57 protein-coding genes (2 of these 57 only partly in view) are annotated in these 55,643 nt (G+C 54.7%); 35 read left to right on the top strand and 22 right to left on the bottom strand.

Annotated features, from left to right (window positions below):
* From AC4LF3_RS07065 to AC4LF3_RS07090, 6 genes are all read left to right on the top strand, one after another.
* Positions 1–24, top strand: the end of a protein-coding gene (locus tag AC4LF3_RS07065) for an electron transfer flavoprotein subunit alpha/FixB family protein (protein ID WP_010797747.1). The gene continues 912 nt to the left of window position 1, outside the view; only the last 24 of its 936 coding nucleotides appear in the window; its start codon lies beyond the left edge, outside the window; it ends in the stop codon at positions 22–24.
* 146 nt (positions 25–170) lie between these two features.
* Entirely contained in the window at positions 171–527 is a 357-nt protein-coding gene (locus AC4LF3_RS07070; protein ID WP_010797748.1) for a DUF4398 domain-containing protein, read from the top strand.
* Entirely contained in the window at positions 524–1,339 is an 816-nt protein-coding gene (locus tag AC4LF3_RS07075) for an OmpA family protein (RefSeq protein ID WP_010797749.1), read from the top strand. The genes AC4LF3_RS07070 and AC4LF3_RS07075 overlap by 4 nt, the downstream gene beginning before the upstream one ends.
* A 185-nt stretch (positions 1,340–1,524) precedes the next feature.
* Positions 1,525–2,964, top strand: coding sequence for an aminotransferase-like domain-containing protein (locus tag AC4LF3_RS07080; protein WP_491835004.1), 1,440 nt, complete (start codon positions 1,525–1,527; stop codon positions 2,962–2,964).
* A gap of 59 nt (positions 2,965–3,023) precedes the next feature.
* Positions 3,024–3,380, top strand: a complete 357-nt coding sequence (locus AC4LF3_RS07085) for a hypothetical protein (protein ID WP_289928926.1) — start codon at positions 3,024–3,026, stop codon at positions 3,378–3,380.
* A gap of 9 nt (positions 3,381–3,389) precedes the next feature.
* Positions 3,390–3,959, top strand: a complete 570-nt coding sequence (locus tag AC4LF3_RS07090; protein ID WP_491835005.1) for a hypothetical protein — start codon at positions 3,390–3,392, stop codon at positions 3,957–3,959.
* A 17-nt stretch (positions 3,960–3,976) separates the two neighbouring features.
* On the opposite strand, the gene AC4LF3_RS07095 is transcribed toward AC4LF3_RS07090, so the two are convergent.
* From AC4LF3_RS07095 to eat, 4 genes are read right to left on the bottom strand one after another with little or no spacing between them, the layout of a single operon-like run.
* Positions 3,977–4,144 carry a DUF2897 family protein gene (locus AC4LF3_RS07095; protein WP_491835006.1) on the bottom strand — a complete coding sequence of 56 codons (168 nt, stop codon included), beginning with the start codon at positions 4,142–4,144 and terminating at the stop codon, positions 3,977–3,979.
* Between the two features lie 48 nt (positions 4,145–4,192).
* Positions 4,193–4,969: an ethanolamine ammonia-lyase subunit EutC gene (eutC, locus tag AC4LF3_RS07100; RefSeq protein ID WP_491835007.1), complete on the bottom strand. Its 777-nt coding sequence runs from the start codon at positions 4,967–4,969 to the stop codon at positions 4,193–4,195.
* The gene (locus AC4LF3_RS07105) at positions 4,969–6,363 is read right to left on the bottom strand and encodes an ethanolamine ammonia-lyase subunit EutB (RefSeq protein ID WP_491835008.1); all 1,395 of its coding nucleotides are present in this window, start codon (positions 6,361–6,363) and stop codon (positions 4,969–4,971) included. Before AC4LF3_RS07105 ends, eutC begins: the two co-directional genes overlap by 1 nt.
* A gap of 58 nt (positions 6,364–6,421) precedes the next feature.
* Positions 6,422–7,792, bottom strand: coding sequence for an ethanolamine permease (gene eat, locus AC4LF3_RS07110; RefSeq protein WP_491835009.1), 1,371 nt, complete (start codon positions 7,790–7,792; stop codon positions 6,422–6,424).
* Between the two features lie 226 nt (positions 7,793–8,018).
* Between eat and pyrF the strand changes: the two genes are divergently transcribed.
* The 4 genes from pyrF to AC4LF3_RS07130 all read left to right on the top strand — a co-directional run bounded on the left by pyrF (position 8,019) and on the right by AC4LF3_RS07130 (position 12,723).
* Complete coding sequence (gene pyrF, locus AC4LF3_RS07115; RefSeq protein ID WP_197873097.1) at positions 8,019–8,717, top strand: orotidine-5'-phosphate decarboxylase; 699 nt, start codon at positions 8,019–8,021, stop codon at positions 8,715–8,717.
* Positions 8,718–8,843: 126 nt separating this feature from the next.
* The gene (locus AC4LF3_RS07120; protein ID WP_010797758.1) at positions 8,844–9,761 is read left to right on the top strand and encodes an AAA family ATPase; all 918 of its coding nucleotides are present in this window, start codon (positions 8,844–8,846) and stop codon (positions 9,759–9,761) included.
* Between the two features lie 5 nt (positions 9,762–9,766).
* On the top strand, positions 9,767–10,723 hold the full coding sequence (locus tag AC4LF3_RS07125; RefSeq protein WP_491835010.1) for a DUF58 domain-containing protein: 957 nt from the start codon (positions 9,767–9,769) through the stop codon (positions 10,721–10,723).
* Positions 10,720–12,723 carry a transglutaminase TgpA family protein gene (locus AC4LF3_RS07130; protein WP_491835011.1) on the top strand — a complete coding sequence of 668 codons (2,004 nt, stop codon included), beginning with the start codon at positions 10,720–10,722 and terminating at the stop codon, positions 12,721–12,723. The genes AC4LF3_RS07125 and AC4LF3_RS07130 overlap by 4 nt, the downstream gene beginning before the upstream one ends.
* A gap of 13 nt (positions 12,724–12,736) precedes the next feature.
* Here AC4LF3_RS07130 and AC4LF3_RS07135 read toward each other — a convergent pair whose 3' ends face one another.
* The 3 genes from AC4LF3_RS07135 to AC4LF3_RS07145 all read right to left on the bottom strand — a co-directional run bounded on the left by AC4LF3_RS07135 (position 12,737) and on the right by AC4LF3_RS07145 (position 15,448).
* The gene (locus tag AC4LF3_RS07135; RefSeq protein WP_125888931.1) at positions 12,737–12,946 is read right to left on the bottom strand and encodes a hypothetical protein; all 210 of its coding nucleotides are present in this window, start codon (positions 12,944–12,946) and stop codon (positions 12,737–12,739) included.
* Between the two features lie 95 nt (positions 12,947–13,041).
* A complete protein-coding gene (locus tag AC4LF3_RS07140) occupies positions 13,042–14,505 on the bottom strand; it encodes a methyl-accepting chemotaxis protein (RefSeq protein WP_010797762.1) in 1,464 nt (487 codons plus the stop codon).
* A 118-nt stretch (positions 14,506–14,623) separates the two neighbouring features.
* A complete protein-coding gene (locus tag AC4LF3_RS07145; protein ID WP_010797763.1) occupies positions 14,624–15,448 on the bottom strand; it encodes a TatD family hydrolase in 825 nt (274 codons plus the stop codon).
* A gap of 174 nt (positions 15,449–15,622) precedes the next feature.
* Here AC4LF3_RS07145 and AC4LF3_RS07150 point away from each other — a divergent pair, with 174 nt between their 5' ends.
* Positions 15,623–17,044 carry an MltF family protein gene (locus AC4LF3_RS07150; protein WP_491835012.1) on the top strand — a complete coding sequence of 474 codons (1,422 nt, stop codon included), beginning with the start codon at positions 15,623–15,625 and terminating at the stop codon, positions 17,042–17,044.
* Between the two features lie 182 nt (positions 17,045–17,226).
* Positions 17,227–17,541 carry a hypothetical protein gene (locus AC4LF3_RS07155; RefSeq protein WP_037030853.1) on the top strand — a complete coding sequence of 105 codons (315 nt, stop codon included), beginning with the start codon at positions 17,227–17,229 and terminating at the stop codon, positions 17,539–17,541.
* On the opposite strand, the gene greB is transcribed toward AC4LF3_RS07155, so the two are convergent.
* Genes greB through AC4LF3_RS07170 form a run of 3 tightly spaced genes read right to left on the bottom strand, consistent with a single transcriptional unit; the run spans position 17,532 to position 21,243 of the window.
* Positions 17,532–18,029, bottom strand: a complete 498-nt coding sequence (greB, locus tag AC4LF3_RS07160; RefSeq protein ID WP_491835013.1) for a transcription elongation factor GreB — start codon at positions 18,027–18,029, stop codon at positions 17,532–17,534. The genes AC4LF3_RS07155 and greB overlap by 10 nt on opposite strands.
* A gap of 25 nt (positions 18,030–18,054) precedes the next feature.
* Positions 18,055–20,562 carry an ABC transporter permease gene (locus AC4LF3_RS07165; RefSeq protein ID WP_491835014.1) on the bottom strand — a complete coding sequence of 836 codons (2,508 nt, stop codon included), beginning with the start codon at positions 20,560–20,562 and terminating at the stop codon, positions 18,055–18,057.
* The gene (locus tag AC4LF3_RS07170; protein WP_010797768.1) at positions 20,563–21,243 is read right to left on the bottom strand and encodes an ABC transporter ATP-binding protein; all 681 of its coding nucleotides are present in this window, start codon (positions 21,241–21,243) and stop codon (positions 20,563–20,565) included.
* Positions 21,244–21,254: 11 nt separating this feature from the next.
* On the opposite strand from AC4LF3_RS07170, the gene AC4LF3_RS07175 reads away from it, so the two are divergent.
* The 3 genes from AC4LF3_RS07175 (at position 21,255) to AC4LF3_RS07185 (ending at position 23,319) form a co-directional block, all read left to right on the top strand.
* Positions 21,255–21,884, top strand: a complete 630-nt coding sequence (locus AC4LF3_RS07175; RefSeq protein WP_491835015.1) for an arylesterase — start codon at positions 21,255–21,257, stop codon at positions 21,882–21,884.
* Between the two features lie 102 nt (positions 21,885–21,986).
* Complete coding sequence (locus tag AC4LF3_RS07180; RefSeq protein WP_010797770.1) at positions 21,987–22,268, top strand: hypothetical protein; 282 nt, start codon at positions 21,987–21,989, stop codon at positions 22,266–22,268.
* A 70-nt stretch (positions 22,269–22,338) separates the two neighbouring features.
* On the top strand, positions 22,339–23,319 hold the full coding sequence (locus AC4LF3_RS07185; protein WP_150347707.1) for a L,D-transpeptidase family protein: 981 nt from the start codon (positions 22,339–22,341) through the stop codon (positions 23,317–23,319).
* Between the two features lie 93 nt (positions 23,320–23,412).
* Here the strand turns inward: AC4LF3_RS07185 and AC4LF3_RS07190 are convergent, their stop codons facing one another.
* Positions 23,413–23,664 carry an Lpp/OprI family alanine-zipper lipoprotein gene (locus tag AC4LF3_RS07190; RefSeq protein WP_026003970.1) on the bottom strand — a complete coding sequence of 84 codons (252 nt, stop codon included), beginning with the start codon at positions 23,662–23,664 and terminating at the stop codon, positions 23,413–23,415.
* 458 nt (positions 23,665–24,122) lie between these two features.
* Here AC4LF3_RS07190 and AC4LF3_RS07195 point away from each other — a divergent pair, with 458 nt between their 5' ends.
* Complete coding sequence (locus AC4LF3_RS07195; RefSeq protein ID WP_010797773.1) at positions 24,123–24,407, top strand: GNAT family N-acetyltransferase; 285 nt, start codon at positions 24,123–24,125, stop codon at positions 24,405–24,407.
* Between the two features lie 53 nt (positions 24,408–24,460).
* Here AC4LF3_RS07195 and AC4LF3_RS07200 read toward each other — a convergent pair whose 3' ends face one another.
* Complete coding sequence (locus tag AC4LF3_RS07200) at positions 24,461–25,537, bottom strand: 3-deoxy-7-phosphoheptulonate synthase (RefSeq protein WP_026003971.1); 1,077 nt, start codon at positions 25,535–25,537, stop codon at positions 24,461–24,463.
* Positions 25,538–25,721: 184 nt separating this feature from the next.
* Here AC4LF3_RS07200 and AC4LF3_RS07205 point away from each other — a divergent pair, with 184 nt between their 5' ends.
* The 4 genes from AC4LF3_RS07205 to AC4LF3_RS07220 all read left to right on the top strand — a co-directional run bounded on the left by AC4LF3_RS07205 (position 25,722) and on the right by AC4LF3_RS07220 (position 29,040).
* Positions 25,722–26,048, top strand: a complete 327-nt coding sequence (locus tag AC4LF3_RS07205; RefSeq protein ID WP_010797775.1) for a YbbN family protein — start codon at positions 25,722–25,724, stop codon at positions 26,046–26,048.
* A 158-nt stretch (positions 26,049–26,206) separates the two neighbouring features.
* Entirely contained in the window at positions 26,207–26,698 is a 492-nt protein-coding gene (locus AC4LF3_RS07210; RefSeq protein ID WP_010797776.1) for a universal stress protein, read from the top strand.
* Between the two features lie 84 nt (positions 26,699–26,782).
* Positions 26,783–27,757, top strand: coding sequence for an HTH-type transcriptional regulator CysB (gene cysB / locus AC4LF3_RS07215; protein WP_239380390.1), 975 nt, complete (start codon positions 26,783–26,785; stop codon positions 27,755–27,757).
* Between the two features lie 125 nt (positions 27,758–27,882).
* Positions 27,883–29,040, top strand: a complete 1,158-nt coding sequence (locus AC4LF3_RS07220; RefSeq protein WP_010797778.1) for an aldose epimerase family protein — start codon at positions 27,883–27,885, stop codon at positions 29,038–29,040.
* Here the strand turns inward: AC4LF3_RS07220 and AC4LF3_RS07225 are convergent.
* A complete protein-coding gene (locus AC4LF3_RS07225) occupies positions 29,030–29,992 on the bottom strand; it encodes a LysR family transcriptional regulator (protein ID WP_010797779.1) in 963 nt (320 codons plus the stop codon). The two genes, AC4LF3_RS07220 and AC4LF3_RS07225, sit on opposite strands and share 11 nt — an antisense overlap.
* A gap of 110 nt (positions 29,993–30,102) precedes the next feature.
* Here AC4LF3_RS07225 and araD1 point away from each other — a divergent pair, with 110 nt between their 5' ends.
* Together araD1 and AC4LF3_RS07235 are read left to right on the top strand one after the other, a co-directional pair.
* Positions 30,103–31,098: an AraD1 family protein gene (araD1, locus tag AC4LF3_RS07230; RefSeq protein ID WP_491835016.1), complete on the top strand. Its 996-nt coding sequence runs from the start codon at positions 30,103–30,105 to the stop codon at positions 31,096–31,098.
* Positions 31,099–31,310: 212 nt separating this feature from the next.
* The gene (locus tag AC4LF3_RS07235; protein ID WP_491835017.1) at positions 31,311–32,897 is read left to right on the top strand and encodes an aldehyde dehydrogenase (NADP(+)); all 1,587 of its coding nucleotides are present in this window, start codon (positions 31,311–31,313) and stop codon (positions 32,895–32,897) included.
* A gap of 47 nt (positions 32,898–32,944) precedes the next feature.
* Here AC4LF3_RS07235 and AC4LF3_RS07240 read toward each other — a convergent pair whose 3' ends face one another.
* A complete protein-coding gene (locus tag AC4LF3_RS07240; protein WP_074827402.1) occupies positions 32,945–33,658 on the bottom strand; it encodes a FadR/GntR family transcriptional regulator in 714 nt (237 codons plus the stop codon).
* Positions 33,659–33,744: 86 nt separating this feature from the next.
* Positions 33,745–35,484, bottom strand: a complete 1,740-nt coding sequence (locus AC4LF3_RS07245) for an IlvD/Edd family dehydratase (RefSeq protein WP_010797783.1) — start codon at positions 35,482–35,484, stop codon at positions 33,745–33,747.
* A gap of 169 nt (positions 35,485–35,653) precedes the next feature.
* On the opposite strand from AC4LF3_RS07245, the gene AC4LF3_RS07250 reads away from it, so the two are divergent.
* Entirely contained in the window at positions 35,654–36,949 is a 1,296-nt protein-coding gene (locus AC4LF3_RS07250) for an MFS transporter (RefSeq protein ID WP_010797784.1), read from the top strand.
* 50 nt (positions 36,950–36,999) lie between these two features.
* Here AC4LF3_RS07250 and AC4LF3_RS07255 read toward each other — a convergent pair whose 3' ends face one another.
* The 6 genes from AC4LF3_RS07255 to ppsR all read right to left on the bottom strand — a co-directional run bounded on the left by AC4LF3_RS07255 (position 37,000) and on the right by ppsR (position 43,057).
* Positions 37,000–37,620, bottom strand: coding sequence for a phosphoadenosine phosphosulfate reductase domain-containing protein (locus tag AC4LF3_RS07255; protein WP_010797785.1), 621 nt, complete (start codon positions 37,618–37,620; stop codon positions 37,000–37,002).
* Positions 37,621–37,643: 23 nt separating this feature from the next.
* Entirely contained in the window at positions 37,644–39,047 is a 1,404-nt protein-coding gene (gene pabB, locus AC4LF3_RS07260) for an aminodeoxychorismate synthase component I (protein ID WP_491835018.1), read from the bottom strand.
* A gap of 4 nt (positions 39,048–39,051) precedes the next feature.
* Entirely contained in the window at positions 39,052–40,044 is a 993-nt protein-coding gene (locus tag AC4LF3_RS07265) for an alpha-L-glutamate ligase-like protein (RefSeq protein ID WP_491835019.1), read from the bottom strand.
* A gap of 1 nt (position 40,045) precedes the next feature.
* Positions 40,046–41,581, bottom strand: a complete 1,536-nt coding sequence (gene rloB, locus AC4LF3_RS07270; RefSeq protein ID WP_010797788.1) for an osmotic stress tolerance membrane protein RloB — start codon at positions 41,579–41,581, stop codon at positions 40,046–40,048.
* A 16-nt stretch (positions 41,582–41,597) separates the two neighbouring features.
* Positions 41,598–42,119: an ATP-dependent zinc protease family protein gene (locus AC4LF3_RS07275; protein WP_051370192.1), complete on the bottom strand. Its 522-nt coding sequence runs from the start codon at positions 42,117–42,119 to the stop codon at positions 41,598–41,600.
* 119 nt (positions 42,120–42,238) lie between these two features.
* Positions 42,239–43,057, bottom strand: a complete 819-nt coding sequence (gene ppsR, locus AC4LF3_RS07280) for a posphoenolpyruvate synthetase regulatory kinase/phosphorylase PpsR (RefSeq protein WP_010797790.1) — start codon at positions 43,055–43,057, stop codon at positions 42,239–42,241.
* Positions 43,058–43,262: 205 nt separating this feature from the next.
* On the opposite strand from ppsR, the gene ppsA reads away from it, so the two are divergent.
* From ppsA to AC4LF3_RS07325, 9 genes are all read left to right on the top strand, one after another.
* Positions 43,263–45,632: a phosphoenolpyruvate synthase gene (ppsA, locus tag AC4LF3_RS07285; protein ID WP_074827387.1), complete on the top strand. Its 2,370-nt coding sequence runs from the start codon at positions 43,263–43,265 to the stop codon at positions 45,630–45,632.
* A 56-nt stretch (positions 45,633–45,688) separates the two neighbouring features.
* The gene (locus AC4LF3_RS07290) at positions 45,689–46,657 is read left to right on the top strand and encodes an alpha/beta hydrolase (RefSeq protein ID WP_125887831.1); all 969 of its coding nucleotides are present in this window, start codon (positions 45,689–45,691) and stop codon (positions 46,655–46,657) included.
* A gap of 58 nt (positions 46,658–46,715) precedes the next feature.
* The gene (locus AC4LF3_RS07295) at positions 46,716–47,015 is read left to right on the top strand and encodes a Rieske (2Fe-2S) protein (protein WP_150347696.1); all 300 of its coding nucleotides are present in this window, start codon (positions 46,716–46,718) and stop codon (positions 47,013–47,015) included.
* A gap of 20 nt (positions 47,016–47,035) precedes the next feature.
* Positions 47,036–47,527: a ribonuclease E activity regulator RraA gene (gene rraA / locus AC4LF3_RS07300; protein ID WP_491835020.1), complete on the top strand. Its 492-nt coding sequence runs from the start codon at positions 47,036–47,038 to the stop codon at positions 47,525–47,527.
* A gap of 20 nt (positions 47,528–47,547) precedes the next feature.
* The gene (locus tag AC4LF3_RS07305; protein ID WP_125887833.1) at positions 47,548–48,549 is read left to right on the top strand and encodes a zinc transporter ZntB; all 1,002 of its coding nucleotides are present in this window, start codon (positions 47,548–47,550) and stop codon (positions 48,547–48,549) included.
* Between the two features lie 55 nt (positions 48,550–48,604).
* The gene (locus AC4LF3_RS07310; RefSeq protein WP_010797796.1) at positions 48,605–48,853 is read left to right on the top strand and encodes a hypothetical protein; all 249 of its coding nucleotides are present in this window, start codon (positions 48,605–48,607) and stop codon (positions 48,851–48,853) included.
* A 2-nt stretch (positions 48,854–48,855) separates the two neighbouring features.
* Entirely contained in the window at positions 48,856–49,680 is an 825-nt protein-coding gene (locus tag AC4LF3_RS07315) for a mechanosensitive ion channel family protein (protein ID WP_286788200.1), read from the top strand.
* 79 nt (positions 49,681–49,759) lie between these two features.
* Complete coding sequence (gene sigX / locus AC4LF3_RS07320) at positions 49,760–50,344, top strand: RNA polymerase sigma factor SigX (protein ID WP_019365377.1); 585 nt, start codon at positions 49,760–49,762, stop codon at positions 50,342–50,344.
* 104 nt (positions 50,345–50,448) lie between these two features.
* A complete protein-coding gene (locus tag AC4LF3_RS07325) occupies positions 50,449–51,504 on the top strand; it encodes an OmpA family protein (protein ID WP_074827376.1) in 1,056 nt (351 codons plus the stop codon).
* Between the two features lie 96 nt (positions 51,505–51,600).
* Here the strand turns inward: AC4LF3_RS07325 and gltA are convergent, their stop codons facing one another.
* Entirely contained in the window at positions 51,601–52,884 is a 1,284-nt protein-coding gene (gltA, locus tag AC4LF3_RS07330; protein WP_491835021.1) for a citrate synthase, read from the bottom strand.
* 340 nt (positions 52,885–53,224) lie between these two features.
* Between gltA and sdhC the strand changes: the two genes are divergently transcribed.
* The 3 genes in view from sdhC to sdhA are tightly spaced (at most 3 nt apart) and all read left to right on the top strand, a layout consistent with a single transcriptional unit that may run on beyond the window.
* Complete coding sequence (sdhC, locus tag AC4LF3_RS07335; protein WP_010797801.1) at positions 53,225–53,611, top strand: succinate dehydrogenase, cytochrome b556 subunit; 387 nt, start codon at positions 53,225–53,227, stop codon at positions 53,609–53,611.
* A complete protein-coding gene (gene sdhD / locus AC4LF3_RS07340; protein ID WP_010797802.1) occupies positions 53,605–53,973 on the top strand; it encodes a succinate dehydrogenase, hydrophobic membrane anchor protein in 369 nt (122 codons plus the stop codon). The genes sdhC and sdhD overlap by 7 nt, the downstream gene beginning before the upstream one ends.
* 3 nt (positions 53,974–53,976) lie before the next feature.
* Positions 53,977–55,643, top strand: the 5' portion of a protein-coding gene (sdhA, locus tag AC4LF3_RS07345) for a succinate dehydrogenase flavoprotein subunit (protein ID WP_010797803.1). The gene runs 106 nt beyond the window's last position; 1,667 of the gene's 1,773 nt are visible here — the first part of the coding sequence; the start codon lies at positions 53,977–53,979; the stop codon falls past the right edge of the window.

Below are 55,643 nucleotides of genomic sequence, written 5' to 3' on the forward strand. Positions count from 1 at the left end.
CCTGAGCTTGAAAAGTCGATATAAGCAATAACCTCCTAAAAACCCGTTCGATCGAGCGGGTTTTTTATTGGGTAGATTTTTGTTGACGGACAAATGCCTTTCAACATGACAAAATTCTGGTTTTAGGCAGCGTCATAGAGCTGTCGCCTGACTCTGCAGGAAACCAGATAGTGAAAAAATCTTATTGTTGGGCAGCTTCTGTTTTGGCCCTGTTGCTTGCCGGGTGCGCCAACGATCCCGCACCATCCGAGCAAATGAAACTGACCACCCAGGCATTCGACCAAGCCCATGACATTGGGGCGGATGACTCCATTCCTGAATACAGCCTCGCCAACGACAAGCTTGAACGGGCCCGAAAAGCCATGCGGGTTGAAGATTACAAAAAAGCTCGTGTATTGGCGGAACAGGCTGAACTCGACGCTCGCCTGGCCGAGGCCAAGGTGCTCAATAACAAGAGCCAGACACATGTGGATGAACTCAACAAGCAGATCGCCCGATTACAAAAGCGTTTGGAGAGTACGCCATGATACGTTCGGTACTGTCGGTGGCTGGACTTGCGCTGGCGTTTTCAATGATCACAGGGTGTACGAGCAGCAGCACCATTACTCGGCAGGCGTTACAGGACGCCAAATCCAGGTATGCCACGGTCAAGACTGATTCCGACGTGCTGCGTAGCGCACCCAAGGATGTAAAAAGAGCCGAGGAAACCCTGGACAAGGCGGAGCAGCTGGCTGGCTATTGGGGAAGCAGCAAAGATGTACGCCACTTTGCCTACCTGAGCCAACGCTACAGCGATATCGCCCGAGAGCATGCAAGCCTTCGCTTGAGCCAGGACAAGGCGACCCAATTACAACTGCAGATCGAACGCCTGCAATTGCAGTTGCGGGAAAAAGAACTCCGTTCTGCACGAGAGCGTAACGTATGGCTTACCGATCAGCTGTTTAACCTGGGTACGACTCAGACAGAGCGCGGTCTCGTCATGACGCTGGGCGATGTGTTGTTTGCTCCGGGACGATCACAACTCAATCCAACGGCTAATGAAACGGTTCTCAAGCTTGCCCAGTTTCTTCAAATCAACCCCAAGCGGGAGATCCGAATCGAAGGCTACACGGATAACTCCGGTGATGAGGATCGCAATCTTTCCCTCTCCAAACAGCGTGCCCATGCCGTCGCCAGGGCCTTGAGTGCATTAGGTGTAGAGGCAGGCCGCCTTCAGGTCATTGGATATGGCGAGGATTATCCGGTGACATCCAACGGGACGGCCGAGGGCCGCGCCAAAAATCGCCGAGTCGAAGTGGTGTTTTCTGACGAAAACGGTAATTTCATACCGGCACGTTGAGCGTAAACGGCAGGTTTAAACGGCCCGCCTGTCGCGCTCATGCTTAAAAGCGGCATCCCTTGTTTCATTGCCGACTGATTATCCGTTAGCACTGGCTGTATTGTCCTAAATTTACCAAGCTGTACCGGTGCAATCTGGTAAGACGATGCTACTGTTTCGGTTCAGTGACCAAGGGAATGCGTGCCATGACGAATCTGTTGCTCTATCAACGTATCGCTCATCAGTTGGCTGAAGATATTCGCCGGGGTGTCTACCAACCGGGCGAGCGCGTTCCCTCTGTTCGCAAGATGAGTCAGCAGTTGGGCGTCAGTCACGCAAGTGTTTTACAAGCTTATGCCACACTGGAAGACCAAGGGCTTATCCGGGCTCGTCCCCAGTCAGGGTTTTACGTACACCAGACGCCTGCCTTGACAGCGCCTACACCTGAAATCGGCAGGGTAGAGCGGCCAACCCTGGTCACTCGCGGTGACATTATCAATCAAGTGCTTCTGGAGTCCCGACGAGATGACGTGGTTCCTTTCGGGGCTGCCATTCCTAATGTGGATTTTCTACCTATCCGGGCCCTGCATCAGCAGATCAGCAAGGTGACGCGCTTTCACAGTCAGCGTGCGTTCAGCTATATGTACAGCCCGGGTTACGAGCCCTTGCGCCGCCAGGTTGCGATCCGTATGCGGGATGCCGGGGTCTCGGTAGCGCCTTCTGAGGTTGTTATTACCCATGGCTGTGTGGATGCCTTGCAGATGTCCCTGCGTGTGCTGACCAAACCAGGTGATCTGATCGCTACCGAATCGCCTACCTATTACGGCTTGCTGCAATTGGCTGATGTGCTAGGTCTCAAGGTGGTCGAGATTCCCTGTGACCCACAGACCGGTCTAAGCGTAGAGGCATTGCAGCTGGCCGCGCGGCAGTGGCCTGTAAAGGCGCTGGTCATGACCTCCCGGCTGAGCAATCCCCTAGGCAGTACAATGCCTGAGGCGCGTCAAAAGCAGCTGCTAAGGCTTGCCAATGAGCGAGACTTCATGATCATTGAGGACGATATCTACGGTGAATTGTTCTATGAGGTCGGTGCGACGAAGGCGTTGAAAGCCCATGATCGGAACGGCAGGGTGGTCTATTGTTCAAGTTTTTCCAAGACGATCTCACCTGGTGTGCGTATCGGTTGGGTCATTGCCAATCAATACCAGCCGGACATTCAGCGCTTACAGACCTTTACCACCCACTCTGCCTGTAGTCTCACGCAAATGGGTGTAGCGGCTTATCTTGAAAATGGCGGGTATGACCGTCATCTACGCTCCATCAGGCAGGAATACCGCAAGAATATGACGGCGTGGCAGCTAGCCGTTCAACAGTACTTCCCTGAGGGAACCCAAATGAGCCGACCTATCGGCGGCTTCATTCTATGGGTGAGCCTTCCAGCCAGGGTCAATACGAAGGATCTCCACCTCCGAGCGTTGCAGGAGGGCATCAGCATTGCGCCAGGCATTATTTTCAGCAATACGGATCAATTCAACAATTGTATTCGGCTCAATTGCGGGATGGCGTGGAATCGACAAACCGAGCGCGCTTTGATGACGATTGGAATACTGGCCAATCAGCTCTGCCAAGAGGCTCAGGTAGCTGCTTAACGGTGTGAACTCGTTCGCCATTTTGTGAGTCTGTTTACATTAGGCGTGAAGAGGTAAAGGTGTCGATGGGCTCGACCGAGGCCGCAAGCTGGCTGCCGATGATTGGAGTGCTAGGCAATGTACCGCTGGTGCTTGTTTGGCTGACAGGGCTGCTGGTGGCTTGCCTGAAATGGCGAACGCACCGCAAGGCGAGCCTGTTATGCCTGTTGAGTATGGTCATCCTGCTTGTCTGGCTTGCAGCCTATAGCGTGCTTACGCTGGCATTGCCCGTTTTACTGCCGCTCTGGCAGATCCCATTGGCGCCAGGGTGGGCGTATGCGTTACTCAACGCCGTCGGCAACCTAGTCACCGCAGTGTGCTATGCGCTATTGCTGTGGGCCATCTTCACAGGAAGGAGTTCACGACGTTCTGCCTGAGGCTTTCTTATGGGGACTCTACGTTGGATGGTGAGTGGTCATAAGCTGTGCTGGCTGGCGCTGGTGTTGATACTCGGTGGGTGTGATAAGCCGGAAAAGGAACCGCCCAAAAAGCCAGCCGAACCGCAGGCGGCCTCTGTAGAGCAGACCGCGCCAAAACCAGTATCGCCAACAGCTTCCCATGCCAAGCCAGTACCGGACACTTCGGCCCGGCAGGAACCCATCCTCACCTCCCGTGTCCCTGAAAGCTTTGATGAGGAGCCTGTGCCGGCTCCTCAGCCGGACAAAAAGCCTGAGCTGGTTATTGAAAAACCAAAGCCCAAACCGGTGCCCAAGACTGTAAAACAGAAGCTTCCCGAACCGGAGGAGCCACTCAAGGTTGACCTGAGTATTCCCAAAGAACTTATCGAGAGCGCAGTGCCTGTTACAGCAGAGCAAAAGGAGCCGACGGGCATGCTTCCTCCGCTGTTCGACAAGCATGAGGAGGATGATCGATTCAACCTGAGCGGTCGAATACTAAATCGCGAACGCTCAGATGATTTCGAAGGTGCTGAGTTGCAGTTTGAGTTCAGGCGCTAAGTCACAACTTAGGATACCTAGCGATTCCGGGCATCTTTGGTGTCCATCTCCGCGTTTCGCTGACGGATCCGCTGACGCTGCTCATCGGTGAGCTCTACCTTGTTGGCCGAGCTGCGAAGCATCAACAGGCTACCTACAATCGAGCCCACCGCAATAATCAAGAAAAGCCAGGCATACCAGGGCATGGTGCAGTCCTCCGTGCAAATGAAACAGTCTATGCTGCTTAGACCCGCCTAGGCAGTAGGAGTGCTTTTAAGCAAGGGTAAAACGCTATCGTCTTTCAAGTTGACCCCGGTCAATTTTAGCTTTAAGGCCTGCTTGAGCAGGTAGTCGAGTTTATGAACCGCCAAGCGGTACGGGAGCCCCTCGGGTCGTACATTGGAAATACAGTTACGCTCGCTATCCATACGTCCGCGGCGGGGCTGGTAGGTAACGTATAATCCGAGGCTGTCAGGTGATGTAAGACCAGGTCGCTCTCCGATCATCACGATTACCAGCTGGGCATTGAGCCGCTCTCCAATCTCGTCACCCAAGGCCACGCGGGCTTGCTCGGCAATGACCACGGGTATTTGGGACCAGTCGGTATCGAAACGCTCCTTTAGTAGCTCAAGTATGGGAACTGCATGGCTACTGGCCGCAAAGGACGACAGCCCGTCGGCAATGACGATAGCGATGTCCGGGGCAGGCGCTTCAGCCATTAACTGCTCACGGCTGGCGATATCCAGCATTCGGCCATGATCCGGGCGTAATAGATACTGCTGCCGATCCGCAGCCTGGCTGTGTACATGAATCGTGCGAAAACCTTTTGACTGGAGTTGCTCGCTCAGCATATGGACATCCAGCGGATGGTGTACGGCATCTCTTGCCTGCGCATGAGCCAGGCCGAATCGGAGTACTTCCGCCGTGGGAAGGCTTGAGCCAACACGGCCCAATGCTATACGTGCCGACGTATGGGTGCGCAGTTCGTCCCAGGGGTTTGTCTGGACCAGCGTAGGTTTGGCGGTCGTCATCATGCGGCTCCCGGCAGGTGGGGCAGGGCACGTAGCAGCTGGTGCTCGCGGTTGATGTCTCGTAGCTGTCCGGAGGGCTCTGTAATGGACATGCGGGTCAGCCAGGCTTCAAATTCGGGGGCACGCCTTAAATCCAGTACGCTGCGCAGATAAAGTCCATCATGAAAGGAAGTGCTCTGGTAGTTGAGCATAATGTCGTCAGCGCCTGGAATGCCCATGATGTAGGTCAACCCGGCGACGCCCAAAAGCGTCATGAGTGTGTCCATGTCATCCTGATCCGCTTCGGCATGGTTGGTGTAGCACACGTCGCAGCCCATCGGGACGCCCAGCAGCTTGGCGCAGAAATGGTCTTCAAGGCCGGCCCGGATGATCTGCTTTCCATCGTAGAGGTACTCGGGACCGATAAAGCCAACCACCGTATTGGTCAGCAGCGGTTTGAACGTCCGCGCGACCGCGTAAGCACGTGCTTCGCAGGTCTGCTGGTCAACACCATGGTGTGCGCTGGCGGAGAGGGCACTGCCTTGACCTGTCTCGAAATACATGACGTTATCGCCCAGCGTGCCCCGCTTGAGTGAACGGGCTGCATCATGCGCTTCCTGTAACAGGCTCAGCGTTACACCAAAGCTATCGTTGGTCTTTTGCGTGCCGGCAATGGATTGAAAAACCAGATCAACCGGGGCGCCTTTTTCGATCGCCTTGATTTGGGTGGTGACGTGGGTCAGTACACACGTCTGCATGGGAATATCAAAGTGCTGACGCAGCTCATCCATCATCTCCCACAGCGGCGTCAACGTTGAAAGCGAGTCACTGGCCGGATTGATACCGACAACGGCATCGCCTGCACCGTAGAGCAAGCCGTCCAGCATGCTGGCCGCAATGCCTTGCAAATCGTCAGTAGGGTGATTGGGCTGCAGGCGCACCGAAAGATGGCCGGGCAAGCCTATCGTATTGCGGAAGCGGGTTATGACCTGGCATTTTTTGGCTACCAGGATCAGATCCTGATTGCGCATCAGTTTGCTGACAGCGGCGGCCATTTCAGGCGTGATGCCTGGCGAGACCGCTGTCAGGGTTTTGCTGTCCGTACTGTCGAGCAGGAGCCAATCACGAAAATCGCCTACGGTGAGATGACTGATAGGGGCAAATGCAAACGCGTCGTGACTGTCGATGATCAGGCGTGTTACGTCGTCCTGCTCGTAGGGAATCAAGGCCTCCTCAAGAAAGCGTTTGAGCGGGACATCCGCCAACGCGATCTTTGCAGCCATACGCTCCTCTGCCGAGCCGGCCGCAAGCCCGGCCAGTTCGTCACCCGAGCGCGCCGGACTGGCCTTGGCCAGAAGTGTCTTGAGGTCTTCGAAGCGATAGGCCTGATGGCCGATGATGGTCTGGTAGATCATACACACTCCGGTTCTGTGACTGTCTCAGAGGGCCATCCGAGGACAAGTGCTATCAGGCTTATATGGCGTTGACCTTCAGCAGGCTATCCGCGGGCGCCTGGGCACGCTGGCGTGCGGTAAAAAGAAAGTAGACGAAGCCGACGCCCATGAAGGTTAGAAAGACGAGGCCTATGACTGGGTTGAACCATGCCATGGCGACCAGGCAGACCAGTGCAATGGCCAATGCCAACGCGGGTACGAAAGGGTAGCCGGGCGCACGGTAACTGCGCGGCAGGTTAGGTTCGGTGCGGCGCAGCCTGAACAGGCTCAGCATACTCATGATGTACATGACGATGGCACCAAATACCGACATGGTAATCATGGCGGCAGTTAACGACATGCCTTGGAGATTGATGAGCCCGTCGCTATAGATAGCCGCAACGCCCACGACCCCACCTGCAATGATGGCGCGATGGGGCGTCTGGAAGCGTGACAGTTTGGCGAGCCCGACGGGCAGGTAGCCTGCTCGCGCCAAGGCAAAGAACTGGCGGGAGTATCCCAGAATGATTCCGTGGAAGCTGGCTACCAGACCAAACAGGCCGATCCATACGAGCATGTGTAGCCAACCGGAATTTTCGCCTACCACCATCTTCATGGCCTGCGGTAAGGGATCATTGATGTTGGAAAGCGTACGCCAGTCTCCAGCGCCGCCTGCGAAAAGCATGACGCCAATGGCCAGTACTACCAGTGTCAGAATGCCCGTCGTGTAGGCTTTGGGAATGGTGCGCTTGGGATCCTTGGCTTCTTCGGCCGCCATTGCAGCGCCTTCGATGGCAAGAAAGAACCAGATTGCGAAAGGGATGGCAGCGAAAATTCCAGTAATGGCGGGCATACCAAAGGTATCCGAGCCTGCCCAGCCATTAAGAGCAAAATTGCTGAAGCTGAAACCGGGTGCTACTACGCCCATGAAGACCAGCAGCTCCAGAACGGCCAGTACGGTCACGACCAGCTCAAAGGTGGCTGCCAGCTTTACGCCCAGAATATTGAGTGTCATGAACGTGATGTAGGCGCCTACGGCTGCAAGTTTGGGATCAAGCGCAGGGTACTGAACATTCAGGTAGGCACCGATGGCCATGGCGATGGCAGGCGGTGCAAAGACAAACTCGATCAGCGTGGCAAGGCCGGCAATCAGACCGCCTTTCTCGCCAAAGGCACGGCTGCTGTAGGCAAAAGGGCCTCCTGCATGGGGAATGGCTGTGGTGAGTTCGGTAAAGCTGAAAATAAATGCGGTATACATGGCGGCGATAATAAGCGCCGTTACCAAAAAGCCGAGCGTTCCGGCTACGCCCCAGCCGTAACTCCAGCCGAAATACTCCCCCGAAATGACCAGGCCTACAGCGATACCCCAGAGATGCAAGGTGCCCAAGGCGGGTTTTAATTGTGTAGTCATCTTGTCTTCTCACCGAGTGGGTTCACGGGTAACCATTGCAGCGAGCATGCCAGCCTGTTATTGGCTTTTTGGCGGCTTTCTAACACCATAGCTGCCCAAACGTAGGGCGCCAGCCAAAAAGTGACTCTTTGTTTTGGTGCATGGGTGTAGCAGACAAGCAATCCTTTTGCCGGGAAATGGCTTTCTGCGACAATAGGGCTTCCCTGGATTCATATGTGAGAGTGCCATGCCTGCTTGCCAGACACCGATTATTGTCGCCCTGGATTTTCCTACTGCCGAGGGCGCCCTGGCGTTGGCGGATCAACTCGATCCGGCGCAGTGCCGCGTCAAAGTGGGCAAAGAGCTGTTTACTTCCCACGGCAGACCTGTCATCGAAGCGCTGCATGCCAAGGGCTTCGAGGTCTTTCTGGATCTCAAATTTCATGACATTCCCAATACCACAGCCATGGCCGTCAAGGCTGCTGCCGAGCAGGGCGTCTGGATGGTGAACGTCCATTGCTCGGGCGGTTTGCGTATGATGACAGCCTGCCGGGAGACGCTCGACACCCTTTCCGGTCCCAAGCCACTGCTTATTGGCGTGACGGTGCTGACCAGCATGGAGCGCGAAGACCTGGCAGGTATCGGTCTGGACATCGACCCCAAGGAGCAGGTCCTGCGTCTGGCCGGATTGGCTGAGCGCGCTGGCATGGACGGGCTGGTATGTTCGGCTCAGGAAGCCTCTTCGCTCAAGGCTGCTCACCCCAGCCTGCAGCTGGTCACTCCGGGTATTCGCCCGGCAGGCAGTGCGTTGGATGATCAGCGTCGTATTCTTACGCCTCGTGAGGCGCTGGAGGCCGGATCCGATTATCTGGTGATCGGCCGCCCCATCAGTCGCGCCAGTGATCCTGCTGCGGCATTGACGGCTATCCTGGCTGATCTACGCTGAAATCAGGAGATGCTCGCATGGCTCGCTCTAGCATGAGCGTTGCCTGCGAGCGTCACAAAAGATTTCAAGCCCTGTTCTTCGCTTGTACGGTTCAAGTAGCATCGGGCTGTTCAAAAGGAGAACGTAATGCACGCGCAACTGGAAACCTGTCTCCAAGCAGTCGACAGGGTCCTGCTCGGCAAGGACAAGCAAGTCCGCCTGGCCATGACCTGCCTGCTCGCCAAAGGTCACTTACTGATTGAAGACTTGCCCGGTATGGGCAAGACCACGCTGAGCCATGCCCTGGCCAAGGTGCTTGGCCTTTCGTTTCAACGTATTCAGTTCACCTCCGATCTGTTGCCTGGCGACATTCTGGGTACCTCTGTCTTTGACAAGGACACCGGGCAGTTCGTCTTTCACCAAGGCCCGGTTTTTACCGAGTTGCTATTGGCCGACGAAATAAACCGGGCAACGCCAAAAAGCCAGAGTGCACTACTGGAGGCGATGGAGGAGGGGCAGGTCACTATTGAGGGTGCGACTCGCCCACTACCGGAGCCGTTCTTTGTCATCGCGACCCAGAACCCTGTTTCTCAGGGGGGAACGTTTGCATTGCCCGAGTCCCAGCTGGATCGCTTTTTGATGCGGCTTTCGCTGGGCTATCCAGGCCGCGCAGCCGAGCGAGCATTGCTGTTGGGTGGATCGGGTAGAGACCAGCTTCCCAGGCTGGAGCCCCTGCTGGATCATCGGCAGCTGGCTGCTATCCAGAACGAAGTGCCCAATATCCATGCCAGCGATGCGGTGGTGGACTATGTGCTGCGTCTGGTCGAAGCAACCCGTACGCAACCTAACTTTGCCCTGGGTCTCTCACCAAGAGGCAGTCTGGCGCTGCTGGGTGCCGCCCGCGCCTGGGCGCTGTTGGACGGTCGTGACTATGTAATTCCTGAGGATGTTCAGGTTGTCTTGCCTGCCGTAGCCGGACATCGTCTGCGGGATCAGGCTGATCCTGCCGGTCATGGGGGCGGGGCGCTGGTCCAATGGCTGCTCCGTGAAGTCCCGGCACTCTGACGCTTATGAAGGCAGGTTCTTTCCGTCGTCAGTGGAGCGCCTGGCTCGATCGACGCATACCCGCTGCGCCATCCATGGTATTGCACCAGAAGCGCATTTTTATCCTTCCCACCCGCCAGGGCACAGCGTTTGGCGTTGCGTTGATTTTGATGCTGCTTGCAGCCATCAACTACCAGAACAGCTTGGCGTACGGCCTGACGTTTCTGCTGTTTTCGGTTGGGATCGTCACCATCCTGCATACCTATCGAAATCTGGCGGGACTGCGGTTGACGGCAGCTGGGTCAGCGCCAGCGTTCGTCGACGAGCCCGTGCGGTTTCGGGTGCGTCTGGACGATGAAGGGCGCGCCCATCAGGCCATTGCAATCGGGTGGGGTAAGGACACGCTTCAATACACCGATGTCGAGGCAGATAGCGCCAGTGAGTTGGACCTCTTCCTGACACCCGTGAGGCGGGGATGGTTGAGGCCCGGCAGGCTGCGGGTAGAAAGCCGATTTCCGCTGGGGCTGATAGTGGCATGGAGCTGGCTTGATCTGGAGCAGAAAGCCTTGATCTACCCAAAACCGATACCGGGTGATTTGCTGTTGCCGGCGGGTCTTGACGCAGACGCTGACGAAGGTGCCCGCACTCAAGGGCAGGGTGCTGATGATTTTCTGGGGCTCAGACCTTACCAACCAGGGGACTCACGTCGCCGGCTGGACTGGAAAGCGTACTCGCGTGGACAGGGCCTATTGGTCCGGGATTTCGCCATGCTGATAGGCAGTGATTTATGGCTCGACTTTTCTGTATTGGACGGAGATGTCGAAGCACGACTATCCCAACTGTGCCACTGGGTTCTGGTTTGCTCCGCTAAGCAGCAACGGTTTGGGCTGCGCTTACCAGGAACCGTGCTGGGCCCTGATACCGGTGAGGCACATCAGTCGGCATCGCTCAAGGCACTGGCTCTGTTCGGACAGCCCTCATGACAGCCGCTCAACCTATTCCCCGTATCGCACTGACCTGGTTGCTGGTTGCCCAGGCATTAGTCATTGCGCCCCACTTGTTCCATCTGCCGTTCTGGATCGTCGGGCTGTGGCTGGGGTGCGCGTTCTGGCGTGTTCAGCAGTTTAGGATGAGGGCTCGGGCGCCTACCCGGATTGAAAAGGCCGGCTTGCTGATTGTAGCTGCCGCTAGTGTCTGGTTCGCCCAGGGTACGGTGATCGGGCTGGACGGCGGAACCGCGCTGCTCATCTCAATGTTTGTGCTCAAGCTGGTCGAAATGAACACAAGGCGGGATGCCTTGGTAGTGATCTTTCTGGGCTTTTTTGCGGTTGTCATTGCTTACCTGTTTGATGACAGCTTTCTTGCCGCTTTGTATAGCCTGTTGCCCATCTCTACGCTGCTGGCGGCGCTCATTGGCCTCCAACAGAGCGGCATGGCGCATCGGCCATGGCCTACCTACAGGCTGGCCGGAAGTCTGGTGCTTCAGGCACTGCCACTCATGCTCGTGTTGTTTCTCTTTTTTCCACGCATGGGACCGTTGTGGTCAATGCCACAATCGGGTGACAAGGCCGTAACGGGGCTTTCGGACAATATCGCTCCCGGCGAGATTGCCGAACTTTCCCAATCTGCCGAGCGGGCATTTCGAGTCAGCTTCGAAGGGACGCCTCCGCTACGCAATACGCTTTACTGGAGAGCAGTAACTTTCGAGCGCTTCGATGGCCAGCGCTGGTCGGTCAGCCAGGAAACTGCCTACAGCATTGCCCCACAATGGCAACCGGCTGGCGTTGCTATTCACTATACAGTGATTATGGAGCCAAGCCAGAAGCCTTGGCTGTTTGCGCTAGACGTGCCGCAAACCAATCAGAGTGACGTCAGGCTGGTCGGAGATTTCCACCTGCAACGCCGAAGACCCGTTGATACGCCTTTGATGTACGAAGCGACATCATGGCCGCAGGTGATACGCGAGGAAGCTATAAATCCGGCCAACTCACGGCGCGCACTGCAACTACCTACCAACAACGACCTGCAAGCGCGTGCCTGGATTAAAGATCTGCAGCAGCGCTATCCCGAGCCTCAGGCATTGGCAGAGGCGATACTGCGCTATTTTCGTGAGGAGCCTTTTATTTACACCCTCAAACCGCCAGTCGGGGGGACGAATGCTATCGATGCCTTTCTCTTTGAGCATCGTCGTGGCTTTTGCGCCCATTATGCTGGTGCGATGACATTTCTCCTGCGTGTCGCCGGTATCCCTGCACGTATGGTGGCGGGTTATCAGGGAGGAGAATACAACCAGGCAGGTAATTACTTGACGGTCCATCAATTTGATGCACACGCCTGGGTAGAGTACTGGGTTTCCGGAAAAGGCTGGGTAAGCGCCGACCCTACGGCCCAAGTCGCGCCCGAGCGGGTAGAGCGTGGCCTTGAGGATGCGTTGTCAAGTGCACGAGGTGAAGGTGCTTTTCTAGAGTCGTCACCCTTCTCACCGATGCGCTATCGACAACTCGCCTGGCTTAACGAAGCCCGGATGGCGTGGGACAGGCTCAACTATGGCTGGCAACGCTGGGTTCTAAATTATCAGGCTGAGACGCAAGGCGACCTGCTGCGGAATTGGTTTGCCAAGGTCGATAGTGCCACGTTTGTTGCGACGCTTGTTGGCGGTGGGGGATTGTTGATGGGGCTATTGGCGGTATGGCTGCTCAAACCCTGGAAACAGGCAACTGACCCACAAACACGGCTATTCAATCAGTTCGAGCGAGTGGTAAGGCGCTACGGACTGACTCGTGAGAAAGCTGAAACCGTCCGTCATTTCATGCAGCGTACTATTCAACGACTCCCTCACCAGCAAGGCGAAATTGAAGCGTTCTGCCTGACCTTCGAACGTCAGCGCTACAGCCGCGAAACTGTGGATGAACATCTTCTTAAAGCGCAGCTAAAGGCTTTGAAAAACGCTCTAAGAACATCAAAAAGCACTGATCAGGCCTAGAGAGAGCGCTCGATCAGCTGACGAAAAGCGAGTGGGACTTCTTGCTCGGCTCGTGAAACTGGATCGCCATTGCCGCTACGATACCTACGACGCCCACTGCAACACTGGTAAGACTATGGCACAGCAGGCCGCTGGTAACAGTCAGCGCAGACAGGCTGACAAGCGGGACCGACAGCATCAGTGCCGTATCGCGTGAGGAGGCCCGATTCATCATATGGCGCATGATTGCACTCCTGTTAATTGATACACTTACTGTAAGGGCTTTGATAATGTGGTCGCGAATCGTTCCTCACTATCAAAGCCATAGATTGCTTGTGCTTAAAGCTTGAGCTGTTGGATGGCCCTGTTCAGGTCGCCCGCCAATGCGGCCAGCTCCTGACTGGTTGCCGATGCATCGGATGTCTGCCGTACGGTATGCTCGGTAACGTCTCGTATACCGACCACTGAGCGGCTCATTTCCTCTGCTACGTGAGACTGCTGCTCGGCGGCAACCGCAATCTGCGTGTTGCTGTCGCGCATCTGCGCCACGGCTCCAGCAATCGCCGCCAAGGCCTGTCCGGCTTCGGCAGCTTCTTCAACACATCCATCTGCTTTGATCGAACTTTCGTTCATGAATTCAACCGCATCGCGCGTTCCTGCCTGAAGCGTTGCAATCATCTGAGTGATTTCGTTGGTTGAATCCTGTACACGCTGTGCCAGATTACGGACCTCGTCAGCCACGACGGCAAACCCGCGACCCATTTCGCCCGCGCGAGCTGCTTCAATGGCGGCATTGAGTGCCAGCAGGTTTGTCTGTTCGGCAATACCATGAATGACGCTGACGACGCTGCTGATTTTCTGGCTGTTGTCAGCCAGATGCTGGATCATTTCAGCCGTCTGCTGAACGCCCTGGGAAAGTCCGGAGATCGACTGGCTGACGCGCTCGACTACGGTCTGTCCGGCACCGGCTAAACGATCGGCTTCCTTGGATTGATCCCGAGTGTCGGCGGTGTGCTGGGCGATGTGATGGACCGTTGCAGACATTTCATTGATGGCTGTTGCCGTCTGGTCCGTTTCGCTCTGCTGATTCAACATGCCGCGCTGTACTTCCCGCATCGTGCTGGCCAGACGTGCTGCGCCCTCATCCAGTCGAGTGGCGGTCTCGGTCACCGTCATGACAATACGTTGATAGCCCCCCTGCATTGCATTGAACGCGTTGGCCATCTGGCCGACTTCGTCACGGCTGTTGAGCGGTACTCGTGCTGACAGGTCACCGCTGCGCTCTACGTGCAGCATGACATCCTTGAGTGTATGCAGGTTGGTCAGAATGAAACGGATCAGAAGCTGAGAGGCGCACAGTAGTGCCAGCATTAGCACGAAAACGGCCACACCGTATTCGAAGGCGCGATGCATGAAGACCTCGCCAAAGCTCACCCGCTCCACTGTTATGGCAAACGGCTGACCATCGGAGGTCTGGGCAACCCAGGCTCCTGCCAGCGCTTCGCTGCGCTCCAGTTCCACCCAGTCCCGCTTTCCACTCAGCGAGACTGCATCGACTCCAAGGCGCGCTAGCGCAGCGGTGTCGTTGAGTTTCACCGCTGTGTCTGTAACCGGGAATTGAGCAGCCGCTAACGTCGATAGATGACTGGCTTCCAGTCTGGCAGCGTTCTGACCGGCATCAAGGCGGGCATTCTGCTCAAGATGCATGGCAAACAAGACCAGTAACAACGTCGTAAAGAAAGCAACGGCGTTGACGGCCCAGAATTTGTACTTCAGGGAAATGTCTCGAATCCAACCACTCATGGAATGTTGTGTCCGTAACGGGAGTTTTTCCAGCATCGAGCCGGAACAAAATGTCGAAGCGGTCTACAGAGGCGACCGCTTCTTTCCACTCAGGTTAACGGCACAATAAAGAGCAGCTTTAGGTCGGATCTTCAAAACTCGCTTCAATCACCGGCAGGTTGAAAAACTGCCGGGCTGTGACTGTGGTATGTGCGGCGAGGGCCTGAGGCGACTCGTGACGATGGCGAGCCACTTCATGCAGTACTTCAGTCAGGAATGCTGGTTCGTTATGCCCACTCTTGGGTTTGGGGCGTAGCGTGCGCGGTAGCAGATAAGGCGCGTCGCTTTCCAGCATCAGGCGGCCCATGGGAATGTCATTCATCAGCGGATGAAGGTGTGTACCGCGACGCTCGTCACAAATCCAGCCGGTAATACCGATGTGCAGGTCCAGATCCAAGTATTGATAGAGGGCCTGTTTTTCGCCGGTAAAGCAGTGCACGACAGCCGCGGGAAGCTTGTCGCGAAAATCGCGTATAATGGCCAGCAGACGTTCGCTGGCGTCTCGTTCATGCAGGAAGACCGGAAGTTGTAGTTCAACGGCTATGGCCAGTTGTTCTTCAAGCGCTTTCTCTTGCACGGAGCGGGGAGCAATGTCGCGGTTGAAGTCCAGCCCGCATTCTCCAAGAGCACGTACTTTCTGCTCTTTTGCCAGCGCCTTGAGGCTGTTACCTGTCGTGGCGGTCCAGCTTGCTGCTTCGTGTGGATGAATGCCGGCTGTTGTAAACAGCGTGTTCGAGTCATCCAGCGTGCGGCAAAGTTCGAGCGCAGCCTCGCTTTCAGCAAGGCTTGTGCCGGTCAGTACCATTTGAACGACACCCGCTGTGCGCGCTCGCTCAATAACGGCTTCGGCTTCTCGCGCCAGGCTGGGATGAGTCAGATTGACGCCGATGTCGATCAGTTGCATGAGAAATACCTAATAAACGGTGGCCAGCTGAGTATCAGTCTGTCCATTTAATAAAAAAGTCGATCATGAACAGGATTATGTCGGTGTTCATGGGTAGTTCGGCTTCCATTGCCTCCTGGAAAGGGAGGGCGTCGTTGCGCCTTGTCTTGCGCTTGGCCAACCATGGAGAACCGGATGGCGCGTCATCTTATTGTTGTGTGTTGTCTGCTGTTGTTGTCACCTTTTCCTGCCCAGGCACGGGTCGGAAGTACAGAGCACTGGAAGCAGGAGAAGACCGTACGTGACCTGTCTGCGATTCGAACTGCAGGCGTGCTGCGTGTCCTGGTCAATCAGAACCGTAACAGCTCCGGCGAACTGGACGGCAAGCCCATCGGCATAGAGTACCGTCGTCTTGATGCCTTCGAGCAGTATCTCAACGCCAAGGGCAAAAAGGCTCAGCCGCTCAAGGTTGTTTTCATCCCAAAGCCTAAAGAGGAATTACTGGCTGCGCTAGAGCGGGGTGAGGGTGATATTGCTGCTCCGGGTGAGCTGTTTTCGGGGCCTATCGGGACCAAGATCGTACGCAGCCATCCACTGATGACCAATACGCCACTTGTAGTCGTCAGCCGATCAGGGCAGCGTCGCTATACTCGTCTGGATCAGCTGTCTGGTCGCCAGCTCACTCTGCCAGCCGGTAGCGCAGCCGAACCCGCGTTGCGCGAGCTGAATGCGCAACTGGCTAAGCGTAAGCTCAAGCCCATCGAGCTTGAGCGGGTTGACTCCAGCCTGGGTGTTGAGGATGTGCTGGAAATGGTTTCCGCTGGAATCTTCTCCCTTACGGTCGTTGAACAGCCTATTGCAGACCGCTGGGCCAAGGTCTTGCCCAAGCTTCATGTAGAGCGGCGGCTAGTAGTGGCCAAGCAGCAGGATATAACTTGGTTTGTCCGGCGCGATACCCCTGAACTGCGTAAAGCGGTGAATGGCTTTCTTGCTGGACATCGTATGCCGACCGGCAGCGATGTGGCGTTTCAAAAGGCCTACAAAGGCAGTTCCAAGGTCCGGAATCCGTTAGGTGCAGACGATCACCAGCGGCTTACCGAAGTTCGTCCGGTCCTGAAGCGATACGCGAACACTTACAATCTGGATTGGCTAACCCTGGCGGCTATGGCTTACAAGGAATCAGGTCTGGATGGCGCTGCCAAAGGTAGCGGTGGCGCAACAGGGCTGATGCAAATTACACCATCGGCGGCCCGAAGCGTTGGGGTCAAGAATATTCGCACGGTTGACGGCAATGTGCAGGCTGCTGCTCGCTACATGGCAAAGCTGCGCCGCCAATTCTTTTCAAGCCGCACGCTGGATGAGCGTGAGCGTCGGGCTTTTGTTCTCGCAGCTTACAACCTGGGACCAGAGAGGGTTCAGCGGCTGCGGACCGAAGCGAAGCGACAGGGGCTTAACCCTAACAAGTGGTTCTTTCAGGTCGAGCGAATTGCCTCTGAAAAATATGGGATGGGCGTCGTCAATTACGTCAGCAGCGTCAATAAATACTATCTGGCGTATGCCCGCGAGCGTGACCGGCTGGAAGAGGGCAAGCGCAGTATCCGTATTACCAGTCGTTAATCCGGTTGGCAAACCGCCGTGCTTGACAGCATGAGTACCGCTTGCCTAGGATTCGAATGCGCCGATTTAAACAGCAACTTGCGGGGCGCGAGTCTATCGAGACTCAAAAAATACCGCTAAAGCGCTGGCCGGTGATTGCCTCACCGCTGACCAGCGGGACTTATGAGGCGGATACCATCACCATGACCATTTCCCACTGCCAATTGCGCCTGACCCCCATTACTCACGGATCGCTCAGCTCGCATCCTTCCATTTTGCTTGGCGGGCTGCATCAGCCCACACTGCTCCGGTATCTGGAAGGCTGGCCAAGGCGTTGGCCTGCTTCTCGCTCCTTCCAGATCCGTTTTGCCCAGCAACCGCAGGAGTTGAGCCAATTTGCCAAGGACATGTTTGACTTCGCCGTCATCGAAGCGCCTTCCAGGGACCAGGCGGCTGCGGTCGTGCATGAATTGACACGGATCGCCCGGCAAGGCGTGATTACCCGGCGTCAGGGGTAATCAATTTCTACGATGTACCAGCGCTTCTCGCCGGTTGGTGTCTGCACGGTAATTTCCGCATCCAGCGGTTTACCGACCATGGCACGAGCCAGCGGGGCGTCGATGCTGATCTGGTTGAGTTTTATGTCGAACTCATCCGGTCCTACGATTCGATAGCGAGCCTGTTCACCCTCGTCATCTTCCAGGGTTACCCAGGCGCCAAAATACACCTTGTTGGGATCTGCCGGCCGCTCGCTGATAACCTTGAGATTCTCCAATCGCTTACGCAAAAAACGTACACGGCTATCGATTTCACGCAGCATTTTCTTGCCATAGGTGTACTCGGCATTCTCTGAACGATCACCCTGGGCCGCCGCTTCGCTCACGGACTGCGTAACTTGTGGTCGACGGACATTCCAGAGCTCATGCAGTTCGGCGCGCAGGCGCGCTTCGCCTTCGAGCGTAATCAAAGGGGTGCCTGCACTACGAGGCGGTCGGTATCGACTCATACATCCATTCCATATAAAAACCTGATTAACCTTCCCGCAGAATGCGTAGCGGACTGACCGTCAATGCCCGTCTCGTTCCCAAAAGACCGGCTGCAGCAATCATTGCTGCGCCTATCAGGGGAAGCAGCAAAAGCCATGGGTGTGGTTGCCATGGCATATCGAACACAAGGCGATACAGCAAAGCTGTAATGATCTCACACCCTAATGCTGCCAAAAGTCCACTGGTTGCGCCAAGCAAGGCAAATTCAACCCGGCGGGTGCGTATCAGGAGTCGTCGCTCTGATCCCAGTGCCCGCAAAAGTGCACCCTGGCGTATGCGCTCATCCAGTGTGGATTGAAGACCGGCAAACAAGACCGTCATTCCAGCGGCCAATACAAAGAGCAAGACGAATTCTACCGCAATGGTCACCTGGCCCAGGATGCTGCGTAGTTGCGCAAGGATCGCATCGATAGGCAATAACGTTGCGGCTGGAAACTGACGTGCCAACTCAACCATGGCCCGGTCATGGCCAGGCGGAATGTAAAAGCTGGTGAGATAGGTGACGGGAACATTGGTAAACGTTCCCGTCTGAAAGATCATGAAGAAATTGGGCTGAAAGTTATTCCAGTCCACGGTTCGCAGACTACTCACCTGCGCCTCTATGATCTTGCCGGCAATATTGAAGCTGAGATGATCGCCTATCCCTACTTTGAGGCTCTTGGCCAGTTCTGCCTCTACGGATACGCCCGGCAGATCACGTGTTGGTGGTGTAACGTCCCACCACCGTCCGGCAGTGATGACATTGCCTGAGGGCAGCGTGTCAGCCCAGGTAAGACTAAGGTCGCGACGCGTGGCGCGGTCTCCGCGTGACTCACTTTCTACGACCTCGCTGGCAGGCTCGCCATTGATCAACACCAAACGACCCTGCACGATGGGATATAACGGTTTCGGATTGGGCGACAGCTGGCTGATCTGTGCCGCAAAGGCGTCCTTCTCGGCAGGCAGGATATTGAGTGCAAAATAATTGGGGGAGTCCGCTGGCAGCTGGTCCTGCCAGCGGTCCAGTATTTCTCCGCGCAACAAGGCGATAAGCGCCATCGCCAACAAAATCAGCCCAAATGCCAGGGCCTGTCCGGCAGCAGCGACTGGATGACGAAGCAATTGGCCCAGCCCCAAACGCCAGGCAAGCGGTGCCGAGGCTAGCATGCGGCGTAATCCTTTCAAGCCCAGCAGCATTAGTCCGCCAAGCACTACTGTGGCAGCCAGTCCGCCACCTAGCAGTGCCAGGGTTAGCCTGAGGTCCAGCGATAACCGCCACATGATCAGCCCTAAGGCCAGCAGGGCAGTACCATAGACGATCCAGCTTCTAGGAGGAACAGGAAGAAGGTCGCTGCGCAGAACGCGTAGGGGCGGGACTCGGCCAAGTGCAGCCAGGGGCGGCAACGCGAAACCAGCAAGCGCGATCAGGCCCGTCCCCATACCCGCAAGTGCTGGGAATAGTCCTGCACTGGGGATTGTTGCGGGCAGCAACCCTGCCATCAGGTGGAAGAGCAGAAATTGGGCAAGCCAGCCCAGTACAGAGCCCAGTACGCTGGCCAGCAACCCAAGCATGGCCAGCTGCAGGCTATACAGAATCAAGGCTTCCCGGCGCGACAGCCCAAGGCAGCGGAGTAGGGCGCTCGCGTCGAAGCGCCTGACTGCGAAGCGATTGGCCGACATGGCCACGGCCACGCCAGCCAACAACACGGCGGCGAGGCTCGCTAATCCCAGGTAGCGTTGAGCTCGGTCCAGGGCGCTGCCGAGTTGACGATTACCGTCGCGTGGGTCCTCAATTCGCTGATTGACATCGAGACTACGTTCGAGGGCTGCCCGGTAACGCTCCAGCTGATCGGCCTCACCACTCCAGAGGTCTCGGTAGCGAACCCGGCTGCCCGGCTGGATGACCTCGGTGGCCGGCAGGTCTGCACTGTTCATCAGGACACGCGGCGTCAAACTGTAAAAGTCACCAGCGCGATCGGGTTCGTAGGTCAGGATGCGAGAAATACGTAGTGTTTTACGACCAACATCGATCGTGTCACCTATCTTCAGTTCAAGTGCTGGTAACAGGCGAGCCTCGACCCAGGCCTCCCCAGGATCTGGAAGGCCTCCAACTGTTTCCTGACCTTGGGGAGTGAGCGTGCTCTTGAGCTTTCCCCTGAGCGGATAGGAGCCGCTGACGGCTTTGACGCTGGACAGTTGAATGGCCTGTTCACCGGCAATGACGCTGGAAAACTCTATGGTTTGAGCATGTTTCAGCCCTTGGGCAAGGCCGGCATCGATCTGCTCTTGATGAGCTGCCGAGGTACCTCGCAGTGCCAGGTCACCGCCTAGAAACTCCGTGGCCCTCAACACCATGGCTTCGTTCAGGCGAGCCGTGAAATAACCGATCGCACAGCTTGAGGCAACCGCAATCACCAGTGCAAAGAAGAGCACTCGCAGCTCTCCGGCTCGAACTTCTCGCATAAGCTGCCGGCTGGCTTGACGCAATAATCGGAAGAAGGGGAGGCGAGTCATTCAGGCCTCCAATGTGACTAGGCGGCCGCTTTCCAGACGTATCAGACGATTGCATCGCTGCGCGAGTCGCTCATCATGGGTCACCAGCACCAGGGTGGTTCCAAGCTCTGTGTTCAGTTCGAATAACAGGTCGCTAATACGGGCGCCAGTAGTAGTATCCAAGTTCCCGGTAGGCTCGTCGGCAAACAACACCTTGGGGTTAGCAGCGAACGCCCGTGCGATGGCGACTCGTTGCTGCTCGCCTCCAGAAAGCTGGCGTGGATAATGACTCAGGCGATGCCCCAGATTGACTCGTTCCAGAAGAGACTCGGCGCGATCACGCGCATTTTTGTAACCTTCAAGCTCCATGGGGAGCATGACATTTTCTAAAGCGGTCAGGCTGTCGAGCAGTTGAAATGACTGAAAAACGAATCCGACATGCTCGGCACGTATTCGCGCACGCTCATCCTCTGACAATGCGGCCAGAGCATGTCCCGCCAGAACAACATCCCCCTCACTCGGCTGATCTAACCCGGCCAACAGGCCTAGCAGAGTGGATTTGCCGGAGCCTGAGCTGCCTACGATGGCCAGGCTGTCGCCCTTTGCCAATTCAAGGTCGAGGCCATGAAGGATAGTGAGTTCACCTTCCGCGCTGGGTACAACCTTGCTAAGGTTCTGGGCAACTAGAATGCTGGCGCTCATGAGGATTCCGCATGCGTAAATGGTTATCGGGCGGCTGTCTCGCGCTGTTTCTAATTGCGCAACACGCCGCAGCACAGACGCTTTTGATCGTTGGAGATAGTATCAGTGCCGGTTTGGGGATAGAAACGGGCCAAGGATGGGCTTCGCTGCTTGAAAAACGGCTGGACGAACAGAAGGGCAGCTACAAAGTCATCAATGCCTCGATCAGCGGTGACACCAGTGCCGGCGGGCTTTCCCGGCTATCGCCGTTACTTAATGAGCATAAGCCTGATGTTGTGCTGATTGAGCTGGGCGGCAATGATGGTTTGCGAGGCCAGCCCCCTGCGCAATTGCAACAGAATCTTGCATCAATGATTGACCAGTCCAAGCAGGCAGGTGCCAAGGTACTGCTTCTAGGAATGCGGTTGCCGCCCAACTATGGCATTCAGTATACCGAGCGTTTCGCTGCGGTTTATTCCAGTCTGGCTGAAGAAAAAAAGGTCGCACTGGTGCCCTTCTTTCTGGAGGGGGTTGGAGGAATAGAGCAGTACATGCAGCCAGACGGAATTCATCCCAATGCAGCCGGACAGCCAAGACTACTGGAAAATGCCTGGCAAGCCTTACAGCCCTTGCTTGAACGGACGCACAATGCAAAGCACTGACATTTTGTAAGATTTTACAGTTTGGGACGGTTAAATCCGGTTCACCTGCTTTTCAGGTCAACGCCTTTCCGTTAAGGTTGCGCCCCCCTTCTGGAGCCTCAAATGTCGCGTCACGCCTGGTCCTTGTTTGGCTTTCAACTTATCGTGCCTGATTCACAGCTCGATCTGTTCGCCTGCCGGACTACACGGCTGCACATCGTTGCACGCCAGCTTGAGCTAGGTGGACATGCCGATCGCACATTGTGCGGCAGCCTTCTCCCGGCCGAGCCCAAGTTTCAGCCATTGGCTCGGCATTGGCTGAGACACTCGCAGTTATGCCCCCAGTGCATGGAACGTCTGGAAGCAGATAAACGGGGTGAAGTGGGTACTGTTTCGTTCCTCTGAGGTCTCACGACCTTATAGGCGCAGTGTTACACTGACACTATTTACAGCATTCTTTTCAAAGGATTTTTCGATGTTGTCTCGCGCATCATCTATCGCCTGTTTATCGCTTGCCGTTAGTCTGACTGCCGGTACGGCTTGCGCCCTGGAATTGCCGCTTCCACCGCCTGGTGAAGATATCGTGGGCGAGGTGCAGGTCATCAAGGCTGCCTACGAGGACACGTTTGCAGACCTGGGTGAGAAGTACGATCTTGGCTATTCGGAGATGGTGGCAGCGAACCCGGGTGTTGATGCCTGGTTGCCAGGGGCGGGTACCGAAGTGGTTCTGCCTACACGGTTCATCCTGCCGCCTGGGCCGCGTGAAGGGGTTGTCATTAATCTGGCTGAGTACCGTATGTACTACTACCCCAAAGGGGGTAATACGGTTTTCACCTACCCATTGGGAATTGGACGTGAAGGATGGGGGTCGCCTGTTGGGACTACCCGAATCACCGCCAAGACCAAGGACCCCAGCTGGTATCCGCCTGCATCGATTCGTGCCGAGCACGCCGCCGATGGTGATCCGCTTCCAGCCGTGGTTCCGCCTGGGCCGGACAATCCGCTTGGACCCTACAAGTTGAACCTTGCGCTACCAGGTTATCTGATCCACGGTTCCAATAAAAAATTTGGTATTGGCATGCAGGTCAGCCACGGCTGTTTCCGGATGCTGAATGAGGATCTCAAGGAGTTCGTTGGAATGATTCCGGTGAACACCCCAGTACGCATCATCAACGAGCCTTACAAGTTTGGTATCAGCCAAGGCAAGCTGTATCTGGAGGCGCATGAGCCGCTCTCGAGCGAAAATGGCAAGCCGGCCATGATCGACCAGCACACGGCTGTGGTGAATGCCATGATCCGTCGCGAGGACTTGAGTGGTCACGCTGAGCTGAACTGGGAATTGGTAAAGGATATCGTCACGGCGCAGGATGGTCTGCCCGTAGAGGTAGCTGCTACCATCAATCAGGCTTCGCAAACGGCTGCGACTGCCGCTGATCAGCCTGCTGCAGCGCTATAAAACAGTGTGGCAACAAAAAGCCCGCCAAAATGGCGGGCTTTTTGTTGCTCGCAAAAGCCGACCCGAGAGTCGGCTTAACAGGTCAGAGACCTATTATTTGCGGCTGGCTTTTTCCAGCATACGCAGAGCGCGCTCGTTAGCTTCGTCAGCAGTCTGCTGAGCTTTCTGAGCAGCAGCCAGAGCGTCGTCAGCATGACGATAAGCTTCGTCAGCACGAGCCTGAGCGCGAGCAGCAGCGTCTTCAGTAGCGGTCAGACGGGCTTCGCTTTCTTTGGAAGCGTGGCTGCAACCAGTAGCCAGGGCAGCTGCCAGAGCCAGAGCGGCAAATTTCAGAGCGTTGTTCATCATTATCCCCTTGAGGTGGACTTCCATATAGAGTGCAAATTTCCCAGCGGAAAATTGCGCGCTACATACTACTCATAACGTGTAGTAAGTAAACTGAGCGAATGCAAGGTTCGCGAGTTTTTTTCACTTTCCCTCTCATAAGCTCGATAAATTGACATTGCGTTGCTTAAAAAGTGTCCAAGGGTGACTGATGACGGGTTTTCTGACGGTATAAGGAGCGCGACTAAGGCAAACAGTTACAAGGCTAATGGGTTGTATTAATGCAAACTTCAACGCACTATTAAGCTCTTAGTCTTGCGCCAGATGCTCGTTGTATTAAGCCTAAGGTCATGATTGTTGTGCGATGGCCGGCCCGAACGGGGCAGCCATTTCTGTAGTCTGAAAATAGGCTCGGCAGCAATGTCGCTTCCCAATAAGAGAGATAAGGCGGGTAATCGGTTTTCCGCCAAGGAGCAGATATGAACGAGTCGTTTTCAATCGACCACGACCTCTCATCTCACCAGTTTGTCATCCACGTCGATGGGCAGCGCGCGTATCTTGCCTATATGGATCTTGGTAAGCAGACCATGGATTTTTACAGAACCTTTGTGCCCGATAATCTGCGGGGCAGGGGAATAGCCGCAGCGTTAGCCGAACACGCACTGACGTACGCGGAGTCACGTGGCTATAGCGTCATTCCATCCTGCTCCTATGTCGAGCGTTATATCGAGCGGCGTCAGCAGAAGCTAACGGCTCCTCACTAATCGACAGGCATAAAAAAGCCGGGTAAAGAACCCGGCTATAAGAAGACTGGCAATCAATCGCGCTTGCGCTTGGGCAGTACGTCCTTGAGCTTGTTATGCATGCTCATGATGCTCTGTTCCGTCATTTCCCAATCGATGCAGGCATCTGTAACCGAAACGCCGTATTTCAGTTCGTTGAGATCCTTAGGAATCGGCTGGTTGCCATAGCCCAGATGGCTCTCCACCATCAATCCGATAATGGACTGGTTGCCTTCGATAATCTGGTTGGCAACGTTATCCATTACCAGCGGCTGCAGTGAGGCATCCTTGTTAGAGTTTGCATGGCTGCAATCCACCATGATATTAGCCTTGACCTTGGCTTTGCTTAATTCACGTTCGCATACCGCAACGCTGACCGAGTCGTAGTTCGGTTTGCCGTTACCGCCGCGCAGAACCACATGACCGTAGGGGTTACCTTTGGTCTGCACGATCGAGACCTGTCCCTGCTGGTTGATGCCGAGGAAACGATGTGGGTTTGAGACCGATTGCAAGGCGTTGATAGCAACGGTCAGGCTGCCATCGGTGCCGTTCTTGAAGCCAACGGCCGATGAAAGGCCGGAAGCCATTTCACGGTGCGTTTGGGACTCCGTGGTCCGGGCGCCAATTGCAGACCAGCTGATCAGGTCCTGAAGATACTGTGGTGAGATGGGATCTAGTGCTTCGGTGGCAGTAGGCAAGCCTTTCTCGGCCAGCTCCAGCAGCAATTGGCGACCAATGTGCAAACCATCCTGAATCTTGAAGGAGTCGTCCAGGTAGGGATCGTTGATAAGCCCTTTCCAGCCGACTGTCGTCCGCGGCTTCTCAAAATACACCCGCATGACAAGGAAGAGGGTATCGGAAACTTTTTCGGCCAGAACCTTCAGGCGGTCGGCGTACTCGTGGGCTGCCTTGATGTCATGAATGGAGCAGGGGCCAATCACGACAAAAATCCGATGATCCTTGCCATCAAGGATATCACGCACCACCTGGCGACCCTGAGCGACTGTCTTGGAGGCGCTTTCGGTCAAAGGAATCTCTAGTTTGAGTCGCTCAGGCGTTATCAGGGGGTCGTTTGATACGACGTTTAGGTCATTTATAGGTAAATCGGCCATAGTGTTCTCGGAGGCCACGGTGCCTGCTTGGGCATAACCGGCTGGCGTTACGCGGTAAAAGGTTGACAAGAGGCTAACCATAACGTGTCTTCATAGGAGGCGACAATGGCCTTTTCCGGTTCGAGAGACGAAGCGGCCTGTTGCGTCCTTGGATGTCTTGACCAGTACGAAATAGCGAGGCTTTGTGGAATTAAGCGATCTTGATGCGGATCAGGCGTTGTTGGCGCTTTCGGGAGTAACGTTGCTTATCTTCACTGGTGAAGGGTGCTCAAGTTGCCGGTGGGCGCGAGAGCGCTTGCCGGAGATGAACTTGCCATGCGATCGAATCGCCTGGGTCGATGCGGAGCGAAACGGAGGAATGGTGCAGCGCTATGAGGTATTTCACTTGCCTGCTCTGTTCGTAGTACGTCAGGGGCTATTTTATGGCGGGCTGAAAACGCGGATGACCGAGTCTGAATTGAATCAGGGAATTCTGGCTTGTCTGAGCCGTGATGCTGATGATTTACCTTGATGAGAGAAGTGTGATGTTAACTAACCAAGTTCGCAAATTAAGGCATTTACCAGCATTTTGCACGGCGAAGTGGCAATACGCTGCTACGCTTTCCTGTGATGAATAAGCATTCGGCATGTCGTATGACGGCCATCCACGTCAGTAGTTGAGGGGGCCAATTGATCCAATCGATTCTTTATGCAACTGATCTGGGCATCTACTCATCCTCTGTCTTGCAGCATGCGCTTTCCTTGGCGCGAGCGCATGATGCTAAGTTGTATGTCGTACATGCGGTTGAACCCTTGGGGTTGTTCGCTGACTCGATTTTGCAAACCTATATGGATGCCTCCACGTTGGCACAATTGAACAAGCAGGGTTTCAATACCGTTTTAGCCAATATTGAGCAGCGCGTGATTGAGTGTCTGCGCGATGAAATGGGGGAGGCTGCGCAGGAGTTTGACCGTATCCGCTTGGTGCGGGTCGTTCAGGGAGATCCCGCTCAGGTCATTCTTGATCAGTCCCATGATCTGGCTGTCGATTTGATCGTGTTGGGCAGTCATAGTCATGGCAGCGCTTGGGATACACCGCTGGGACGTACTGCAGGCAAAGTTCTGCAAATGGCGGATGTGCCTGTCTATCTTGTACCCATGTTGCAGCATCGCAGCCATTGATAATTACCAATGGCTATAAATATTTTTGTAGTGCGTTAGTATAGGTTATAACAACGGTGCTGTTAGCTATAGCAAGGAGCCATCATGAAGCTTCAGCAATTGAGGTACATATGGGAAGTGGCGCATCACGATCTCAATGTTTCTGCAACAGCGCAAAGCCTGTATACCTCCCAGCCAGGCATCAGTAAGCAGATCCGGTTGCTTGAGGATGAGTTGGGGGTAGAGGTGTTTGCTCGAAGCGGCAAGCACCTGACACGCATTACGCCAGCGGGTGAGCGGATTATCCAGACCGCTGGTGAGATCCTGCGTAAGTGCGAAAGCATCAAGCAGATCGCCCAAGAGTTCTCCAACGAGAAGAAGGGCACGCTTTCAATCTCCACGACGCACACCCAGGCCCGCTATGCCTTGCCGGATGTGATCAGTGATTTCATGAAGCAGTATCCGGATGTCGCCCTGCACATGCAGCAGGGTACACCTATGCAGATTGCTGAAATGGCAGCAGATGGCACAGTTGATTTTGCCATTGCAACGGAAGGCCTTGAGCATTTTGGTGATCTGATCATGCTGCCCTGCTATCGATGGAATCGATGTGTCATCGTGCCCCATAGTCACCCCTTGGCCAAAGTGCCCAAGCTCACCCTGGAAGCTCTAGCTGAGCATCCCATCGTCACCTACGTATTCGGTTTTACAGGTCGTTCCAAGCTGGATGAGGCCTTTAGCCGGCGAGGATTGGAGCCAAAAGTCGTTTTCACCGCAGCCGATGCCGACGTTATCAAGACCTATGTAAGGCTCGGTCTGGGGGTGGGAATCGTGGCGGATATGGCGGTTGACCATAAGCTCGACAGTGACCTTGTTGCGCTGGACGCCAGTGAATTGTTCGAGGCCAGCATTACCAAGATCGGCTTGCGTCGGGGGACCTTCCTACGGGGATATATGTGTGACTTCATCAGTCGTTTCGCCCCGCATCTGACGCGTGAAGTCCTTGTGCAGGCGATGCAGTGCCATAGCCGCCAGGAAGTTGAAGACCTGTTTGCTGATGTCACATTGCCGACCTACTAGATTCGCTTAATCATCGTATGAAAGAAAGGGAGTCACTTCGTCTCATTTTGTGTCAGAGTGACGGGGTGAGCTTTCCAGCGGCTCACAGGTGTCCCTTACAAGAAAAACAATACGAGGTTCATACGATGAAAGTGTCCCGAAAGTCTGCTGTTCTGCTAGGTATAGGTTTCGCTCTTATGTCCGGACTCTCCCAAGCCAGCTCGTTGCATGTTGATCGTGCCCCGTTCGGGTCACTTCCTGATGGCCGTGCCATCGAGCGCTATACGCTACAAAACAGCAACGGAATGCGAGTTGGCATCATTACTTATGGCGGTATCGTCCAGTCCATTGAGGTGCCCGATGCAAAAGGGCATGTGGAGGATGTCGTTCTAGGTTTTGATGATGTGAAAGGCTATCTGGATAACGGCACCGTTTACTTTGGTGCGCTGATCGGCCGATTCGGCAATCGCCTGGCCAAAGGCAGGTTCGAGCTTGATGGCAAGACGTATCAGGTGCCGATCAATAATGATCCAAATGCTCTGCATGGCGGACCGGAAGGCTTCAATACCAAGGTATGGCAGGCCAAGCCTATCGAGGGCAAGGATTGGAAGGGCGTATCGCTTAGCTATGTTTCGTCTGATGGTGAGATGGGCTTTCCAGGCACGCTCACTACTACTGTGCGTTATACCCTCAACGAGCATAACGAGTTGCAGATCGAATATACCGCAACGACGGATAAGCCTACGGTAGTCAACCTGACCAATCACAGTTATTTCAATCTGGCGGGCGCTGGCAACGGGACCATTCTTGACCAGAAGGTGACTATCCATGCGTCCAAGTTCACCCCGATTGATTCAACGCTGATTCCGACCGGGGAACTGGCTGAGGTGAAGGGTGCGCCCATGGACTTTGTCCATCCGACTGCTATCGGTGCGCACATTCGTGACAACGACCAACAGCTGAAATATGCCGAGCCCAAACAGGGTGGCTTTGATTTCAACTGGGCATTTGATAAGCCGGGGCAGCTCGATGCCGTAGCGGTTACGGCTTTTGATCCATCATCCGGGCGGCGTCTGGAGATGTATACAACCGAGCCGGGCGTGCAGTTTTATACCAGCAACTTTCTGGATGGCACCATCAAGGGCAAGCAGGGCAAGGTTTATCCGCACTGGGGAGCGTTTACGCTGGAGGCTCAGCACTTCCCCGATGCACCAAACCAGCCCAACTTTGCCAGCACTCGCTTGAATCCCGGCGAGACATACAAGCAGACTACCATCTACAAATTCTCGACCCTCAAGCAGTAATCTCCTGCCTATGGGGCTGCACCGTCAGCCCCATATCCTGCCTTAATTCTTCAATCAGCATTTTGGCCGGTGCGGTGACGTCCATGCCCTGGCGAATGACAACGCTATAGGGCTCGCTGTTGATTTGCAGGTCAATGGAAAAGCGCTTGAGCAAGCCAAAGCGTTCACTGAAGAGCGCTACATCGCTAGGCATCACAGCCAGAAGATGCGGATCCTCCTGCAACAGGCTAAGCATCGTGAACGTAGAGGCCGTTTCGATGGGATAGCGCGGAAAGTCGAGCCCTGCAAGGCGAAACTGCTGCTCCAGCGCGAGGCGCATGGGCATGTTGGACGGATAGACAACCCAGCGATAGCCTGTCAGCTCGTCCAGACTGGAAAGTGATGCGTTGGCCAGCGGATGGTTGGGATGAGCCACCAGCGCCAGGCTTTCTGGATGTTCGATCAGCTTTTCATATGCATCAGGCCGGGTGCTTACGCTGGTTCGGCAAATCACTACGTCTACCCGCCCTTGGTCGAGAAGGGCAAGCAGTCGCGCGCTGGTGTCCTCCGCGATATGAATCGACAGTTCCGGCTGTTTCTGGCGAAGCCGATTGAGCGACTGCATGAGCAGCGGCACCGCACCCATGATAACGCCAATGGACAACCGGCCACCCTGACCATGCAGGATGCCAATCATTTCTTCCCTGAGGTGGGCAATGTCAGACTGAATGAGGCGCGCATATCGAGTCACGCAGCGTCCCAGATCGTTAGGCACCAGTCCCTGACTGGTACGTGTAAAAAGGGTGGCGCCTAGTGTCGCTTCAATTTCATGGAGGGCTTTCGTTGCACCCGGTTGAGTAATAGCAACCTGCTCGGCAGCCTTGTGCAGTGAGCCATGCTCCTCAAGGGCAATGAGAAGCTTGAGCTGACGTACGCGTAGGCGCGATGAAATGGAATTCAAAGATGGAATCATGGGAATAACCAAAGGTTATCGCTTAATCAGTACCTCTCATTAGGCAGCGTTCTGCGCGCGCCGTAAAGTATGCGCTATCCATTCAGCCCATAACGATAAGAGCAAACCCCATGAGACTGATTCAATTTGAGACTTCAGAAGGCCAGCGCCATGTAGGAGTGGTTGAAGGCGAGAATCTCCAGATTGTACGTAATGTTCGCACGACACGTGAGCTGGCACTGAATGCAATCCGAAATGGACATGATCTGGTTGCTGAGGTCCAGGCGCAGGGTACCGAGCCAGGACCGAGTTATGACAGTGTGCTCGAAGCCCGTCGCGTATTGCCTCCGTTGGATCATGACGATACGGCCCACTGCCTGGTTACCGGAACTGGGCTTACGCATCTGGGCAGTGCTTCTACGCGAGACAAGATGCATCAGCACAACAATCAGGACGAAGCCAAGTTGACCGACAGCATGCGTATGTTCAACTGGGGACTTGAAGGCGGACGACCTTTGGCCGGTGAAGTGGGGGCGCAGCCAGAATGGTTCTACAAGGGTGACGGCAGCATTGTTGTCCGTCCGGGCGAGGATTTTTCCCTTCCCGAGTTTGCCGAAGATGCCGGTGAAGAGCCTGAATTAACCGGCCTGTATGTCATCGGTGATGACGGGGAACCTTATCGGGTAGGTTTTGCGCTGGGAAATGAGTTTTCCGATCATGTCATGGAACGGAAAAACTACCTTTATCTAGCGCACTCTAAACTGCGCTGTTGCGCATTTGGGCCTGAATTGCGAGTAGGTGAGCTGCCTCGCCACCTTTCAGGTATGAGCCGGATTCGCCGTAACGGTGAGGTCCTTTGGGAAAAGGAATTTCTTTCAGGCGAAGAGAATATGTGTCACAGCCTGGCGAATCTTGAATATCACCATTTCAAGTACAACCAGTTTTTGCGTCCGGGCGACGTACATGTACATTTTTTCGGAACGGCTACACTGTCCTTCGCTGACGGTATCAAGGCGCAGCCGGGAGATCGGTTCGAAATCAGCATGCCTGAATTCGGTAAACCTCTGATCAATGGCATCGCTTCCCATAAGCCGGATTTCGTAATAGGCAACATCAAAGCGCTATAACGTTCTGAACATCAAGTGCTTTAAACGTGGGTTGTCAGCTAAATCTGCCTTCATAAGAGGCCGGTTAAATCACTAAATTGCTATGTTGTATGATGACTTAAAGTCCGACAGGATGTACCTTTAGTGCCTGACACCGATGTTCTTCTCATTTTATCTGCGTGAGCATTGGCTCGCGCAGTGTCCTGAAACCCTTTATGGTCAAGGAGTTAAGCATGCAGATCACAGGACATAACTATGTTGGCGGAGCGCGTAGTGCTAAAGGCGAAACTATCGTCTATAGCGTGGATGCGACCTCTGGAGAACAGTTATCGTATAAGTTCTATCAGGCTACGCCTGAAGAAGTTGATGCTGCTGCACGTGCTGCGCAAGAGGCTTATCCCATCTATCGCAGCCTGAGCGCTGAAAAGCGTGCCAGCTTTTTGGAGGCCATTGCAGACGAACTGGACGCGCTGGGTGACGATTTCGTGCAGCTGGTTTGCCGCGAAACCGCATTGCCTGCTGGCCGTATCCAAGGCGAGCGTGGACGCACCAGTGGACAGATGCGTCTATTCGCTCAGGTCCTGCGTCGTGGTGATTTCTACGGGGCGCGCATCGACCGTGCCTTGCCTGACCGAAAGCCGCTGCCTCGTCCAGACCTGCGCCAATACCGTATCGGTCTTGGTCCAGTAGCTGTATTCGGTGCAAGCAACTTCCCGCTGGCATTCTCTACCGCAGGCGGCGACACCGCTTCGGCGCTGGCTGCCGGTTGCCCGGTTGTGTTCAAGGCCCATAGTGGTCACATGGGAACAGCTGAATATGTGGCTGAAGCCATTATTCGTGCGGCTGAGCGTACTGGCATGCCGGCTGGCGTTTTCAATATGATCTACGGCGCTGGCGTCGGCGAGCAGCTCGTCAAGCACCCAGCCATCCAGGCGGTCGGTTTCACGGGCTCGCTGCGAGGTGGCCGCGCACTGTGTGATATGGCTGCTGCACGTCCTCAGCCGATCCCGGTTTTTGCTGAAATGTCCAGTATCAACCCGGTTCTGCTGATGCCTGAAGCGATCAAGCAGCGCGGCGATAATGTGGCTAATGAGCTGGCCGCTTCGGTCGTGTTGGGATGTGGTCAGTTCTGTACCAACCCGGGCCTGATCATTGGCATTCGTTCGCCAGAGTTCTCTGCATTCCTGGAGCGTTTCGCCGCGACCATGAATGACCAGCCGGCGCAGACCATGCTCAATGCAGGCACCCTGAAGAGCTATGTCAAAGGTCTCGAGCATTTGAATGCTCACTCCGGTATTACTCATCTTGCCGGTGCAACCCAGCAAAATAACAATCAGGCTCAGCCACAGTTGTTCAAGGCTGATGTCAGCTTGCTGCTGGAAGGTGATGAGTTGTTACAGGAAGAGGTTTTTGGCCCAACTAGCATTGTGGTAGAAGTTGCCGATAAGGCCGAGCTGATTCGCGCATTGCATGGCCTGCATGGCCAGCTGACCGCGACGCTGATTGCCGAGCCGGGTGACTTGGAAACCTACGGTGCTGAGCTGACAGCTGTGCTTGAGCAAAAAGCAGGGCGCCTATTGATCAATGGTTATCCAACCGGCGTAGAGGTCTGTGACTCCATGGTTCATGGTGGTCCTTACCCGGCAACGTCCGATGCTCGCGGAACCTCCGTAGGTACGTTGGCCATCGATCGCTTCCTGCGCCCGGTCTGCTACCAGAATTACCCGGATGCACTGCTGCCTGAGCCACTCAAGAACGCTAACCCGCTGGGTATTGCCCGTCTGGTTAACGGCGTTACGACACGTGATGCGCTGAGCTGATCGCTCCGTTAATGAAAAAGCCCCGGCGTGCCGGGGCTTTTTTATGGCTATTCGCCCTCTAATACTAGTGTAAGAGCCTTACGTGCGTCTTCCAGTTGTACCAGGGTGGCATGTTTGGCGCCCAGGGCGTCGCCATGTTGAATAGCCGTCAGGATCGCTTTATGGCGGGGAAGGGCGAACTCATGAAGGTTGGGACGCCTGTTTGACTGCTTGAGCGATTCGCGCAGTGCTAGTGATAGCATGTTGCAGAGGTTAGCCAAGAGATCATTGTGAGTGGCTTCGGCAATCTGACTGTGGAAATCCAAGTCCGGTTGTAACCACTCTTCCGGCGTCTTGGCTGCTTCCATGCGCTGATAAGCGTTTTCAATGGCCGCTACGTCATCCGGTGTGGCATGCGTAGCAGCAAGCGCGGCGGCAGCGGGCTCTATAATGCAGCGCACGCTTGAAAGCATGTTGAAGAAGTCGTTTTGTGGCGTCGTTTCCATCAACCAGTGCAGTACATCGGGATCAAGCATATGCCATTCGCGACGAGGCCTGACAACCGTGCCCACCTTGGGTTTGGAGTAGACAAGCCCTTTGGCTACCAAGACTCGGGTTGCTTCGCGCAGCACCGGGCGGCTGACAGCATACTCCTCGCACAGTAACGCTTCAGGCGGAAGCTTGGAGTCTGCAGGAAAGTGGCCAGAAACGATATGCCGGCCCAACTCCTGAACGATTCGGGCATGCATGCTTTTGCGAAGTGAAGGTTTGCGATATTCCATGAGGCGCGACGTGGCGATCCTGTTTCGAGGCCGCGCATCATAACATTCGCCCCTCGCCAATGCGGAAAGGGGCGTTGAGAACTCACTCAATGTGAATGTCTCGGCACCTCGGAGCCACGGCAGCCGACGAGGAAGTCAAAATCGCAGCCCTCATCGGCCTGCAGCACGTGGTCCACGTACAGCTTGCGGTAACCGCCACCGAGCAGGTTGGCGTTCGGGTCCTGCCAGTCCGCCAAGCGGGCCTGCAGCTCTTCATCGCTGATATCCAGATGCAGGCGGCCGTTCTCGCAGTCCAGCTCGATCATGTCACCGTCACGCACCACCGCCAGCGGACCACCTGCCGAAGCCTCCGGCGCTACGTGCAGCACCACCGTCCCGTAGGCCGTCCCACTCATGCGCGCATCGGAAATACGCACCATGTCGGTAATGCCCTTGGCCAGCAGCTTGGGTGGCAGACCCATGTTGCCCACCTCAGCCATGCCCGGATACCCTTTTGGTCCGCAGTTCTTGAGCACCATGACGCAGGTCTCGTCGATATCCAGGTCCGGGTCGAGCACACGCTCCTTGTAATGCTCCAGGTTCTCGAACACCACCGCACGGCCCCGGTGCTGCATCAGCTCCGGTGTGGCAGCAGAGGGTTTGAGCACTGCTCCCTTGGGTGCCAGGTTGCCCCGTAACACGCAGATGCCGCCGTCCTTGCGGATGGGGTTGTCCAGCGTACGGATGACTTCATCCTGCCCGTAGATCGGCGCCTCGGCACAGTTCTGCCAGATCGACTGGCCATTGGCGGTCAGGGCATCAGGGTGCGGCAGCAGGTTTGCCTCACCCATCCGGCGAATCACTGCCGGCAGGCCACCGGAGTAGTAGAACTCTTCCATCAGGAAGCGACCGGACGGCTGCAGGTCGACGATGGTAGGCGTACCGCGACCGACCCGCGTCCAGTCGTCCAGCTCAAGGTCTACGCCCATACGCCCGGCGATGGCCTTGAGGTGAATCACGGCATTGGTCGAACCGCCGATGGCAGCATTGACGCGGATGGCATTCTCGAAGGCTTCCTTGGTCAGGATCTTCGACAGGCGAAGGTCCTCATGCACCATGTCCACGATACGCATGCCAGAGAGGTGCGCTAGAACATAGCGACGCGAATCCACGGCTGGGATCGCAGCGTTATGCGGGAGCGAGGTGCCCAGGGCTTCAGCCATGCAGGCCATGGTGGAGGCAGTACCCATGGTGTTACAGGTACCGGCCGAGCGGGACATGCCAGCTTCAGCAGAAAGGAACTCGTTCAGGTCGATCAGCCCACCCTTATAGGCCTCGTGCATCTGCCAGACGATGGTACCGGCACCGATGTCGCGACCGTGGTGCTTGCCGTTAAGCATCGGCCCGCCGGTTACCACGATGGCGGGTACGTCGCAGCTGGCAGCGCCCATCAATAGCGCAGGGGTGGTCTTGTCGCAGCCGGTCAGCAGCACCACAGCATCGACCGGGTTGCCGCGGATGGCTTCCTCCACGTCCATGCTGGCCAGGTTGCGGGTCAGCATGGCGGTGGGGCGCAGGTTGGACTCGCCATTGGAGAAGACGGGAAACTCGACGGGAAAACCGCCGGCTTCGTAGACGCCGCGCTTGACGTGCTCGGCAATCTTGCGGAAGTGGGCGTTGCAGGGGGTAAGTTCGGACCAGGTGTTGCAGATCCCGATGATGGGTTTGCCCTGGAACTCATGGTCCGGGATGCCCTGGTTCTTCATCCAGCTGCGATACATGAAGCCGTTCTTGTCGGCATTGCCAAACCACTGGGCCGAGCGCAACTGGGTTTTTTTCTCAGACATGTTGTTAACTCTTATTTGTCATACTAAACGGAAGTATTGATCCGAATTTAGACTTAATAAGCTTTCATGTGAAGTGTTGTTGAGTAAAAAGTATTACTTTATAGTCCATATCACCAGTGCGGCTGCTATGCTCAAGCCGTACATAACAAAAACAATCGGAGACTTGGCTATGAGCCCAGAAATGCGGCTGATCCGCCTCATCACACTCAAACTTATTCCCTTCCTTATCCTGCTGTACCTTGTAGCCTACGTGGACCGTTCCGCTGTCGGGTTTGCCAAGTTGCATATGGGGGCAGATATCGGCATCAGCGATGCGGCTTATGGGATGGGGGCAGGACTGTTCTTTATCGGATATTTCCTATTCGAAGTGCCAAGCAATCTGTTCCTGACTCGCTTTGGAGCGCGCCGCTGGTTTGCACGGATCCTCATTACCTGGGGTGCCATTACGATTGGCATGGCCTTCATCCAGGGGCCAACCAGCTTCTATGTAATGCGGTTTCTACTTGGTATTGCGGAGGCGGGATTCTTTCCTGGGGTGCTGTACTACATCACGCAATGGTATCCCATACGTCACCGCGGCAAGATCCTGGGATTTTTCATCCTGTCGCAACCCATTGCCATGATGGTAACTGGTCCGCTCTCGGGCGCCTTGCTAGGCATGGAAGGCATAATGGGTCTGCATGGCTGGCAGTGGCTGTTCATTCTTATCGGTACGCCTGCAGTATTGCTCGCATGGCCAACCTTGCGTTTTCTGCCAGATGGTCCGGCAAAGGTGAAATGGCTATCGGCTGATGAGAAACGCTGGTTGGCAAACGAACTTGAAAAGGATTTGCAGGAATATGGCCAGACACGTCATGGCAATCCACTGCATGCACTCAAGGACAAGCGCGTCCTGCTACTGGCACTTTTCTATCTGCCGGTGACCTTGAGTATTTACGGCCTGGGCTTGTGGCTGCCGACGCTGATTCATCAGTTTGGCGGAAGTGACATCATGACCGGCTTTGTCTCGTCCGTTCCTTATCTCTTTGGCATTATTGGTCTTTTGCTTATTCCTCGCAGTTCAGATCGCCTGAATGATCGTTATGGTCATCTGGCGGTCCTGTATGCGCTAGGTGCCATAGGTTTCTTCTTCAGTGCTTACCTAAGTGCACCAGCACTGCAATTGGGGGCTTTGTGTCTGGCGGCCTTCAGCCTGTTTTCCTGCACTGCAATCTTCTGGGCGCTACCAGGTCGCTTTTTCTCGGGTGCCAGTGCCGCCGCTGCCATTGCGCTGATCAATTCGGTGGGGAATCTGGGAGGTTATATCGGGCCATTTGGTATTGGCGCACTTAAAACCTATACCGGGACATTATCGTCCGGTTTGTACTTCCTGGCAGGAGTACTTTGCATAGGTCTTTTGATGACATGGGTCGTGTATAACCAGCTGGAGCGGCGCCTTGCGCTCAAGACTGCCCCATCTTCCTGAGCGGCAGGCTGCATAAAAAAGCCACTCTTGATGAGTGGCTTTTTGCTTTATCAGTGCTGGATATGCAAGCCGCACTCACGGTTTTCTTCGCCCTTGGTGGGGTCGAAGTAATCGAAGTTGTTTGGCAGATTGTGCTCCACCAGATATTGGTACAGGTCTTTAGAGGTCCAGTTCAGCAGGGGGGCAACCTTGATCAGGCCATCCTGGTTGATGCTGACCGGCTGCATTTGGGCACGTACTGCAGTATCGCTTGCACGCAATGCGGTAAACCACACGCTGGGTGCCATTTCCCGCAGTGCGCGGGTAAACGGCTCAAGTTTGACTTCTTCGGTAAAGGCCTCATGGCGTGGATCGTCTAAACCAGGCACAGGACCTTCAATAGCTTCGCGATGGGCCCGCGAGCGCTTGGGTAGATAAGTGATCAAGTTGAGATTAAGTGCGCGGGCGACCTCATCGGCGAAGCGATAAGTCGCCTCGGTATTATAGCCGTTGTCCATCCACACCACAGGGATGTCAGGCTTTACGCGCGTTACCATGTGAAGAATGACCGCTTCAAACGGACGAAAATTGGTCGTGCAGATAGCCGGCTTGCCAAGACCCAATGCCCAGGCAACAAGCTGCTCAGGCTGATTGGCGAATTCGGCATTGATGCGGTCCAGATCAAGTGACATGGCAAGGCTCCAACGCTAATAAGTCAAGACGAACATGGTAACAAAGCCCCGTCTGGGCTGCACGACGTAGCGGCATCCGTCAGGCTATGCATCTCAAGGGTGTTCAATAACACTCGTACCTTGGCAATAGATTCCTCATACTCGTCTTGCCATTCTGAGTCCCTGACGATTGCACCGCCGCCCCAGCAGCTGGCCATCCCGTCCTTGATCAATACACTGCGAATAGCGATGGAGCTGTCCATCTCGCCCCGCACGTCGATATAGAGCAGGGAGCCACAGTAGATGGAGCGGCGAGTCGGCTCCAGCTCATCGATAATTTCCATTGCCCGAATCTTGGGGGCTCCGGTGATTGAGCCGCCTGGAAAGCTTCCGGCCAGCAGATCGAATACATCACAACCGGATGCAAGCTCACCCCTCACACTGCTCACCAGATGATGCACGTTTGGATAGCTCTCCAATGTAAATAGCTCAGGGACTTTGACCGAGCCTATTCGGCAGCTGCGTCCCAGGTCATTACGCAAAAGATCAACGATCATTACATTTTCGGCACGATCTTTTGGACTGGCCAGCAATTCATCTGCCAGGGCGGCGTCTCGTACGGGGTCCAGGCTGCGTGGTCGCGTCCCTTTGATAGGGCGTGTTTCCACCCGACCGTCATGCACCTGAATGAAGCGTTCAGGTGAGTGGCTGAGGATGGCACCGCCCTGGATGGGCATATAACCGGAAAAAGGCGTAGGGCAGGCGGCTCGCAAGGTGCGGTAGGCTTGCCAGCCCGATCCAGAGCAGGGCGCCTGAAAGCGCTGTGTGAAGTTGATCTGATAACAGTCCCCAGCGTTTATATACGCCTGGGTTCGCTCGATTTGTTCGCGATAGCGCTCTTTAGTCACATTCGCCTGGAATGGGATTTTCAGGCAAAAGGTTTGATCCTGGCTTGGAGTAACCGGGCTTGTGAAGAGATCAATCAAGCGCGAGCGTTCAGCGGCATTCAGTACCGGATGAAATACTAGCTGGCTGGTCTGTCTTTCATGATCGCTAATCAATGCCCAGCCATACAGACCCAGTCTGGCCTCAGGCAACATCAGATCATCTTGGGCCTGAGCCGGTAGACGCTCCAGCTGGCGACCAAAATCATAGCTCAGATAGCCCATCACGCCACCTGCAAAGGGCAGATCTACTTCGGTGGGAAGCTGCGCTGCTCCGAGCCTGCCGAGTGCGTGGCGAAGCCGAGCGAAAAACGAATGCCCTGATTCCTCCGGTAAAGGGGCGAGCTGCTCTAGCGGCCAGGCACTAAGCAGGTCATATCGTCCACGTGTGGCCGTTGGTCTGCCAGAGTCCAGTAGAACAGCACCCTCCGCATTACGGATGCGCTCGAAGAAATCACCGGGGTCTGCTTGGTAGTCAAGCGGATAAAGTGTGCAGGTGAGCATGTGTTCAGCGAGTTATGGTAGATGAGGAGACATGACCGAATAATCGTTGAGAAAAGGCTACACGCTCTTCCGCTGTTTCAACGATACCCTGGGTCTGCATTTCGGCGAGACGAGCCTCTACTGCCTGAGCTCGCAAGGTAAGTCCGCTGTCATTGGCAATCTGAATATTCAGGCCAGGCCGTGCATTGAGTTCAAGAATCAGAGGTCCTTTATCTTTGTCGAGCACCATGTCAACACCAATGTAACCCAGCCCGGATAATTCATAACAGGAAGCCGCCAAGCGCATGAATCCGTCCCAGTCCGGCAGCTGTACGCCATCTACAGGATGGGCGGTATCCGGGTGCTTTTCGATCTTGGCGTTAAGCCAGGTGCCACGCAGCGTAAGTCCGGTTGCCAGGTCCACTCCGACACCAATGGCACCCTGGTGCAGGTTGGCCTTGCCGCCGGACTGGCGTGTAGGTAGACGTAACATGGCCATTACGGGGTAGCCCATCAAGACGATAATTCGAATGTCCGGAACACCTTCATAGCTGATATTGCGAAACAGCTCATCAGGGATGACCCGGTACTCGATGAGTACTCGATCCCTATGGCCACCGAGTGAATAGAGACCCGAGAGGATGCTGGAGATGTGATATTCCATGTCCGAACGGCTAACCATCTTGCCGGAGACTGTTTTCAATCGCCCCTCAAAGCGGTCGGCAATGACCAGAATGCCGTCGCCACCAGCCCCCTGTGCGGGTTTAACAACGAAATCCTGATGGTTCTCAATAATCGTATCGATCTTCCCGATGTCGTGCTCTGTCGAGATAATCCCGTATAAATCCGGCACATGGATGCCTGCCTCGATTGCTCGCTGTTTGGTCAGGATTTTGTCATCCACGACCGGGTACAGGCTGCGCTTGTTGTACTTGAGTACATAATCGGCATTACGCCGGTTGATACCCATGATTCCGCGAGCCGAAAGGGCCTTCCATGTTTTGATCAAACCGAACATGTCAGTCTTCCTTCAGCAGGGCCTTGAAGCGAACCAGTTCCGTCAGGCGATAACCGCGATAACGACCCATTGCCAGCATGAAGCCCACTAGAATCAACAGGACGGCCGGGAACGTAAATACGAAATACACCAGCGGTGGGATTTTCATCAGAAGATAAGCCAGCGAGCCGGCGAACAACGTGCCGATGGCGACCTTGAGAGCATGGTTGGCGCCACGCTCCTCCCAGGTTATCGAGAGTCGCTCAATGGTCATGGTCAGAATAACCATTGGGAAGAGCGCAACCGAAAGGCCGTTTTCAAATCCCAGTTTGTGACTGAACAGGCTGATGGCGGCAATCATGACTACGACGAACGTCAGTACAACCGACAGTCGAGGCAGCATTTGCAGGCGGAGGTGTTCCAGGTAGGAACGCAGGGAAAGGCCCAGTGCAGTGATCACGGTGAACAGACCGATGCCCCACTGCAGGCCGGTTTCCCGGAAAGCCAGTGCAATCAGAACCGGTGTAAAGGTTCCCAATGTCTGCAGGCCTATAAGATTTCGCAGTATGAGAATCACGAGCACGCCAAGCGGGATCATGATCATCGTCTGGTAGGTCTGCTGGGTCTGGAGGGGCAGGCCGTACAGGGAATAATCCATGAAGGCCGTCTCCACACTCGAATTGGTGAGCTGAGCCAGGCGAATGGCATTCATCTGGCTGCTGTCCAGCGTGAACGTCACATTCGCTTTACGACCGCCATCGAGGTTCAGCAGTTGACCGTCACCGCTCCACCAGATCATGCGATCGGACGGTAGACCGCGCTCGCCTGTTTCAGGATTGAAATAGATCCAGTCCTTGCCGTTATAGCTACGCAGCCAGAGTTCCGGATTTTGCTGAATGTGGGCGACAAGGCGCAGGGTGTGAACCTTTTCCAGGGGTACACGTGCCAGCGACACCAGCAGATCGATGGTCTGTGCCCGCTTGGTGATGCTGGTATCGCCATTAAGTAACAACTTTACGTTGTCGTCATTGACGTTATTGACGCGCCTGATGGCTTCGCTGATGAATGTTTCCACATCGGCTGAATGTTGACGGATAGGCGCGATCAAGGCTTCAGCAGCCAGGCGCTCAGGACCTTCCGGCAGAACAATAGGGTCTCGAGTAACCGGGCCTTTTTCTTCACGTGGCTTGTCACTTCCAAAACGCTTGGTCATAACCAGACGGTAATACAGGGTCTGGTCGCCTTTGGCACGTCGCGCAGACCAGGTCAGCTGCCGGTTACCCTCTATGCGGCTGACGTTAACGCCGTAGTTATTGGAGACAAAGCTCTCGTTAAGGCTGACGTAGCCTTGCGTCAAGGGTGGAACGAACAATTGTACTTTGACGGGCACGTGGGGTGTGGCAGTAAACGTAACCTTGGCATCGATGCTCCATAACTCATCTGTTTCATCCTGAGTGATCGGAATGCCCAGCCCAAAGATCTGGTAGGCGGTAATGGATACGCCAAGTAGAACCAGAACGGTGATAAGAATCTTCAGATGCAAATTAATGGAGCGCATGCAGGTTACTCGACTTTCAAATAGGGCATGCCGGAGTACCGGCCAGATAAGAGCGGGAGACGTCAATCAAGGCGTCATAGCGCCTGAGTGCCTTACTGCCAATCAGCAAGGGAAAGTCAAAGTGGCTACGGTTCGTAAGATTAACCTCAATCGTATGCCTCTCATTTCCCATGCAGATAACCATTGGAATAACGGGACGACTGGTATGCATCTTGGGTTCGACCCCTGGTGTGTGGTCTGCATGCCGCCGCTTGATATGGCTTACACGAAGCAGAGGGCGCTCCAGCGTAATGTCATGGGCCTGATCAATAGCCAGAGAAAAGCGCACCCAGCGCTCCCCGCTACGGGTAAATAGATGAATGCGGTGTGCACTCAAGGAGGCGGTTTCTGCACCCGTATCAAGCTTTGCTTTAAGGTGTAAATTCAGCTCCGGCAGATACACATTTTCATGCAGGCCATACGTTCGCTTCTCGCTTGAAAAGCACAGGGTGCTCCATAGCAGGGGCACGCTAAACAGTAGATAAATTAAAGATTTCATCAAGCTAGTGCAGGCCAGGCATGTGCCAGCGGAGGATGGCTTCCGGCACAGTGCGTCAGTCAAAAGGGCGCATTCTAGCATGGGCCCCTTTCTAAACCAGTGAAGCCTGCCGCGACGTATCACTTCAGGCGGCGCTCAACACCTTTCTCTACCAGAATCTTGGCGGCGATCTCTTCAACAGAGAAATGGGTTGAATTGATAGACGGAAGATTTTCACGTCGGAACAGGCTTTCTACTTCCCGGACCTCAAACTCGCACTGGGCGAAACTGGCATATCGGCTATTGGGCCGGCGCTCGTGCCGAATCGCCGATAGGCGGTCAGGGTCGATTGTCAGGCCAAATAGTTTGTTCTTTTGTGCCTTGAGCGAGGCAGGCAGTTGCAAGCGCTCCATGTCCTCCTCTGTTAAAGGATAGTTCGCTGCTCGAATTCCAAACTGGAGCGCCATATAAAGGCAGGTGGGCGTTTTGCCGCACCGGGAGACACCGACCAAAATCAAATCAGCCTTGTCGTAGTGTTGCGTACGCGCGCCGTCGTCGTTTTCCAGAGCAAAATTCACGGCCTCGATACGTTGCATATAATTGGCGTTATGCATCATGGAGTGTGATTTACCGACCGAATATGACGATTCAGCACACAACTCCTGCTCAAGCGGGGATAAAAAAGTGGAAAAGATGTCAATCATGAACCCATTCGACTGGTCGAGAATCGCGCGTATTTCCCGGTTAACGATGGTGTCGAAAATAATAGGGCGCGCACCGTCTGACACGGCGGCGTTGTTGATTTGCTGTACCATGGCCCGGGCTTTTTCCACGGTGTCGATATAGGGCCGGGTCAGTTTTGTAAAGCTGATGTTCTCGAATTGAGCGAGTAAGCTTTGGCCGAGGGTTTCGGCAGTAATGCCGGTACCGTCGGAAATAAAGAAGGCGGTTCGTTTCATCAGGGTGAAACTCCCGAGACAGTGGTTTTTGATTTTATCGTAAGGTGCTTCGTAAAGGCTGTCGGGAGACTGGCACTTTTTAAAAGTACCTGGCGCCTGTAGCCAGTCGATAAAACGAATTCTACTGATTCTGGAATAAAGACCCAGTGTGAGCGTGCCAGTTGCGTACGAGCTTTCCCACAAATACAAATATGGAGAGATCACCTTGGACGAGTACGTAGTTTCCCTGGATAAACTCGGGGTGCACGATGTTGAGCAAGTGGGCGGCAAAAACGCATCCCTTGGCGAGATGATCAGCAACCTGGCGGGTGCGGGTGTTTCGGTTCCTGGCGGTTTTGCTACTACTGCACAGGCCTATCGGGACTTCCTTGAGCAAAGCGGGCTTAATGACCGTATCCATGCCGCTCTGGACGCGCTAGATGTCGACGATGTTACCGCGTTGGCTAAAACAGGCGCCGAAATCCGGCAGTGGATCATGGACGCCGAATTTCCGGCTCGCCTGGATACTGAAATCAGAACGGCCTTTGCACAGTTGTCGGCAGGAAATGACAATCTGGCGGTTGCCGTGCGGTCTTCCGCTACGGCAGAAGACCTGCCGGATGCCTCCTTTGCCGGTCAGCAGGAAACGTTCCTGAATATACGCGGTGTAGACAACGTCATCCGAGCGGCCAAAGAGGTCTTTGCATCGCTGTTCAACGACCGGGCCATTGCTTACCGCGTACACCAGGGCTTCGATCACAAGCTCGTCGCGCTATCGGCTGGGGTGCAGCGCATGGTTCGCTCCGAAACAGGGGCGGCAGGCGTGATGTTTACACTGGACACCGAGTCGGGTTTCCGGGATGTGGTCTTTATCACAGGTGCTTATGGCCTGGGTGAAACCGTTGTCCAGGGTGCCGTCAACCCTGATGAGTTCTATGTACACAAGTCCACACTAGAGGCGGGGCGGCCTGCAATCCTTCGCCGTAATCTGGGTAGCAAGGCTATCAAGATGATCTATGGCGAGGAAGCCAAGGCGGGGCGCTCTGTCAAAACCGTCGATGTTGAGGCTGCCGAGCGTGCACGCTTCAGCATTACCGATGATGAGGTCACCGAGCTTGCCAAGCAGGCACTCATCATTGAAAAGCATTATGGTCGCCCGATGGATATCGAGTGGGCCAAGGATGGAGATGATGGCAAGCTCTATATCGTTCAGGCGCGTCCCGAGACCGTCAAGAGCCGTGCCAGTGCAACAGTAATGGAGCGCTACCTGCTCAAGGAAAAGGGGCAGGTCATTGTTGAAGGGCGTGCGATCGGCCAGCGTATCGGTGCAGGCCCGGTCAAGGTCATCCGTGATGTTTCCGAAATGGATCGCGTCATGCCGGGCGATGTGCTGGTTTCCGATATGACCGATCCCGACTGGGAGCCGGTCATGAAGCGCGCCAGCGCTATCGTCACCAACCGCGGCGGCCGGACGTGTCACGCAGCAATCATCGCTCGTGAGCTGGGTATTCCGGCTGTAGTGGGGTGTGGCAATGCAACCGAGCGCCTTAGTGATGGGCAGGTCGTAACCGTCTCATGCGCAGAGGGTGACGCGGGCCTGATCTACGAAGGTGAATTGAGCTTCGATGTCCGTCAAAGCTCGGTAGATGCCATGCCTGATCTGCCATTCAAAATCATGATGAATGTAGGAAATCCAGATCGAGCATTCGATTTCGCCCAATTGCCCAATGCAGGCGTTGGACTGGCGCGCCTTGAGTTCATCATCAATCGCATGATCGGCGTGCATCCCAAGGCGCTACTCAATTACGACAGTCTGCCGCTGGATATCAAGGAAAACGTTGACAAGCGTACGGCTGGCTATAGCGATCCGGTAGGCTTTTACGTCGAAAAGCTGGTCGAGGGTGTTAGCACGCTGGCTGCAGCGTTCTGGCCCAAAAAGGTCATTGTCCGCCTGTCCGACTTCAAATCCAACGAGTACGCCAACCTCATTGGTGGCAAACTGTACGAGCCTGAAGAAGAAAACCCGATGCTCGGGTTCCGTGGTGCTTCTCGCTATATCAGCGAGTCTTTCCGCGACTGCTTCGAGCTTGAATGCCGTGCCATGAAAAAAGTGCGTAACGAAATGGGTCTGACCAATGTCGAGCTTATGGTTCCTTTCGTTCGTACTCTTGAAGAGGCCTCCCAAGTAGTTGATCTGTTGGGGACCTACGGGCTCAAGCGTGGCGAAAATGGCCTGCGCGTGATCATGATGTGCGAGCTGCCTTCCAATGCGCTTCTGGCTGAAGAGTTCCTTGAGTATTTCGATGGTTTCTCCATCGGCTCTAATGACATGACTCAATTGACGCTGGGCCTGGATCGTGATTCTGGCATCATTGCTCATCTTTTCGATGAGCGTAATCCAGCCGTCAAGAAGCTCCTGGCTCAGGCCATCGCGGCTTGTAACAAGGCCGGTAAATACATTGGTATTTGCGGTCAGGGCCCGTCCGATCATCCTGACCTGGCCAAGTGGCTGATGGATCAGGGAATCGAAAGCGTATCGCTCAATCCGGATTCCGTGCTTGATACATGGTTCTTCTTGGCCGAGGGACAGGCTTAAAATAGCGCGTCATTCACAGGCGGGGGTTAACCCCGCCTTTTTATGTAACGGTAATTATGCAAAGCAGTAGCCAGCTTTTCCCTGTTGCGCTCGTGCGCGCCGAGTTATACGGGGACTTAACCGAAGATGTGTACCTTCTCAAGCCCAACAATAGCTCAGACCTTAGTGTTGAACTGTCTCTGACACGCCTTGGGCGGCTGAACCGGCAAGCGCCCTACAGACCTCCCGTTATCCTCGTTCATGGTGCCTTTGGTAATCGTTTTACGTGGTATTCCGCGAGCGGTATTGGGCTGGGTGTCGAACTTGTCGATGCCGGATTCGACGTCTGGATTGCCGAGATGCGCGGTCATGGCTGCTCACCACGCAACCTGGAGTATGTGAGCAATCAATTATCTGACTATGCAAGCTATGACCTTCCAGCAATTGCAGCCTTTGTAGAGGAGCAATCGGGGTTGCCGGGTCACTGGATAGGGCACGGGCAGGGCGGGCTTGCGGTTATTTTGGGCGTGCTCAACGAATGGCTGACCGAGCGCTCAGTCAAGTCGCTGGGCTTGTTGGGCGTTGCCACGTCCGACCGTCTGTGGGGGCTGCTATCGTGGCGGGAAAAAATGCGCTCGACTATTTCCGGCCATGGAGTAGGCGTTGGTCCTGAGGATGAGCCAAAGGTGCTGCTAAAGGCACTTCAGGATGAGCGTGCACTGGGCAGTAGTCGCTCCGAGCGGGACCGGCTGCTAACGCGATTGTCTTCGCTCTCAATACCTGTACTGGGACTGGCAGCTGCCAATGACCCACTGGTGAGCGCTGAGGCGTGCCGAATGCTGTTTGACCGTTTCGGAGGGCAGTATAAGGATTTCATCTCTCTAGGTCAGCTTCTTTCCCGCGAAAACGGTATGAGTCATGCCTCGCCTTTCATGGCACGGGAAGCACATCGGCATTTTAGCGGGCTAATTTCAGAATGGCTGACCAGTATCGAAAAAGCTTCACAAAAGCAGGATGTTGCACCTAGTATCGAACTGACTGAATAGTAGCCCTGGATTCACTCAGGAGCCCAATGCGCAGCGGGCGATATCGTTAGGAGAGCCCATGTTCGTGCCGCTTGAAAGGTTATTGAATCTTGAGGAAGGATATCGTCAGCGCTTCCTGATCAAGGGGTTGCCAGTCGTACTGATGGTCATCGAGGGCAAACATATCCTTTTTGAAGACAGGTGTCCCCATCAGGGCGCTTCACTGTTTCAGGGCGCCTTAACCTCGGACTCGATACGATGTCCCAGGCATGGCTTTGAGTTCGATGTGCACACAGGCAAGGCAGTCAACGCCAACTGTCCTGAGCTGAAATTGCTCAATCCTGCCTATGAGCGGGATCGTATCGGTATCGACCTTTAACGTCTCGAGAGAGGCTTCCTATGCGCTATGTCACACCTGATCTCTGTGATGCCTATCCCGACCTGATACAAGTGGTAGAGCCATTGTTTAGTAATTTTGGTGGCTGCGACTCGTTTGGTGGGCAAATTGTCACCATCAAATGTTTTGAAGATAATTCGTATGTAAAGGAGCGGGTCGAGGAAGACGGATCGGGAAAGGTCATGGTCGTGGATGGCGGTGGGTCCATGCGCTGTGCGCTTCTGGGCGATATGCTGGCTGAAAAAGCAGCAGCCAATGGATGGGCTGGTATCGTGATTTACGGATGCGTCCGGGATGTGGATGTACTGGCTGAGACCAACCTGGGTATCCAGGCACTGGCTTCGCATCCCAGAAAATCCGAAAAGCGTAAAGTAGGGCAGTGCGATATACCCCTTGTGTTTGGCGGAGTCACTTTTGAAGTTGGCCATTATCTGTATGCTGATAACAACGGTATTATCGTCTCCTCGCAGCGGCTTGAGATGCCAGGCGAATGAAAGAGTAACGAGAATCTGGAATGCAGGATTACGAAAGCGGTAACGAACGCGGCCTCGTATATGGCTATGTATTGAATGGACGAGGTGGTGCCCGCCGGATTCAGCGCAACGAGCTCGATATTCTTGACCTGCAGCCCGACGAAACCCTGTGGTTGCATTGGGACCGAAGTGTACCTGAGGCCCAGCAGTGGCTTCGTCAGTCCAGCGGACTCAATGAGTTTGCCTGTGATCTTCTTCTGGAAGAGGCCACCCGTCCTCGTATCGTTCCCTTGATCGGCGAGAGCCTTCTCCTGTTTCTACGCGGCGTGAACCTGAACCCCAACGCTGTTCCCGAGGATATGGTATCGCTGCGTGTTTATGTGGATGCCCAGCGCGTTATTTCTCTTCGCTTGCGTCCCCTCAAGGCGGCAGCTGAAATCCAAGAGGATCTCGAGGAGGGAATAGGGGCTGAAAACACGAGGTCGCTTATCCTTCAACTGGCTACTTACATGACAAGCCGGGTCGATACGCTGGTCGTTGAGCTTGCTGAACAGCTCGATGAAATGGAGGAACGGGTAGAAGAAGATGAAACAAACCTGCCCGAGCACAGCCTGATCCTGGGTCTGCGCAAGCGCGTCGCTAGCCTCAAGCGTTATCTGGCTCCTCAGCGCGACATTTACTTCGATCTGTCGCGCCAGAAACCAGCCTGGCTGGTAGCCGGAGGAGAGGCCGAGTACTGGAGTGAGCTTCATAATAGCCTGACGCGGAATCTGGAGGAGCTTGAGCTTATGCGAGAGCGAGTCAGCTTCTTGCAGGAGGTCGAGCAGCGCAGTGTGGCTGAGCGGACCAATCGGACCATGTATCTGCTTGCCATCATTACCGGATTCTTCCTGCCCATGAGCTTTGTGACGGGTCTGCTTGGTATGAATGTGGGCGGCATTCCCGGGTCGACATTCTCGATGGGCTTTGTTGTGGCATGCGGTGCCATCCTGCTTATTGCTGTCTTTCAGTGGTGGCTCTTCAGGCGGTTGCGGTGGTTGTAAGTGTGACTTGCTGTTTTGGACGACCGTCTAGCATGAAAGTGGCGAGGGGTGCGCTATGCCAGATCCTTTCGAAGAATCATTAAAAGATATGCTCAAGTCGGGAGCCGAGGCTCCGACGGATTACGACAGACTGGATCGCGTCCTGAAGACTGCCAATCGGCAGGTGGGTGCAGGTGATCTGTTCGGGCTGATGGGGCGTTGGGGATCCGCCGTCCTCATGGCTATCAATAATGGCTCGGGGCACGTCAAGCCTGTACGTGGCTCTTCTCGTAGCTCCCGTTCTTCTAACAAACAAGCCGAGTAATCATGGAATTTGATATCTGGACGCAAAGCCTCCTGTCCGCGATGACAACCCTATGGAGCAAGGTGGCAGGCTTCATTCCCAATCTTCTGGGTGCTTTGCTGGTTGTTATTCTCGGATTCTTTTTTGCGAAGCTGCTTGATCATCTTCTTTCCAAGCTCTTGGCCAAGCTAGGCCTGGACAGATTGATGACCGGGACTGGTCTTACCAAGATGTTGGCCCGGGTTGGGATCAAGATTCCTGTCAGTACATTGATCGGTCGCATCGTCTACTGGTTCATTCTGCTGGTTTTTCTGGTATCGGCTGCAGAGTCGCTTGGCCTGCAGCGCGTTTCGTCTACGCTTGATGTCATGGCCTTGTACTTGCCCAAAGTGTTTGGCGCTGCTCTGGTTCTAGTCATAGGCGTGCTGCTGGCGCAGCTGGTCAATGGAATCGTGCATGGCGCGGCTGAAGGTGTTGGGCTGGATTATTCCGCAGGCCTTGGGCGCGTTGCCCAGGCGCTGGTCATTATCATCAGCATTTCTGTAGCCATCGGGCAGCTTGAAATAAAGACTGAGCTACTCAATACCGTTATTGCAATCGTGTTGGCATCACTTGGTCTGGCAGCCGCATTGGCGTTGGGGTTGGGCAGTCGCGACCTGGTCGCTCAGATCCTGGCTGGAATCTATGTGCGAGAAATTTTCGAGGTCGGGCAATTCGTACAAATTGATGAGGTTGAAGGCGTTATCGAAGAGATCGGTACGGTGAAAACGTTGCTGCTTACCGCGGACGATGAATTGATATCGGTTTCAAACAAGCGCCTTCTTGATCAGCGTGTAAAGGCTCGCTAACAAGTGAAAAAGTTGCCGACAGCGAGCTGTGAGACGGATATCATGCCGCCCACTGAACGGCAGTCCGGCACCGTCCGCTTTGAACGAAACCTTGTCTACAGCCTATGACCCCCGCCAGCTCACTGATGAGGAGCTGGTGCAGCGCGCACATACCGAGTTGTTCCATGTGACGCGTGCCTACGAAGAACTGATGCGGCGGTATCAACGTACGCTGTTCAATGTATGCGCACGCTATCTGGGGAACGACCGAGATGCAGATGATGTCTGTCAGGAGGTCATGCTGAAGGTGCTGTATGGACTTAAGAACTTTGAGGGCAAGTCAAAGTTTAAGACCTGGCTCTATAGCATTACGTACAACGAGTGCATTACCCAATACCGGAAGGAGCGTCGTAAGCGTCGTCTGGTAGATGCTTTGAGTCTGGAGCCGATCGAAGAAGCTTCGGATGAAAAAGCGCCAAAGTTGGAAGAGCGGGGTGGTCTGGATCGCTGGCTAGCCCATGTGAATCAGATTGATCGAGAAATTCTGGTGTTACGCTTTGTGGCGGAGCTTGAGTTCCAGGAAATTGCAGACATCATGCACATGGGGCTCAGTGCGACCAAGATGCGTTATAAGCGGGCACTGGATAAGCTGCGTGACAAGTTCGCAGCAGAAGTTGAGGGCTAGGTAACACCATAGTCCACTGTTTTTTATGAACTTCTGAATAACTTGTTGTCAAAGCATCCGGAGATTGCCGGAACACTAATATCATTAAGATGGGGATACATAGGATGAAATTGAAGAGCACCTTAGGCGTCGTCATTGGCTCCCTGGTCGCCGCTTCTTCTCTGAGCGCCATGGCTCAGGGTCAAGGCGCAGTAGAGGGCGAGCTGTTTGGCAAGCGCTACTTCACCGACAGCCAGCGTGACATGAGCAATGCCAACCTGTATGGCGGTTCGGTGGGTTACTTCCTGACTGACGACGTCGAGCTGGCGCTGTCCTATGGTGAGTACCACGACGTACGTGGCGACCACGATGAAGGTCACAAAAAGATTCACGGTAGCCTGGCTGCCCTTGATGCCTACTACCACTGGGGTACTCCTGGTGTAGGTCTGCGTCCTTACGTTTCTGGCGGTTTCGCTCACCAGTCCCTGACTGATGCGCATGCTGACCATCACGGCCGCAACCACACTACGTTCGCAAACGTAGGTGCGGGCCTGAAGTACTACTTCACCGAGAACCTGTACGCTCGCGGTGGCCTGGAAGGCAACTACAACATCGATGATGACCAGGGTGAATGGTCTGCTGTCGTAGGTGTGGGTGTGAACTTCGGTGGTTCTTCCCGTCGTCAGGAAGCTGCACCAGCACCGGAGCCGGTTGCTGATGTGTGCACCGATTCTGACAACGATGGCGTTTGCGATAACGTCGATCAGTGCCCGAACACTCCGGCTAACGTAACTGTTGATGCCAACGGTTGCCCGGCTGTTGCAGAGGTTGTTCGCGTTGAGCTGGACGTGAAGTTCGACTTTGACAAGGCTGTTGTGAAGCCTGAGAGCTATGGCGATATCAAGAACCTGGCTGACTTCATGCAGCAGTATCCGCAGACTTCTACTACTGTAGAAGGTCACACTGACTCTGTTGGTACTGATGCTTACAACCAGCGTCTGTCTGAGCGTCGCGCAAACGCAGTTCGTAACGTTCTGGTTAACCAGTATGGTGTTTCTGGCAATCGTGTAAATGCTGTAGGTTACGGCGAGAGCCGTCCTGTAGCTGACAACTCCACTGAAGCTGGCCGTGCCGTTAACCGTCGCGTAGAAGCTGAAGTTGAAGCTCAAGCTAAGCAGTAATTAGTTACTGTCTAGTAAAAAGCCCGCATCGTAAGATGCGGGCTTTTTAATTTGGGCTTATTAAGGCAATAAAAAAGCCCCTGTCGGGGCTTTTTATTAGCGATTATTAATCGGATTAATATCGCGCTTGGTTGGGCCGGTATAAAGTTGGCGAGGACGACCAATCTTATAGGGGCCGGAAAGCATTTCTTGCCAGTGAGAGATCCAGCCTACTGTTCTGGCCAGGGCGAAGATCACAGTAAACATACTGGTGGGTATGCCGATTGCTTTTAGGATAATGCCTGAATAGAAGTCGACGTTGGGGTAAAGATTTCTTTCAATGAAGTAAGGATCTTTGCGCGCAAGTTCTTCCAATTGCATGGCAAGTTCAAGCTGAGGATCATTAATGCCAAGTTCAGCAAGAACTTCATCGCATGTCTGTTTCATAACTTTGGCGCGAGGGTCAAAGTTCTTGTAAACACGATGGCCAAAGCCCATTAGCTTGAATGGATCGTTTTTATCCTTGGCCTTGGCGACAAACTTATCAATATTGCTGACATTGCCAATCTCATCCAGCATTCGCAATACTGCTTCGTTTGCTCCGCCGTGAGCGGGGCCCCAAAGCGCTGCAATGCCGGCTGCAATGCAGGCGAATGGGTTTGCACCCGAGGAGCCTGCCAGCCGAACTGTCGAGGTGGAGGCGTTTTGCTCGTGGTCGGCATGCAGAATAAAGATTTTGTCCATTGCCTTTGCGAGAACCGGGCTGACCGGCTTAATTTCGCAGGGTGTATTGAACATCATATGAAGGAAGTTTTCTGCGTATCCCAGGCGATTATCGGGATACATCATTGGCTGACCCATGGAGTACTTGTAAACCATGGCGGCCAGGGTTGGCATCTTGGCAATCAGGCGCATGGCCGAAATTTCACGATGATGCGGGTCCTGGATATCCAGAGAGTCATGATAGAAGGCGGAAAGTGCGCCCACTACGCCACACATGATGGCCATTGGGTGAGCGTCACGACGAAAGCCATTGAAGAACGTCTTGAGCTGTTCATGAACCATGGTGTGGTTCTTGATGATGCTTACAAAGTTCTGCTTTTGTTCTTCGTTAGGCAATTCACCTTTTAGTAAAAGGTAACAAGTCTCAAGGTAATCGGACTTTTCTGCCAGTTGTTCGATGGGATAGCCGCGGTGCAAGAGGATCCCATTATCACCATCGATGTAGGTGATTTTCGATTCACAGGAGGCCGTCGACATAAAGCCTGGATCGAACGTGAAAACGCCAGCATTCGTAAGATTACGAACATCGACCACATCAGGTCCGAGGGTTCCAGACATTACGGGCAGCTGTACCGGGTCTGCGCCCTCAATGATTAGCTGCGCTTTCTTGTCAGCCATTAAGGCCTCCTTATTTATGCTTGAAATCATTTATACAACCCCCACGCAGGGCCAGGGCCACTATAGAGGCAATCATTTGAAAGTCAATTTACGAACATATTGCGCCAATTATTACTTAGGTTTCAAACGTGCTCATAACTTACACTATTGAGCGCCGTTTAGGGCAGCGACATTAGTCTATTTGTATGGAATTGGTGCGTTGTCATGAGCAGCCTAACTGTCTATACTTCATGGCCGACCGCCTCAGGCTGTGTGCCTCTCCAGCGCGGTTGTCAATCCAGTAATGGATGTCTATTAAAGCAATTCCCAATAACTAGCCCGGCAACTTTGGGCTCTCAGTGTGAAAGAAGCCGTGAATAGTAAACGACCTGTAAATCTAGACCTCAGGACCATAAAACTCCCTATCACAGCTTACACCTCGATCCTTCACCGAATTTCCGGCGTTATCCTCTTCATCGGCCTTGCTGCGCTGCTTTATGGGCTCGACCTGTCGCTGAGTTCTGAGGATGGATTTGCTCGTGTGAAAGCGTTCCTGGCGTATCCGTTGGTCAAGCTCGTGATCTGGGCCGTGTTGTCCGCATTGCTGTACCACCTAGTAGCAGGCGTGCGCCATTTGATTATGGACATGGGTGCCGGTGAAACATTGCAAGGCGGCAAATTGGGCTCTCAGATCGTATTGATTGTATCTGCGGTGCTGATCGTTCTGGTGGGGGTCTGGATATGGTAACTAGCGTCACTAACTTCTCGCGCTCAGGTCTCTATGACTGGATGGCTCAGCGCGTATCCGCAGTAATTCTTGCGATTTATACGCTTTTCTTACTTGGATATGTCGTGCTTCACCCCGATATGTCGTTTGAGCAATGGCATGGGCTGTATAGCAACGGCTGGATGCGAATCTTCAGCTTGCTCGCCTTGGTTTCGGTTGGGGTTCATGCCTGGGTAGGCATGTGGACCATCTCTACCGATTATCTGACCCCTATGGCCTTGGGCAAGGGCGCCACGACGGTGCGTTTCCTGTTCCAGGCTGTGTGTGGTGTTGCCATGTTCGCCTTCTTTGTGTGGGGCGTACAGATTCTTTGGGGTGTGTGAGTCATGTCCAGTATTCGTACTCTTTCTTTTGACGCCATCATCGTAGGTGGCGGCGGCGCAGGCATGCGTGCAGCGCTGCAGTTGGCCCAGTCAGGTCACAAGACAGCTGTTGTTACTAAGGTTTTCCCTACTCGTTCCCATACCGTATCCGCTCAGGGCGGTATTACCTGTGCCATCGCATCGGCTGACCCGAATGACGATTGGCGCTGGCACATGTACGACACTGTAAAGGGGTCGGACTACATTGGCGACCAGGATGCCATCGAGTACATGTGCTCTGTGGGTCCCGAAGCGGTTTTCGAACTGGAGCACATGGGCCTCCCGTTCTCCCGTACTGAAACAGGCCGTATCTATCAGCGCCCATTCGGTGGGCAGTCCAAGGACTATGGTAAGGGCGGCCAGGCGGCGCGTACGTGTGCTGCGGCTGACCGTACCGGTCATGCGCTGTTGCATACCCTTTATCAAAACAACCTGAAGAACAATACAGTCTTCTTGAATGAGTGGTATGCAGTCGATCTGGTAAAAAACCAGGATGGATCCATCGTTGGGATCATTGCAGTTTGCATCGAAACGGGTGAGACCGTTTACATTCGTTCGAAAGCCACTGTTCTGGCCACCGGCGGTGCTGGACGTATTTACGCTTCTACTACCAACGCGCTGATCAATACCGGCGATGGTATCGGTATGGCATTGCGTGCAGGTGTGCCTGTTCAAGACATTGAAATGTGGCAGTTCCACCCAACCGGTATTGCCGGTGCGGGCGTGCTGGTAACCGAAGGTTGCCGTGGTGAGGGTGGTTACCTCATCAACAAGCATGGCGAGCGCTTCATGGAGCGTTATGCGCCTAATGCCAAAGACCTGGCTGGACGAGACGTTGTTGCTCGGTCCATGATCAAGGAGATCATTGCAGGCAATGGCTGTGGCCCAGACGCCGATCATGTACTGTTGAAGTTGGATCACCTAGGTGAAGAGGTGCTTCACGGCCGTTTGCCAGGCATTTGCGAGTTGTCCAAAACATTCGCGCATGTTGATCCGGTCAAGGCACCTATTCCTGTTATTCCGACCTGCCATTACATGATGGGTGGTATCGCTACCAATATTCATGGACAAGCGATCACTCAGGATACCAATGGCAATGATAAGATCATTGAAGGGCTTTTCGCCGTGGGCGAGGTAGCCTGTGTGTCGGTTCATGGTGCAAACCGTCTGGGTGGCAACTCTCTGCTTGACCTTGTTGTCTTTGGTCGCGCAGCGGGTCTGCATTTGGAAAAAGCATTGAAGGAAGGTGTTGAGCATCGCGACGCCAGCGCCAGTGATATCGAGCACTCCCTGGCTCGCATTTCTGGTGTCAACGAACGCAGCACTGGAGAAGACGTAGCGCCTCTGCGCAAAGAGCTTCAGAGCTGCATGCAGAACTACTTCGGTGTATTCCGTACGGGCGAGTACATGCAGAAGGGTATCGCACAGCTTTCCGAGCTGCGCGAGCGAATCGCCAACGTGAAGATTGCAGACAAGAGCCAGGCATTCAACACGGCCCGTATCGAGGCACTCGAGCTACAGAACCTTTTGGAAGTTGCTGAAGCCACTGCTATTGCAGCGGAAACCCGCAAGGAAAGTCGTGGAGCGCATGCTCGCGAAGATTTTGAAGAGCGGGACGACGAGAACTGGCT

The organism is Pseudomonas sp. C2.3V, from assembly GCF_058536325.1.

Excerpts from the sequence above, each read along its gene's own strand:
- AC4LF3_RS07075 (WP_010797749.1), top strand. The coding sequence starts at position 524 with ATGATACGTTCGGTACTGTCGGTGGCTGGACTTGCGCTGGCGTTTTCA.
- AC4LF3_RS07080 (WP_491835004.1), top strand. The coding sequence starts at position 1,525 with ATGACGAATCTGTTGCTCTATCAACGTATCGCTCATCAGTTGGCTGAA.
- AC4LF3_RS07090 (WP_491835005.1), top strand. The coding sequence starts at position 3,390 with ATGGGGACTCTACGTTGGATGGTGAGTGGTCATAAGCTGTGCTGGCTG.
- AC4LF3_RS07095 (WP_491835006.1), bottom strand. The coding sequence starts at position 4,144 with ATGCCCTGGTATGCCTGGCTTTTCTTGATTATTGCGGTGGGCTCGATT.
- eutC (WP_491835007.1), bottom strand. The coding sequence starts at position 4,969 with ATGACGACCGCCAAACCTACGCTGGTCCAGACAAACCCCTGGGACGAA.
- AC4LF3_RS07105 (WP_491835008.1), bottom strand. The coding sequence starts at position 6,363 with ATGATCTACCAGACCATCATCGGCCATCAGGCCTATCGCTTCGAAGAC.
- eat (WP_491835009.1), bottom strand. The coding sequence starts at position 7,792 with ATGACTACACAATTAAAACCCGCCTTGGGCACCTTGCATCTCTGGGGT.
- pyrF (WP_197873097.1), top strand. The coding sequence starts at position 8,019 with ATGCCTGCTTGCCAGACACCGATTATTGTCGCCCTGGATTTTCCTACT.
- AC4LF3_RS07120 (WP_010797758.1), top strand. The coding sequence starts at position 8,844 with ATGCACGCGCAACTGGAAACCTGTCTCCAAGCAGTCGACAGGGTCCTG.
- AC4LF3_RS07125 (WP_491835010.1), top strand. The coding sequence starts at position 9,767 with ATGAAGGCAGGTTCTTTCCGTCGTCAGTGGAGCGCCTGGCTCGATCGA.
- AC4LF3_RS07130 (WP_491835011.1), top strand. The coding sequence starts at position 10,720 with ATGACAGCCGCTCAACCTATTCCCCGTATCGCACTGACCTGGTTGCTG.
- AC4LF3_RS07135 (WP_125888931.1), bottom strand. The coding sequence starts at position 12,946 with ATGCGCCATATGATGAATCGGGCCTCCTCACGCGATACGGCACTGATG.
- AC4LF3_RS07140 (WP_010797762.1), bottom strand. The coding sequence starts at position 14,505 with ATGAGTGGTTGGATTCGAGACATTTCCCTGAAGTACAAATTCTGGGCC.
- AC4LF3_RS07145 (WP_010797763.1), bottom strand. The coding sequence starts at position 15,448 with ATGCAACTGATCGACATCGGCGTCAATCTGACTCATCCCAGCCTGGCG.
- AC4LF3_RS07150 (WP_491835012.1), top strand. The coding sequence starts at position 15,623 with ATGGCGCGTCATCTTATTGTTGTGTGTTGTCTGCTGTTGTTGTCACCT.
- AC4LF3_RS07155 (WP_037030853.1), top strand. The coding sequence starts at position 17,227 with ATGACCATTTCCCACTGCCAATTGCGCCTGACCCCCATTACTCACGGA.
- greB (WP_491835013.1), bottom strand. The coding sequence starts at position 18,029 with ATGAGTCGATACCGACCGCCTCGTAGTGCAGGCACCCCTTTGATTACG.
- AC4LF3_RS07165 (WP_491835014.1), bottom strand. The coding sequence starts at position 20,562 with ATGACTCGCCTCCCCTTCTTCCGATTATTGCGTCAAGCCAGCCGGCAG.
- AC4LF3_RS07170 (WP_010797768.1), bottom strand. The coding sequence starts at position 21,243 with ATGAGCGCCAGCATTCTAGTTGCCCAGAACCTTAGCAAGGTTGTACCC.
- AC4LF3_RS07175 (WP_491835015.1), top strand. The coding sequence starts at position 21,255 with ATGCGTAAATGGTTATCGGGCGGCTGTCTCGCGCTGTTTCTAATTGCG.
- AC4LF3_RS07180 (WP_010797770.1), top strand. The coding sequence starts at position 21,987 with ATGTCGCGTCACGCCTGGTCCTTGTTTGGCTTTCAACTTATCGTGCCT.
- AC4LF3_RS07185 (WP_150347707.1), top strand. The coding sequence starts at position 22,339 with ATGTTGTCTCGCGCATCATCTATCGCCTGTTTATCGCTTGCCGTTAGT.
- AC4LF3_RS07190 (WP_026003970.1), bottom strand. The coding sequence starts at position 23,664 with ATGAACAACGCTCTGAAATTTGCCGCTCTGGCTCTGGCAGCTGCCCTG.
- AC4LF3_RS07195 (WP_010797773.1), top strand. The coding sequence starts at position 24,123 with ATGAACGAGTCGTTTTCAATCGACCACGACCTCTCATCTCACCAGTTT.
- AC4LF3_RS07200 (WP_026003971.1), bottom strand. The coding sequence starts at position 25,537 with ATGGCCGATTTACCTATAAATGACCTAAACGTCGTATCAAACGACCCC.
- cysB (WP_239380390.1), top strand. The coding sequence starts at position 26,783 with ATGAAGCTTCAGCAATTGAGGTACATATGGGAAGTGGCGCATCACGAT.
- AC4LF3_RS07220 (WP_010797778.1), top strand. The coding sequence starts at position 27,883 with ATGAAAGTGTCCCGAAAGTCTGCTGTTCTGCTAGGTATAGGTTTCGCT.
- AC4LF3_RS07225 (WP_010797779.1), bottom strand. The coding sequence starts at position 29,992 with ATGATTCCATCTTTGAATTCCATTTCATCGCGCCTACGCGTACGTCAG.
- araD1 (WP_491835016.1), top strand. The coding sequence starts at position 30,103 with ATGAGACTGATTCAATTTGAGACTTCAGAAGGCCAGCGCCATGTAGGA.
- AC4LF3_RS07235 (WP_491835017.1), top strand. The coding sequence starts at position 31,311 with ATGCAGATCACAGGACATAACTATGTTGGCGGAGCGCGTAGTGCTAAA.
- AC4LF3_RS07240 (WP_074827402.1), bottom strand. The coding sequence starts at position 33,658 with ATGGAATATCGCAAACCTTCACTTCGCAAAAGCATGCATGCCCGAATC.
- AC4LF3_RS07245 (WP_010797783.1), bottom strand. The coding sequence starts at position 35,484 with ATGTCTGAGAAAAAAACCCAGTTGCGCTCGGCCCAGTGGTTTGGCAAT.
- AC4LF3_RS07250 (WP_010797784.1), top strand. The coding sequence starts at position 35,654 with ATGAGCCCAGAAATGCGGCTGATCCGCCTCATCACACTCAAACTTATT.
- AC4LF3_RS07255 (WP_010797785.1), bottom strand. The coding sequence starts at position 37,620 with ATGTCACTTGATCTGGACCGCATCAATGCCGAATTCGCCAATCAGCCT.
- pabB (WP_491835018.1), bottom strand. The coding sequence starts at position 39,047 with ATGCTCACCTGCACACTTTATCCGCTTGACTACCAAGCAGACCCCGGT.
- AC4LF3_RS07265 (WP_491835019.1), bottom strand. The coding sequence starts at position 40,044 with ATGTTCGGTTTGATCAAAACATGGAAGGCCCTTTCGGCTCGCGGAATC.
- rloB (WP_010797788.1), bottom strand. The coding sequence starts at position 41,581 with ATGCGCTCCATTAATTTGCATCTGAAGATTCTTATCACCGTTCTGGTT.
- AC4LF3_RS07275 (WP_051370192.1), bottom strand. The coding sequence starts at position 42,119 with ATGAAATCTTTAATTTATCTACTGTTTAGCGTGCCCCTGCTATGGAGC.
- ppsR (WP_010797790.1), bottom strand. The coding sequence starts at position 43,057 with ATGAAACGAACCGCCTTCTTTATTTCCGACGGTACCGGCATTACTGCC.
- AC4LF3_RS07290 (WP_125887831.1), top strand. The coding sequence starts at position 45,689 with ATGCAAAGCAGTAGCCAGCTTTTCCCTGTTGCGCTCGTGCGCGCCGAG.
- AC4LF3_RS07295 (WP_150347696.1), top strand. The coding sequence starts at position 46,716 with ATGTTCGTGCCGCTTGAAAGGTTATTGAATCTTGAGGAAGGATATCGT.
- rraA (WP_491835020.1), top strand. The coding sequence starts at position 47,036 with ATGCGCTATGTCACACCTGATCTCTGTGATGCCTATCCCGACCTGATA.
- AC4LF3_RS07305 (WP_125887833.1), top strand. The coding sequence starts at position 47,548 with ATGCAGGATTACGAAAGCGGTAACGAACGCGGCCTCGTATATGGCTAT.
- AC4LF3_RS07310 (WP_010797796.1), top strand. The coding sequence starts at position 48,605 with ATGCCAGATCCTTTCGAAGAATCATTAAAAGATATGCTCAAGTCGGGA.
- AC4LF3_RS07315 (WP_286788200.1), top strand. The coding sequence starts at position 48,856 with ATGGAATTTGATATCTGGACGCAAAGCCTCCTGTCCGCGATGACAACC.
- AC4LF3_RS07325 (WP_074827376.1), top strand. The coding sequence starts at position 50,449 with ATGAAATTGAAGAGCACCTTAGGCGTCGTCATTGGCTCCCTGGTCGCC.
- gltA (WP_491835021.1), bottom strand. The coding sequence starts at position 52,884 with ATGGCTGACAAGAAAGCGCAGCTAATCATTGAGGGCGCAGACCCGGTA.
- sdhD (WP_010797802.1), top strand. The coding sequence starts at position 53,605 with ATGGTAACTAGCGTCACTAACTTCTCGCGCTCAGGTCTCTATGACTGG.